The sequence below is a fragment of the Mesorhizobium shonense genome, from assembly GCF_040545255.1.
In the GTDB taxonomy this organism is placed as follows: domain Bacteria; phylum Pseudomonadota; class Alphaproteobacteria; order Rhizobiales; family Rhizobiaceae; genus Mesorhizobium; species Mesorhizobium shonense.
This window is the reverse complement of record NZ_JBEPLM010000006.1, coordinates 111,595-169,265: the sequence shown is the minus strand read 5'-3', so window position 1 is coordinate 169,265 and position 57,671 is coordinate 111,595. Positions and strand designations below refer to the sequence as shown.

The window sequence follows — 57,671 nt, the reverse complement described above, 5'->3', positions numbered from 1 at the left end:
CTCCGTCATGGCCGACAGCGCGGAAGGCCGTTGGGTGCATTTCCCGACGCTGAGCGCCGAGCATCGCGCCCATGTCAAATCGACGCTCGGGCCCCTGGTCGCGGTCGCCAATCCGCTCGACTACCACACCTTCATCTGGAACAACGAGCCGGCGATGACGGCCACCTTCACCGCCATGGTGTCGGGCGGCTTCGACCTCAACATGCTGGTGCTCGACTTCCCGCGCCCCGACCGCTGCTCGGACACCGATTGGTGGGCGACGCTGCGCGCTTTCGAGGCGGCGCTGAAGACCAACAGGGCGCAAGGCGCGATCGTGTCGTCGCTGCCCGAGAACCTGCCGGAGGAATACACCGCCGGGCTGATGGCGCGCGGCATGGTGCCACTGTTCGGCATTTCGGAAGCCATGGACGCCGCCCAGGCGGCGGCCTTCATCGGCTGGGCCTGGCGCGAGCCCGCGGCGCAGCCGGTCGACACCACGGCGGCTGGCGCGACCGATGGCGACCATGTCACACCCGACGAGGCCGAGGCCAAGGACAGGCTGATCAAGGCCGGCCTGCCGGTGCCGACAGGCGAGCGCGCTTCCAACGCGGTCGAGGCGGTGATCTCGTCGATGGCGCTCGGCTTCCCGGTGGCACTGAAGGCGCTGGGCGTGACGCACAAGTCGGAAGTCGGCGCGGTGCGGCTGAACCTCAAGGACGCCGAATCCGTCAGCAACGCGGCGCATGACCTGCTGCCGCTCGGCACCGGCCTCTATGCCGAGCGCATGGTACGCGACGGCGTCGCCGAGCTGATCGTCGGCTTCACCCGCGATCCTATGTTCGGCGCCGTGATGACGCTCGGCACCGGCGGCGTGCTGGTCGAGCTGTTGCGCGACAGCGTGACGCTCATGCTGCCGGCGACGCGCGACGACATCGAGGCGGCATTGCGTGGATTGAGGCTCTATCCGCTGCTCGAAGGCTATCGCGGCCGGCCGAAGGCCGACGTCGCGGCCGCCATCGACGCCATCGCCGGCATTGCCGACTTCGTCCAGAAGAATGAAGGCGAGATCGAGGAGCTGGACATCAACCCGCTGATCGTCTGCGCCGAAGGCAAGGGCGCGTGGATCGCCGACACCCTGCTGGTGCTTGGAGAAAAGAAGAATGGCTGACGTCATAACCACCCGCCGCGAAGGCACCATCCTGGAAGTCGCGCTCGACCGGCCGAAAGCCAACGCCATCGACTTGAAGACCTCGCGGCTGATGGGCGAGACGTTCAAGGCGTTCCGCGACGACCCCGCCTTGCGCGTCGCCATCGTCAAGACCGCCGGCGACAAGTTCTTCAGCGCCGGCTGGGACTTGAAGGCGGCAGCGGCGGGCGACGCGGTCGACGGCGACTACGGCGTCGGCGGCTTCGCCGGGCTGCAGGAACTGCGCGACTTGAACAAGCCGGTGATCGCCTGCGTCAACGGCATGGCGGTGGGCGGCGGCTTCGAGCTGGCGCTGTCCTGCGATCTCATCTACGCCTCCGACCATTCCTCCTTCGCGCTGCCCGAGATCCGTGCCGGCACGCTGGCCGACGCAGCCACCATCAAGCTGCCCAAGCGCATCCCCTATCATGTCGCCATGGACCTTCTGCTCACCGGCCGCTGGATGGATGTGGCGGAAGCGCATCGCTGGGGCCTGGTCAACGAGGTGCTGCCCAAGGAGAAGCTCGAGGACCGCGTCTGGGAGATCGCCAGGCTGCTGGCCAGCGGCCCGCCGCTGGTCTTCGCGGCGATCAAGGAGACGGCGCGCGTGGCGGAAGCGCTGACCTTCCAGGACGCGATGAACAAGGTGACCCGCCGCCAGCTGCCGACGGTCGATATCCTCTATGGCTCGGAGGACAATCTGGAAGGGTTCCGGGCGTTCGCCGAAAAGCGCGAGCCGGTGTGGAAGGGGAAGTAGTCTCACAGACGATGGCGTTCCTTCGCACCCCCCTCAGCCCTGCCCGTCCTTCGCAGCAGCTGCGCTGCAGCTACGGAGGGTGGACCGGGCATCTCCCCCGCAAGGGAGATCGGATGTCGCCGTCGCTTTCGCCAATCGCCGACGTTGAAGGAGAAGTGCCGTCGACGAAACTGCCAATCTCCCCCCTTGCGGGGGAGATGGCCGGCAGGCCAGAGGGGGGTGCCCAGGCTCGACCTCCAAAGTCGGTCCAAATACTATGACCGACTACAGAAAATTGATCGACGCCGAGACCTGGGCCTTCATCGACAAGACCAATTCCTATTGTCCGCCTGACACGATCGACTACACGATCGCCGAGCAACGGGCGATCTACGACCGGATGTGCCGGGAATTCTTCGCCGGCTATCCGCAAGGCGTAACGACGGAAACGACGGCAATAGCCACGCCGACCAACAGCATCCCGATCCGCATCTACCGCAACACGGAACCGAACGGAGCCGCCATGGTGCTTTATGTCCATGGCGGCGGCTTCATCCTTGGCGGGCTGGACAGCCATGACGATGTCTGCGCCGAGCTTTGCGCCCGCACCGGCTATGACGTTACCTCGGTCGACTACCGGCTGGCGCCGGAGCATCTGCATCCGGCCGCCTTCGATGACGTCATGGACGCGTTCGAATGGGCGGCCAGGACCTACGACTGCCCGGTCGTGCTTTGCGGCGACAGCGCCGGCGGCAATCTCTGCGCCGCGGTTGCTCATGCCACGCGCGGCCACAAGAAAAAGCCGATCGGCCAGGTGCTGATCTATGCGGGCCTTTTCGGCGATCGTTCGAAGGGCTCCTATGTGACGCATGCCGAGGCGCCGATGCTGACGGCGCGCGATATCGAGTTCTACAAGCATATCCGTACCGGCGGCGTGGACCAGACCGGCGATATCACACTCTACCCACTCGCCGATGCCGATTTCGCCTACCTGCCGCCCACAGTGCTGATCACCGCGCAATGCGATCCGCTATCCTCCGACGGCGAGGCCTATCGTGACCACGTCGTCGCGGCCGGCGGGAGAGCCTGGTGGTTCGAGGAGCCGGGGCTGGTGCATGGCTATCTGAGGGCGAGGCACACGGTCGGCCGGGCGCGATCGAGCTTCACCCGCATCGTCGAGGCGGTATCCGTGCTCGGCAAGGGCGAGTGGATCTGGTGATCCTCCCAGGCGGCCAGGACAGCTCCTCCCCGAAACATCTCCCGCTTTGAACCTTTCCGCGTCAGCCCGCGACTGACGACCAGGCACCGCATGGTGCGGGCGGAAAGGAGGCCCCTCTATGACCCGAAACCCAGAGGCTCCGCGGTCTCCGGGAGCAACACGAGCTCAACGCGACCACCGTCTCCGGGACGAGGTCGATGCGCTGGGCTTTCGGCTGATTCCGTTGACCCTGCCAGGCAGCCGGCGTATCGTCATCAAGCGGAAAATAGACAATTCTATCAAGGACGAACGAGCCGGAACGCCGCGCCTTAGCCTGATTTGCGCGGCGACCACGGAGGGTTCTTCCGACGGCTTCGGGGGGAGTTCAATGTCTTGCGACCGCGGCTCGTTCGTGACTTCTCGCGCCGGCGGTTTGCGGCGTGCAATAACGACAACCGGTGGAATTCTTGCCCTGGCGTTGTCCGCTGGCCTTTGGCTCGGCGGCGCGTCACAGGCCCAGGAAACCCGGATCATCTATCCCGGCTCGATGGCTGTGACCGGCTTCCCCGGCACTGTCATCCCCGATTTCGAGCAAGGTTTACCGCCCGGCGTCGATCCGGTCGACGAAACCTTCATCGACACATCGCAGGCCTCGTTGCGGATTTTCGACGTCTCGCGTCTCGGCGGCCCGGCCTCCGGCCAGCTCGTCTACACGCCGCCGCCTTTCGAGGTGACGGCCGGCCAGATCGGCGAGGTGTTCGGCCTTACCTATGACGACGGCGTGCGCGATGGCGTGCCGTCGGGCATCCCCAACCTCTATGCGGCGGCGACCTCGCTGCATGGCATCGAGATCGTCACGCCGGATGCCGACGATGACGGCCGCCCCGAGCGGCAGCGCCGCGGCACCGCCAGTGCGACCTTCATGGACGGCCAGTTCGGCATCGAGAACGGCGGCGGTCCAGGCACGATCTGGAAGGTCGACGGCATCACCGGCGCGGTCTCGAAATTCGCCGACATCGACACCAACAGCGGGCCCGGCATCGCCAATCTCGCCTTCGATCCCATCCACCGAGAGTTCTTCGCCTCCGATCTCGATACCGGCCTGATCCACCGCATGGACCCCGACGGCAATCTGATCGACAGCTTCGACCATGGCGTCGCCGGACGTCCGGCACATGGCCTTGCGCCGGTCGCCGATGACGGCGCCGTGATGGACATCCATGCCGCCGCTTTCGACAGCCAAGACCCGAAGACCTGGGGCTATACCCAGGACGAGCGCCGCGTCTGGGCGATCTCCTATCATGGCGGCCGGCTCTACTATTCCGTCGGCGAGAAGGCGGAGATCTGGTCGGTCGGCATTGCGAGCGACGGAAGCTTTGCCGGCGATCCGCGCTGGGAGCTGACGGTCAAGGCCGACCAGGACTATGCCGTCACCGATATCGCCTTCGACAACAAGGGCTTCCTGTATCTCGCCCAGCGCGGCCCGATCGAGAACCGCTATGACTACAGCGGCTTCGCCTCATCCGGCAAAGGCGAGGTCATCCGCTACCAGCGCGAGGACCCGGACGATCCGGCGACCGAATCGGTCTGGGTGGAAGTGCCGCAGGAATACGCGATCGGCTTCCCGCAGGGCAACCGCCAGTCGGCCGGCGGCGTCGACCTGCAATACCGCTACGATGCCGAGGGCAATCTGGACACCAGCGTTTGCACCGACACTGTCGTCAACACCGGCGACAAATTGCGCGACAATCCGGAGCTTGCCGAGCGGCTCGCCGCCGGCGGCCCGCTTGCCGTGCATGGCGTGCAGCTCACGCCGAGCGCGCTGGTCAAGCCGGCCAACGTGCCGCCCTTCGGCTCATGGTTCGTCGACTTCGACGGCTATTTCGAAGACCCGGACGTCGAAGGCCATGTCGGCGACGTCAGGGTCTGGCGCCCTTGCGAAGGCCGTGCCGGCTATTATGAGGACATCCCCGGCGGCGGCTACCTGCCTCCCTTCTATCCGCCTGATTTCCCGCCGCCCGGCAACCTGCCGCCCTGCATCGATGTCGAGGACGTCCAGTATTTCTGCACGCCTCGCGGGCTTCAGGCCGATCTCTATCTCAAAGACCCGGCCGGCTTCGGCGGCGATTCGATCAAGGCTCTGTCCAAGACGCCGGGCGTCGGGGTGACCTCACCCATATCGCACGCGCCGGGCAAGCCCTACACGATCGACATCACCGGCCATAATCCGGGCGAAACCGTCAATGTCGGGCTCTGCTTCTACCGGAAGTCCGACCGGGACAAGGGCGGTTACTATCCTTGCTGCAAGATGACGCTGCCGCTCAGAACGCCGGCCGTCAGCTGCGAAGCGCCGAGGAGGGGCAGATGAACGATCTCGCCCTTTCCCGCTTCGCTTCGCGCAAAACCGTCATGGAGACGATCATGAAACCCCTGTCATACGCCAGGCGCGGCGCGCGCTGGCTGATGGCGGCCGGTATCGCGGTCGCCATGACGCCGGCGCTGCCGGCGCTCGCCCAAGACAAGGCTCCGGCCGCGGCCGCCAATCCGGAATCCGCTCCTGAACAGCGCGGCATCAATCCGGAACTCGGGCGAATCGTGCCCTTCTTCACCAAGATAGGCGGCCAGAGAAGCTGCGATACCGTCGAATATGTCTTGAGCTTCGGCATCCACGGCGACCCGCAGGACTTCGACCGGCCAAGCGTGGCGGCCCTCTTGAAAGCGACAAGGCTCGACTTCAGGGACCAGCTGCCGCACGGCCTGCAGATCGTCAGCGTCGACGTCGTCGGCGACGGCACGAGCGCTTCCGGCGGACCGCTGCCCGCCGCTTCGATCAGCACATCGGCCGGCCCGGACGATACGACGACCGTCTCCAATTTCCGGATCAGCGCCTCCAACCTCGACGGCGTCGGTCCTGCCAACGAACGCGTGATCACCTTCCGGATTGCGGCCAAGATAGACCATGCCGCCTTTCCCGCACCGGCGACGGTCGACAACCAGGGCGAGATGAAAGTGGCCCTCAGGGGTGGTCCGGCAACCACGATCCCGTCACAGGATCCGGACAAGCCCGACGACGGCGATTTCCTCACTGGCGTGAAGACTTCGATCAAGATCGACCTGAGCAAATGCAACCCGCCGCCTCCGCCTCCCGGCAAGGAATGCTTCAAGGTCGAGCGCGGCACGGTCGACTGCGTGCCCGGCGGCGGCGCCTTCATCTACCACATGCCGGTCGGCCCGGAGATGGGCGGCAAGTGGGTGCAGGTGTCGACGACGACGCCCGGCATCACCATCGTTCCCGACACGCAACAGGTGCCTGCGGGCGGCGGCGTGCTGAACTGGAAGATCATCGGCGCCTCGCCCGGCGATGCCATCCATCTCGTCGTCACCGGCATCGACACCTATGCCGGGCCGAAGGAAGGCTGGGGGCTCTGCTGCACGCAGACGATCGACATCGTCATTCCGCGCGACCTCAGATGCCCGCCTGAAAAGCAGCCCGACCTCAAGGTCGAGAAGTGGGCCGAGGTGCCGCGTTGCACGATGGCCGGCGGCTGCGATTTCACCATCACGGTCACCAATGTCGGCGACGGGCCCTACAACGGCAAGATCGTGCTCGACGAGGTGACGCTGCCGGCGGGCTCGGTGGTCACTTCAGGACCGAATCCGCCCTGGGTCTGCGCGCCCGCAATGACGCCGATGACCTGCACCCATCCGGTGACCACGCTCAACCCCGGCGCCTCCGTCAACCTCAAGCTCGGCTTCAAGCCGGCCGGCGGCTGGCAGGGCGGCGTGCTGCGCAACTGCGCCGCCTATGATTACCAGGCCAGCGGCAAGCCGCTGTTCGGCAGCCAGCAGAACGACCGCGGCTGCGCCTCGATCCCGATCTGCCGTCGTGGCGATCGCGACCCGCGGTGCCAGCCTCCGGTCGAGAAGAAGGTCGACCTGATCCTGAAGAAGCGCGCCCGCGTCCCGGTCTGCACGCTGGAGGGTGTCTGCTATTTCGTGATCGACATCATCAACAACGGCACCAACACCTATAACGGGCCGCTGACGGTGATCGACACCTATCCCGGCGGCGCGCCGACCTCCTCGACCTTCGGGCCGAGCCCGCCATGGACCTGCGGACCGAACGGCCCCGGCCAGTTCCGCTGCGACAATGCCGGCATCTCGCTGCCTCCGGGCGCTTCGACGCCGATCGTCGTCAAGGCGGTGATGCCGGCAAACTACCGGCCGGATAGCGTCGAGAATTGCGCCGAGGTGAAGGCCATCCCCGGCGAGGCCGACCTCGCCAACAACAAGGCCTGCGCGACCGAGCGCATCCGCCATCCGAACGGCGGCCAGCCCGGCCTGCGCATCACCAAAATATGCGAGGGCTCGCTCGCCGGTGCCGCGGCGATTTCCTGCCGGATCACCGTCAGCAACGCCGGCACCGCCGCCCCCACCGGTCTGGTGCGGGTCAATGATGCCGCCACGCTTATATCGGGCGGTATGCCGGCAGCCATCCAGACCGTGACCCCCGACGGCGCTGACTGGAGCTGCGGGCCGGTGCCTGCCAACACGCTGTCGTGCCAGATTCCCGGCGCGGTCATGACGCCCGGAACCAGCCGGCATTTCGACGTGACGGTGAGCGCCAATGGCGCGTTCGAGAACTGCGCGCGCGGCTCCTATGGGCCGGCGCCGGGCGACGATATCGTCTATCCGATCGGCCAGGCCTACGCCAAGGGCGGCGGCGCCTCGACCATCCGCGTCGAGAAGACCGGCGATGCCGAGTGCCAGCCGGGCGCGCCCTGCTCGTTCGAGATCACTATCGCGAACGATGGGCCAAACGCCTTCTCCGGCCCGGTCCGCATCGGCGATGCGGTCGGTCTGGACGGCGTTGGCCGCCTGGAAGGCGTTCCGATCGCCTCGATCGATCCGCCCTTCGGCTGCTCGCCGGAACCGACGACGCTGCCGGCATCCTGCATCGCCAAGCTGACGCTTGGCGCCGGTGAAAGCCACACGCACCATGTCAGCGTGGTCCTTCCCGACCTTGCCAAACTGCAGGGCGCGGTCAGCGGGCAGAACTGCGTCGGCGTGCTCTCGCCGAACACGCCGGTGCAGGGCGGCAGCGACGTGCTGTCGCGCGCCCCGACCAACGCACAGGGCGATCGCGGCAAGGCCTATGCCTGCCACCCCTTCACCATCAAGCGTGAAGCGAAGACCCAATGCTCGGCCGGCATGGTGCTCAACTCGGCCGGCCGCTGCGCCTGCCCGGAGGGCACCAGCTTCCGGAACGGCCAGTGCTCCGGCGGCGGCACCCAGCTTCTGCCGCTGCCAGTACCGCAACGCTGCGTCCTGCTCAAGGGCCAGATCCGGACCGAGGATGGGCGCTGCGTTTGTCCGCGCGGCACCGAGCTGGAAAACGGCAAATGCGTACGGGGCGAGCAGCCGCAGGAGCCGCAGTGCACGCTGCGTCCCGGCCAATACCGCGACCAGGACGGCAATTGCGTGTGCCGGCGTGGCGAGCTGGTGAACGGCGTCTGCCAGGTCGTTCCGCCGAAATGCACGATCCGTGGCGCCGTGCCGACTTCAAATGGCTGCGTCTGCCCGAAGGGCACGCATCTCGACCGCGTCGCCAAGGCCTGCGCGCCCGACAGGCAGCCGCCCAGCCAGTGCCGGATTCGCGGCCAGGTGCGCAATGCCGACGGTGATTGCGTCTGCCCGAGGGGAATGGAGGTGAGGGGTAAGGTCTGCGCGCCGGTCAAGAAGCCGCAAGCGTGCTCCATCCGCGGCCAGATCCTCAACAAGCGTGGCGCCTGTGTATGCCCGCGCGGCACCGAGGTGATAGAAGGCAGGTGCGGCACGTTCGAAGACGCTGAATGCGCTCCGGGCTCGCAGATGATCGACGGCATTTGCCAGCCGATCGTCAGGCGGCGCTGCCCGGTCGGGACGACCGGACGGTATCCGGACTGCTTCCCGATCCGCAGGCGGCCAGGCCTGGAGATCGATCCGAACCTGCTGCTCAATCCGAACATCCTGCAGCAGCTGGTGCCAAGGGACCGACCAAGATTGCAACGGAACCCGGCGACCAACAACCTTCAGTAACGGAGCTGCGGCCACATCGCGAACCCGCCGGAGCAATCCGGCGGGTTGTTATTTTCCCGCGTCCCAGCCGCGTTCCTGTGCGCCTGCCGACCGATGCGGAAAACATGCTTCCCCTTGGCTGGACGATGGTCTAGGCAGACCCGCATGGAAGGCGCGCGGCCCAGCGCGCCGACGTGGATGCCGGGAGAGGCCTTTCATGAGCAAGAAGACCCTGATCGCGCCGTCGGTGCTGGCGTCGGATTTCTCGAAGCTCGGCGACGAGGTCGAGGCGGTCGCGGCCGCCGGCGCCGACTGGATCCATCTCGACGTGATGGACGGTCATTTCGTGCCCAACATCACCTTCGGCCCATCGGTGATCAAGGCGATCCGCAACCGGACAAAAACCTTCTTCGACTGCCATCTGATGATCGCGCCGGCCGACCCCTATCTGGCTGCCTTCGCCGAGGCCGGCTGCGACGGCATGACCGTGCATGCCGAGGCCGGCCCGCATCTCGACCGTTCGCTGCAGACCATCAAGGGCCTCGGCAAGAAGGCCGGCGTCTCGCTCAACCCGGCGACGCCGGAAACGGCGATCGAATATGTGCTCGACCGGCTCGACCTCATCCTGCTCATGACCGTCAATCCCGGTTTCGGCGGCCAGGCGTTCATCCCGGCCATCGTCGACAAGGTGAAACGCGTCAAAGCGCTGATCGGCAACCGCCCGATCCGCATCGAGATCGACGGCGGCGTCTCGCCGGAAACAGCGCCGCTGGTGACCGCCGCCGGCGCCGACGTGCTGGTGGCGGGGGCGGCCATCTTCAAAGGCGGCACCGTCGAAGCGTATCGGGCAAATATAGAGGCAATCCGCTCCGCAGCCGACAAGGCCGCCAATTAAAGTATGCGACGCAGCTCTTCTAGCGGAGGTTGCACACTCCAATCGCGCTATTGAACCGTTGTTCAATATATCTTGTTGGCCATAAAAATCGTAGGCGGATTTTACTTTACTCGATAATAGACCGCCCCCTTGTCTAAAAGTCGAGTATCATCATCTTCCGCTTTGAGGCGGCAATGCCCGACTGTATGATACATGTACGGGAAATTGCTTCGCCGAGGGGCCCTGGCAAAACAGGGGCAAGCAATGGGAGTTCGATTGACATACGGAAATGCCGATACGGGCCAAGGCAAGGGTGCCAAGAGCACGCTGGCCAGTTCGGTCTACCATCAGCTCCGCGAGGACCTGCTGCGTGGAGCTTTGGAAGCCGAGGGCAAGCTGCGCGTCGAATGGGTCGTTTCCCGCTATGGCGCCGGCGCCTCGCCGGTACGCGAAGCGCTCAACCGCCTCGCCGCCGAGGGCCTGCTCGGCCGCCATGACCAGCGCGGCTTCTTCCTGATGCCGGTGAGCGCGGCCGAGCTGGAGGAGCTGACCCGCACGCGCTGCTGGCTGGAGGAACGCGCGTTGCGCGAATCCATAGCGCACCGCACGGCCGAGTGGGAAGAACAGCTGGTGCTCGCCCTGCACCGGCTGGCGCGCGCCGAGCGGCGCCAGCCAAGCGAACCGGCAACCAACAATCCGGAATGGGAGAAGCTGCACCGCGCCTTCCACCGCGCGCTGATCTCGGCATGCCGGTCGCACTGGCTGATCGGCTTTTGCGACCAGCTTTCCGACCAGGCCTCCCGCTACCGGCTGATCTCGCAGCGCGGTCCGGGCTCCGAACGGGACGACCTCGGCGAGCACCGGACGATCGCCGAGCACACGCTGGACGGCGATGCCGACGGCGCGGTCGAAGCCTTGCTCAGCCACTACCGGCTGACGGCGGAGATGTGCATGGCGCGCTTTAACGAGGGCTACGGTCCGAAGGCCGGCTCGGGCAAGGTTTCGCGCGGCCGCAAACAGCCGTCCATGTAGCTGCCCATCGCCGGCAAATCTGGTATTCGCTCTGGCTAAAGCGCGTCGCGATCTTTCAGATTCGCTGCGCTTTAGTTTTTTGATTTTACGCATGTCTTTGTCCCGAAACCGGTTCCCACTTTCGGGAGACATGCTTTAGGCCGATGCATCGAATGTCATCGGCAACGAGGCCAGGGAATGACCATGACCAACCACCTGTTCGACGCTTTCCGCGCCAGCATGCCGGCGCCTGGCCAAATGTTAATGGAGACCGATAACGGACGTTCGATCTCCTATGGCGACATGCTGGCGCGGTCCGGGCAATTTGCGCGTGCGCTTGTCGAAACGGGCGTCCAGCCCGGAGATCGCGTCGCCGTGCAGGTGGAGAAGACGCCGGAAGCGCTGCTGCTGTATCTCGCCTGTCTGCGCGCCGGCGCCGTCTTCCTGCCGCTCAACACCGCCTATACGTTGCCGGAGCTCGACTATTTCTTCCGCGACGCGGAACCGCGGCTGGTCGTCTGCGATCCGGAAAAGGCAGGCGATATCCAATCGCTTGCCGCGTCGGTGGGCGCCGCGACGCTGACGCTTGGCCGCGATGGGCGGGGCACGCTCGCGGATCGCGCCAAGGTGCAGCCGGAGGATTTTGCGAATGTAGCGCGCGGTCCGGACGATCTTGCCGCCATCCTCTATACCTCGGGCACGACCGGCCGATCCAAGGGCGCCATGCTCAGCCACGAGAACCTCGCCTCCAACGCGCGCGTGCTCACCGAGCACTGGCGCTTCGGCGCCGACGACGTGCTGATCCACTCGCTGCCGATCTTCCACACGCACGGCCTGTTCGTCGCCACCAACGTCATCCTGATGGCCGGCGCCAAGATGTTATTCGAGCAGAAATTCGATCCCGCCCGTGTCATCTCGCTTCTGCCGCGCGCGACCGCGCTGATGGGCGTGCCGACCTTCTATGTGCGGCTTTTGCAGCAGGAGGGCCTGACGAAGGCTGTGGCGAGCCACATGCGGCTGTTCATCTCCGGCTCGGCGCCGCTGCTTGCCGAGACGCACAATGCCTGGCGCGAGCGCACCGGCCACGCCATCCTCGAGCGCTACGGCATGACCGAAACCAACATGAACACGTCCAACCCCTATGACGGCGAGCGGCGCGCCGGCACAGTCGGCTTTCCCCTGCCCGGCGTCTCCTTGCGCATCGCCGATCCCGAGACGGCCAAGCCGCTGGCCCAGGGCGAGATCGGCATGATCGAGGTGAAGGGACCGAACGTCTTTGCCGGCTACTGGCGGATGTCGGAGAAGACCAAAGCCGAGTTCCGCGGCGACGGGTTCTTCATCACCGGCGATCTCGGGCTGATCGACGCCGACGGCTATGTCCACATCGTCGGTCGCGGCAAGGACCTGATCATCTCGGGCGGCTACAACGTCTATCCGAAGGAAATCGAGAGCGAGATCGACGCGCTTGAAGGCGTCGGCGAAAGCGCAGTGATCGGCGTCGCCCATCCGGATTTCGGCGAAGGCGTCACGGCGGTCGTGGTGCGCAGGCCGGGATCGGCGATCAGCGCCGCCGACATTGCCGGCGCCATCGCCGGGCGGCTGGCGAAATACAAGCATCCGAAGCAGGTGATCTTCGTTGATGAACTGCCGCGCAACACGATGGGCAAGGTGCAGAAGAACGTTTTGCGCGAGACGTATAAGGATATATATGCCAAAGCCGGCTAATAATACTGCGTCGTCATCCTAGGGCGAAGCAAGGAGCGAAGCGACGCGGCGCAGACCCTAGGATCCATTCCGTGACGCTAAGGCATTGCAACGGTTATAGAATTCTGCACCGTTGCGCTCTACGGCAGAGCTCACGGCATGGATCCTCGGGTCAAGCCCGAGGATGACGAAGGAATAGGCTCAGGCGGAAAACACCTTCTCGCCGCCGATCCAGACGCTCTTTACATCCAGATCCTCCGACAGCCCGACAATGTCGGCGGCGGTGCCGTTGGCGAAGCGGCCGAGCCGGTGCGCCTGGCCGATCGCTTGCGCCGGATAGAGCGAGGCCATGCGGAGCGCCTCGTCGAGATCGAGCCCGATCACACGATGGACGAAGCGCACGGCGGAAATCATGTCGAGGTCGGCACCGGCCAGCGTGCCGTCGGCAAGCCTGAGACTCCCGTCCTTGCGATAGATGGTGCGGCCGTTCAGCGTGAAGGAGGTCATGTCGGTGCCGATCGTCGCCATGGCGTCGGTGACCAGCAGGATCTTGCCCGGACCCTTCTTGGCATTGAGCGCGAGCGTCATCGTGCCGGGATGGACATGGATGCCGTCGGCGATGATGCCGGCGTAGAAATTGCCGGTGTCTATGGCGGCGCCGGCCAGCCCCGGCTCGCGATTGCCGATCTGGCTCATGGCATTGAAGAGATGCGTGACGACGGTGGCACCGGCCTCGGCGAAGGCCGTTGCCGTGGCATAGTCGGTGTCGGAATGGCCGAGGCTGACGACGGTGCCGGCCTTGGCCAGCGCCGTGACGCGGCCCGGCTCGACCGATTCCGGCGCAATCGTGGTGAGCAGGACCGGCAGATCCCGGCGCGCGGCGACCAGCGCGGCCTGGTCGGCGTCGGTCATCGGCCGGATCAGAGCCGGATCATGCGCGCCCTTGCGCGCGACGGACAGATGCGGCCCTTCGAGATGCAGGCCGAGGAAACCCGGCACGTTCTTCCGCGCTGCCTCGGCGCCGGCGGCGACCGCTGCGGCGGTGATCGCCGGCGTGTCGGTGATCAGCGTCGGCAGCAGCGCCGTGGTGCCGAAGGGCGCATGCGCCCGGCAGATGGTCTCGATCGAGGCGACATCGGGATGGTCGTTGAGCATGACGCCGCCGCCGCCATTGACCTGGATGTCGACAAAGCCGGGGACCAGCAGGCGGCCGCCGGTCTCGACTTTGGATACCCCGGACGGAACGGCGCCAATGGGCAGGATGGCCTCGACAAGACCGTCCTTGACGAGGAGAGCCGCGTCTTCGTGCCAGTCGGCACCGTCGAAGATGCGGGCACCGGTGAGGGCGAAACGGTCGCTCATACGGTTTCCGTCACCTTGCGCAGGTTGCGCGGCGCATCCGGATCGAGGCCGCGATGGCGGGCGAAGGCCTCGACAAAGCCGTAGAAGGACACGATCAGCGGCAGCGGATCGGTCAGCGGATGGCCGGTCGCGACATGCGGCAGCAGCTTGGCGCTCCTTGCCTTGTCGGAGGTGACGAAAGCCGCCGCGCCCTTGGCCGCCAAGCTGTCGGCGGCCTCGGCCACCGAAGGCTCCGACGCGTCGCGGGCGGCGAGCGCCAGGACCGGAAAGCCCGGCCCGACCAGCGCCAGTGGCCCATGCATGACTTCCGCCGCGCTGTAGGCCTCGGCATGCATGGCGCAGGTCTCCTTGAACTTCAGCGCCGCCTCGCTGGCAATCGCGAAGGACGGGCCGCGGCCGAGGATGAACAGCGACTGCGGGGTCTCAAGCGCCGCCGCCAGCGCCATCCAGTCGCAAGCGATCGCCTTTTCGAAATGTTCGGGCAGGCGGGCAAGTGCTGAAAGCAGCGGCTCATCGCCGGTGCTGTGCGCCATCAGCGCCAAGGCGGCGACGGCCGAATTGACGAAGGTCTTGGTGGCCGCGACGCTGCGCTCAGGCCCGGCGAGGATGTCGATGGCATAGTCGGAGGCGCGCGCCAGCGGCGAGTCGGCGGTGTTGGTGATGGCGACGGTCAGCGCGCCGCCCGTCCTTGCCGTTTCGGCCATGGCGACGATGTCGGGGCTCTTGCCCGACTGCGAGATCGCGAGGCAAGCCGAGCCGCGCAGCCTGAGCTTCGCGCCGTAGATGGAGGCGATCGACGGGCCGACCGAAGCGACGGCAAGGCCGGCCGTCAGCTCGACAGCATATTTCATGAAAGTGGCGGCATGATCGGACGAGCCGCGCGCCACGGTGACGACGAAATGCGGATCGCGCTCGCGAAGGCCGCGGCCGGCTTCGGCAAGCATCTTGGCCGAGCCATCCAGCAGGCGGGCGGTGGCCTGCGGGATCTCCTCGATCTCGCGCCGCATATGGGTGGCGGTTGCGCTCATGGCCGGATCTCCTCTCCCGGCCCGGTCAGCCGGAGTTCCGCGACGAAGTCATAGGCGTCGCCCCTGTATATCGAGCGGGTGAACTCGATCACCTTGCCGCTCGCCAGATAGGAAATACGTTCGATGTGCAGCCCGGCAACCCCGGGCGGCACTTCCAGCAGGCGCGCATCACCATCGCCGAGATTGGCGGCCGAGATGCGCTGCACCGCCCGTACCGGGCGGTTGCCGGTCAATTCCAGCGCCGCGTAGAGCGAGGAGCCGATCGCCTCGGGGTCGGGCAGCACGCTCGCCGAAATTGCGGCGCGCTCGATCGCCAGCGGCGTGTCGTTGGCGATGCGCAGGCGCGCCACGCGCGCCACCAGCTCGCTCGACGACAGGCCGAGCACCATCATCTCGTCCGGCGAGGGCGCATAGAGGCCGCGGTCGAGCCAGGCCGAGCGCACAACCATGCCGCGGCGTGCCATGTCCTCGGTGAAGGAGGTGAGCCTCGACAGCGATTGCTCGACGCGCTCCATGCGCGGCGCGACGAAGGTGCCGGAGCCATGGCGCTGGACGAGGATGCCGCCCTTGACCAGATCCTGCACCGCCTTGCGCACGGTGACGCGCGAGATGTCGGCCTTGCTGGCGATATCGCGCTCGGACGGCAGCGCGTCGCCCGGGCCGATCAGGCCGCGATTGACCGCTTCCTCGATGCTTTTCCGGAGCTGCAGGTAGAGCGGCGCTCCGCTTTGCGACGACTCCTTTAGCATGGCGAAAATCTGGTCGGCGGCGCTCATCGGTCAGCCCCCGACTTGCCGGCGAAGATGCGCACCGCCATCTGCACCGCGCCGCCAAGCGCATCGTCAAGCGGGGCTTTCAGAAGCGCCCGATAGCGTGCGGAAAGACGCGGCGCGTAGAGCGCCGCCAAGCCGCCGAGCAGGCAGAGCGGAGCGTCGTCCGCAAGATCGAGCGCACCGAGCGAGGCCTCGACGTCGGCAACCGCCTTGTCGAGGATCCAGTTGGCGACGAGGTCGCCCTTTTCGGCATGCTCGAAGACTTTTGGCGCGAAGCCGCCGAAGTCGCCAGGCTTGGCGTTGGTGGTGAATTCGACCACGTCCTCGGGATTGTTGCGGAAGACGGCAAGCATGGCGTCCGTCAGCGGCGAACCGGGGCGGATGCCGTCATAGGCTAGCAGCGTCTGCTCGAGCAGATCACGGCCAATGCGGGCGCCGCTGCCCTGGTCGCCGACCTGGAAGCCCCAGCCGCCGATGGCGCGTGACTTGCCCGCCTTACGCGCCATATAGGCGGTGCCGGTGCCGAGAATGGCCATGGCGCCGTCGCCGGAACCGACCGCGCCTTCGAGCGCGATCTCGGCATCGGTCTCGACGCGGCTTTTGCTGAAGGGCAGGATTGCTTCCAGCTGCTGCCTGTAGGTGCCGACATTGGCGCCGGCGAGACCCAGAATGGCAGGCGTCTCAGGGATCAGCTCCGGATCCTTGCCGGCGGCGAGGAATGCCTGCCTGGCCGCGTCGACGATGTTGGCGCGCGCGCCGGTAAGATCGGTGCGGATGTTGGCCGCGCCGCTTTTGGCACGGCCAACGACAGCGCCGTCGGCGGTCGCAAGGGCCGCCCTGCAGCTGGTGCCGCCGCCATCGATGCCAAGCACGAATTTCACGCGATTTCTCCTCGGGCAGGATAATACCAATAAAATACCAATAGCCAAGCGTTAATTTTCGTTCAAAAAAGATTAAGGCGCATTTTATTGAAAAATCACTGAAATTTGCCGGCGATACAATTCCAAGCGGCGAAATCCATTAATGGATGTGGACAAGTGGTATTTTTTTGGTATTGTTCCCTTCAGTTGGAGGAAAGCGGATGGCCGAGACGCGCACGGAAGCGCTTCATCAAAATGCCGAGGGGCTGGATGTTCAGGCCCCGGATGCCATCCTTTCGTTCCTCGCCAACGCGCAGATCGAGGCCGCCAAGGCCGTGCACGGCGCCATTCCGGCCATTGCCGAGGCAGCCGAGCTCATCGCAAGACAATTGAAGAGCGGCGGCAGGCTCGCCTACGCGGCGGCCGGCAGTTCCGGCCTAATGGCTGTTGCCGACGCTCTGGAGCTTCCAGGCACATTCGGCATCGCGCGCGACCGCATCGCCATCCTGATCGCCGGCGGCGACGAGGCGTTCCACACGCTTGCCGGCGGACCGGAAGACGACACCGAGGAAGCCGCGGCGGCCGTGGCAAGCGCCGATATCGGCAAGGGCGACTGCCTGATCGCCATCTCGGCCAGCGGCTCGACACCCTATGCCGTCCAGGCGATCGGCGACGCCCGGCGCCGGGGCGCCGCGACGATCGCGATCGCCAACAACAAAGGCGCGCCGCTGTTCGAACGGGCCGACGTCGCCATCCTGCTCGAAACGCCGCCGGAGCTGATCGCCGGCTCGACGCGCATGGGCGCGGGAACCGCGCAGAAGATCGCGCTCAACATGCTGTCGACGCTCGCCGCCATCCATCTCGGCCATGTCCATGACGGCTACATGGTCAACCTCACCGCCGACAACATCAAGCTGCGCGACCGCGCGGTACGCATGGTCGCCGCCATCACCGGGCGCGACCGGGACGACGCGGCGCGGCTGCTCGAAGAGAGCGGCGGCGGCGTCAAGACTGCCATTCTGCTCGCCGCCGGCGCTGCCAACGCCGACGCGGCCGAGAAGATACTGGAAGGAGCTGGCCAGAAGCTCAGGCCGGCGCTTTCCGCGATCGAGGGGAGCAAGGGGCGCTAGCCCCAGTTCTCATCAGAACCGAACCTGAAAAAGGTCAACAGGGAGACTGAACATGACGACCAAACTACTGACGGCACTGCTGCTCGGCACGAGCATCCTCGGCAGCACCGGGATGGCTCTCGCCGAAGACGTAGCGCTCAACATCGAGAGCTGGCGCGGCGACGACCTGACCATCTGGAAGGACAAGCTGATCCCGGCCTTCGAGGCCAAGAACCCCGGCATCAAGGTGGTGTTCGCGCCCTCGGCGCCGACTGAATATGACGCAGCCCTCGGCGCCAAGCTCACCGCCGGCTCGGCGGGCGACCTGATCACCTGCCGCCCGTTCGACAAGTCGCTGGAGCTGTTCAAGAAGGGCAACCTCGCCGACCTTTCGTCGCTGCCCGGCATGGACAACTTCTCGCCCGTCGCCAAGGCCGCCTGGCAGACCGACGACGGCAAGTCGAGCTTCTGCGTGCCGATGGCTTCGGTCATCCACGGCTTCATCTACAACAAGGACGCCTTCGACAAGCTCGGCCTCAAGGTGCCGACCACCAACGAAGAGTTCTACGCCGTGCTCGACAAGATCAAGGCGGACGGCACCTACATTCCGATGGCAATGGGCACCAAGGACCTCTGGGAAGCCGCGACCATGGGCTACCAGAATATCGGCCCGAACTACTGGAAGGGCGAGGACGGCCGCGCAGCCCTGATCAAGGGTGAGCAGAAGCTGACCGATGCCGACTGGGTCGAGCCCTACAAGGAACTGGCCAAGTGGAAGCCCTATCTCGGCGACGGCTTCGAGGCTCAGACCTATCCGGACAGCCAGAACCTGTTCACGCTCGGCCGCGCCGCCATCTACCCGGCTGGCTCGTGGGAGATCGGCCTGTTCAACACGCAGGCGCAGTTCAAGATGGGCGCCTTCCCGCCGCCGGTGCAGAAGGCCGGCGACACCTGCTACATCTCCGACCATACCGATATCGGCATGGGCCTGAATGCGGCGTCGAAGCATCCGGAAGAAGCCAAGAAGTTCCTGGAATGGGTCGCCTCGCCGGACTTCGCCACCATCTACGCCAACGCGCTGCCGGGCTTCTTCAGCCTGAACAGCACGCCGGTGAAGATGGAGGACCCGCTGGCGCAGGAATTCGTCTCCTGGCGCGGCAAGTGCAAGTCGACGATCCGCTCGACCTATCAGATCCTGTCGCGCGGCACGCCGAACCTCGAGAACGAGACCTGGGTCGAATCGGCCAATGTGATCAACGGCACCGACACGCCGGAAGCCGCGGCCAAGAAGCTGCAGGACGGCCTCGACAGCTGGTACAAGCCGGCGAAGTAATTTTTGCCATCGAACCGGCCGGGCGCCTGCCCGGCCGGTATTCGGACAGTTCTTAGATAGCGATTGTCGGCGCCGCCTCTCGGTCTTACCCTCACTTTGCGGGGAAGACGAAGCCGCACTGTCGCTGGCCTTGTCCGCCCGTGAAGGGGAACAATCAGGCCGTGCATCGAGGCATCAGCTAAGCATTCATCGACCTGGAACCGAGAGACGGCGGGGACCGAACTCATGGCCGCACAAACACGACCCAAGAAACCGATCCGCTGGCATATCGGCGTCTTCCTGGCGCCGGCGGTGCTCGTCTACACGGCGGTCATGATCCTGCCGCTGTTCGGCACCCTCCAGCTGTCCTTGTTCCGCAACATCGAGCAGAGCCAGGTGTTCGTTGGTCTCGGCAATTTCCGCACGCTGTTCGGCGACCCCAACTGGTCGGTGAACTTCTGGAACGCGCTGAGGAACAATGTCTGGTTCTTCATCATCCACATGCTGGTGCAGAACCCGATCGGCGTCCTGCTGGCAGCACTTCTCTCCAGCCCGAGGCTCAGATTCGCCGCCTTCTACCGCACGGCGATCTTCGTGCCGACCATCCTGTCCTTCGTCATCGTCGGCTTCGCCTGGAAGCTGATCCTGTCGCCGATCTGGGGCGTTGCGCCGCATCTGCTCGACTTCGTCGGGCTGAAGAGCCTGTTCACGCCGTGGCTCGGTAAGGAGCAATATGCGCTGACCGCGCTCAGCCTGGTCTCGGTCTGGCAGTTCGTCGGCATCCCGATGATGCTGATCTATGCCGCGCTGCTGTCGATCCCCGATGAGGTGATCGAGGCCGCCGAATGCGACGGCATCACCGGCATGGCGCAGTTCTGGAAGATCAAGCTGCCGCTGATCCTGCCTTCGATCGGCATCATCTCGATCCTGACCTTCGTCGGCAATTTCAATGCCTTCGATCTGATCTACACCGCGCAAGGGGCGCTGGCCGGACCGAACTATTCGACCGACATCCTCGGCACCTTCCTCTACCGCGCCTTCTTCGGCTTCCAGCTGCAGGTCGGCGACCCCAATATGGGCGCGGCGATCGCGACCATGATGTTCCTGATCATCCTCGCCGGCGTCTGCATCTACCTGTTCCTCGTCCAGACGCGCCTGCGTCGCTACCAGTTCTGAGGGGGAGCCATGAGCACCGCTACCCGTTCGCTTCCCCGCACCATCGGCGCCCACGCGGTCCTTTTGACCTACACGGTGATCGCGCTGTTCCCGGTGATCCTGGTGATCATGAATTCCTTCAAGTCGCGCGCGGGCATCTTCGGCGCGCCGCTGACGCCGCCGACGCCGAAGACCTTCGACCTGATCGGCTACAGCACCGTGTTCGGCCAGGGCGATTTTTTCCACTATTTCCAGAACAGCCTTGTCGTCACCGTCGCTTCGCTGTTCTTCGTGCTTTTGTTCGGCGCGATGGCCGCCTTCGCGCTGTCGGAATACCGCTTTCGCGGCAACACGATGATGGGACTTTACCTGGCGCTCGGCATCATGATCCCGATCCGCCTCGGCACCGTCGCCATCCTGCAGCTGATGGTGGCGACAGGGCTGGTCAACACGCTGACGGCGCTGATCCTGGTCTACACCGCGCAAGGGCTGCCTTTGGCCATCTTCATCCTGTCGGAATTCATGAAGCAGGTATCCGACGATCTGAAGAACGCCGGGCGCATCGACGGGCTGTCGGAATACACGATCTTCTTCCGGCTGGTGCTGCCGCTGGTGCGCCCGTCGATGGCGACCGTCGCCGTCTTCACCATGATCCCGATCTGGAACGATCTCTGGTTCCCGCTGATCCTGGCGCCATCGGAAGAGACCAAGACGGTGACGCTCGGCGCGCAGCTTTTCCTCGGCCAGTTCGTCACCAACTGGAACGCGATCCTGGCGGCGCTCTCGCTGGCGATCCTGCCGGTGCTGATCCTCTACGTCATCTTCTCGCGGCAGTTGATCCGCGGCATCACGTCGGGAGCGGTGAAGTGAGCGACGGTCGAGATATTATCGCTCAGGCTCTCGCCGAGACAGCGAGCCGCTATGGATTTCGAGGCGTTCGCGCCACGAATTTCTACCGGGAGTGGTCAGAGACGATCTGCGTGCTGAACCTGCAGAGGTCTGCCTGGGAGCCACAGTTCTACCTCAACGCCGCCGTCTGGTTTACGCGGTTCGGACCGGAGCGCCGGCCGAAAGAGCACAACTGCCACATTCGTTGGCGCGTGAATTCGCTGGAGGAAGACGAGCAGTCGAAGGCGTTCACCCAGGCGCTGAACCTTGAGCATCAGTTGCCTGACGGTCAGAGGCTTTCGCTCATCACGGACGGGGTCGTTGCTTATGGCTTCGGGCTCTTATCCCGGTGCGAAAGTGAACAAGCAGCTTTGCGTGTTGCGGAGGAATGTGGACCACAAGTGATGGTGGCTCTCAAGGCCCGCAGCCAAGAAAAGGCAGATTGAAATGGCTAAATCCCTTCGCGTCGTCGTCGCCGGCCTCGGCAATATGGGCCGCAGCCATGCGCTGGCCTATCACAACAATCCGGGCTTCGAGATCGCGGCTTTGATCAATCGCTCGGATGTGCCGCTGCCGGACGGGCTTGCCGGATACGGCATCAGGCGCTCCTTCGAGGATGCGCTGCGCGACGAGAAACCCGACGTCGCTGCGATCGCCACCTATTCCGACAGCCATGCCGACTACGCGGTGCGGGCGTTCGAGGCCGGCTGCCATGTCTTTGTCGAGAAGCCGCTGGCAACGACGGTTGCCGACGCAAAACGCGTCGTCGACGCGGCCAAGGCCAACGGCAAAAAACTGGTGATCGGCTACATCCTGCGCCACCATCCGTCCTGGATGCGGCTGATCGCCGAGGCGCGCAAGCTCGGCGGCCCCTACGTCTTCCGCATGAACCTCAACCAGCAGTCCTCCGGCCACAGCTGGGGGACGCACAAGCAGCTGATGCAGACGACCTCGCCGATCGTCGACTGCGGCGTGCATTATCTCGACGTGATGCTGCAGATCACCGATGCGAGACCCGTCGAGGTGCGCGGCATGGGCGTGCGGCTATCCGATGAGATCGCGCCCTCGATGTACAATTACGGCCATCTGCAGGTGCTGTTCGAGGACGGCTCGGTCGGCTGGTACGAGGCCGGCTGGGGTCCGATGATCTCGGAGACCGCCTTCTTCGTGAAGGACGTGATGTCTCCAAACGGCTGCGTGTCGATCGTGATGAAGGAGGGCGTGAAGTCCGACGACATCGACACCCACACCAAGACCTCGACCATCCGCCTGCACAGCGCCGCGACCGGAGCGGATGGCAAGTTCGCCAAGGAGGACGAGCTGCTGTCGATGGAAGGCGAGCCCGGCCACCAGGAGCTCTGCGACCTCGAACAGGCCTTCCTGCTCAAGGCCATCCGCGAGGACATCGATCTGACCCGCCACATGGACGACGCGGTGAAATCGCTCGCCGTGTGCCTAGCCGCCGACGAGAGCGTGCGCACCGGCGCCCCAATCAAACTCTAGAACAAGGACGAAGCCGTGGGCTCGCTGAACATCGAGAATGTGAAGAAGGCTTTTGGGCCGGTCGAGGTGCTGAAGGGCATCGACCTCGAGGTCAACGACGGCGAGTTCGTCGTCTTCGTCGGCCCGTCCGGCTGCGGAAAGTCGACGCTGCTCAGGGTCATCGCCGGCCTGGAGGATTCGACCTCAGGCCGCGTGCTGATCGACGGCGACGATGTCTCGGTCACGCCGCCCGCAAAACGCGGCATCGCCATGGTGTTCCAGACCTACGCGCTCTATCCGCACCTGACGGTGAAGAACAACATGGGGCTCGGCCTGAAGCAGGCCGGAACGCCTTCGGCCGAGATCGACCGCCGCATCAAGATCGCCTCCGCCATGCTGTCGCTCGAGCCCTATCTCGAGCGGCGTCCGGCGGAGCTTTCGGGCGGCCAGCGCCAGCGCGTTGCCATCGGCCGCGCCGTGGTGCGCGAGCCGAAGCTCTTTCTCTTCGACGAGCCGCTGTCGAACCTCGACGCGGCGCTGCGCGTCAACACCCGTCTGGAGATCGCACAGCTGCACCGGCGGCTGAAGGCGACGATGATCTACGTCACCCACGACCAGGTCGAGGCGATGACGCTGGCCGACAAGATCGTCGTGCTCAATGCGGGGCGGATCGAGCAGATCGGCAGCCCGATGGAGCTCTACAATTCGCCGGCCAATGATTTCGTCGCCGGCTTCATCGGCTCGCCGAAGATGAACTTCATCGACGGCGCCAAGCTGGGCGAGACGGCCAAGACCGTCGGCGTGCGGCCGGAACATCTGACCGTCGATGCCAAATCCGGCGCCTGGAAGGGCACGGTGGTGCACGCCGAGCATCTCGGCGCCGACACCAACCTCTATCTCGACTGCGAGAAGGCAGGGATGCTGACGGTGCGCATCTTCGGCGTCTACAATGCCGAGCCGGGCGCCACGCTCTATGCGACACCGGATCCGGCGAAGACGTATAGGTTTGGGGTGGATGGGAAGGTGTTGAAGTAGCGCCGGCTTCCCCTTCTCCCCTTGTGGGAGAAGGTGGATCGGCGCGCAGCGCCGAGACGGATGAGGGGTGCGCGACAGAACGCGACATCAGAAAATTAAAGGATCTCAAGCGCTTAAGTCTGCGACGCCTCACTCCGTCCAACACCCCTCATCCGGCCGCTTCGCGGCCACCTTCTCCCACAAGGGGAGAAGGGGGAGTCGGCCCTACTCGTCCGCCTTGAACGTCTGCTTCTGCTGGCCCATGCCTTCGATGCCGAGCTCGACGACGTCGCCGGGCTTCAGGAACACCGGCGGCTTCATGCCCAGCCCTACGCCGGGCGGGGTGCCGGTGGAGATGATGTCGCCAGGCTGCAGCGACATGAACTGGCTGAGATAGGAGACCAGATATTTGACGCCGTAGACCATGGTCTTGGTCGAGCCGTTCTGCATGGTCCTGCCGTTGACGGTCAGCCACATCTTGAGGTTCTGCGGGTCGGCGATCTCGTCCTTGGTCACCAGCCAGGGGCCGATCGGGCCGAACGTGTCGCAGGACTTGCCCTTGGTCCACTGGCCCTGGCGCTCGGCCTGGAAGGCGCGCTCGGACACGTCATGCGCGACGCAATAGCCGGCAACATAATCCAGCGCATCGTCCTCGCTGACGTACTTCGCCGTCTTGCCGATGACGACGCCGAGCTCGACTTCCCAGTCGGTCTTGACCGAACCGCGCGGGATGAGCACGTCGTCGTCCGGCCCGACGATGGCCGAGCTTGCCTTCATGAAGATGATCGGCTCCGGCGGCACGGTGGCGCCGGTCTCGGCGGCGTGGTCGGAATAGTTGAGGCCGATGCAGATGAATTTGCCCGTGCCGGCGACGCAGGCGCCGATGCGTGGGCTACCGGAAACTGCCGGCAGCGATTTCGGATCGAGCTTCGAGAGCATCTCCAGCGACGCCGGATGGAGCGTCGTGCCGGCGATGTCGGCAACGTAAGCCGAAAGGTCGCGGATCGTGCCATCCTGATCGAGCAGGCCGGGACGTTCGCTCCCCACCTCGCCATAGCGCAGCAACTTCATCTTTAGTTCTCCACCTTGCGGCCAAAGGCCGTTTTGCAAAACTCTCCGCCGCGACGACGGCTCATGCGAAAATCGGGCGGACCGTACCCACCGACCTTGCCTGCGGCAAGCACAGACACCGCGTCAGCGGCCGGGAGGCAGGATTTTTTCAGACTGATCGATGCTTCCGACAAACGCGGAGGCCCGATCCGATCTTCCTGTTCGCCCGCCAACACGTCCCGAACCGCCGCGATCTTTCCGAACGGACGTCAGATCGACCAGCCGCCGTCGATATTGTAGGCCTGTCCCGACGTATAGGTCGCGCCAGCCAGATAGACGGCGAGATCGGCGATCTCCTCAGGCGTGCCAAGCCTTCCCATCGGCTGGCGGGCGATGAAGGCCGCACGCGCCGCTTCGTAGTCGCCCTGCGCGTGCATGCGGTCCTGCAGCGACGGGCTCTCGACGGTACCCGGGCAGATGGCGTTGCAGCGGATGCCTTTGGCGACATAGTCGGCCGCGACTGCCTTGGTGAGGCCGACGACCGCCGCCTTGGTCAGGCCGTAGACGAAGCGGTTCGGCACACCTTTCTGCGAGCTCGCCAGTGACGCCATGTTGATGATCGAGCCGTCGCCGCGCTCCAGCATGCCGGGCAGCACGGCGCGGATGGTGCGGATCATCGAGCGGACATTGAGATTCAAAGCGAAGTCGAGATCGGCATCCGTCATTTCGAGGATCGAGCCCGCATGGACGAAGCCGGCGCAATTGAACAGCACATCGACCGGGCCGATCTGGGCGAAAGCCGAGGTGACGGCCGCATCGTTGAGCACGTCGAGCTTGCGGGTCTTGATGCCGGGTGTCTTGCCCAGTTCAGCCAAAAGCTGCTCGTTGATGTCGGTGGCATGAACGGTGGCGCCCGCTTTGGCGAAGGCCAGCGCGCTCGCGCGCCCGATACCCTGCGCCGCCGCGGTGACGACGACCACCTTGCCAGCCAGATCCGCCATTGTTCCCTCCTGGTATTGCAAGCTTTCTTACTGACGGCCGGACGGGATGCAATGTGCCAGGCGAGCCTGCCGCCTGACTGATTATTGCCAGGCCAATTGTTTTTTCTGGTTAAAGAACACGTGACGACGCGTCAAGCCTGGAACAGGCAATCGCTTCGGGTTTCGAATTTGCCCCGCCGCCCCTTTCCGAGTTCAGGCGCCGCCCCTCACCTGCCTGCCGGCATCCTCTCCCCGTATAGTGACGGGGAGAGGGGCGCTCCCATCGTCGGTTTCGCCAATCGCTGGCGTTGCAAGAAGGGAGCTAGCGCTGCGGTCAGCCCTTTCTCCCCGTCACTATACGGGGAGAGGATGCCCGGCAGGGCAATGAGGGGCGGCGCGAACCTCGGCAGTTTGGCCATCCCCACCACAAGCTCGAAACTGTCGTTGGCTTGAAGCGGCTCGCCTGAAGCCCGCAAAGCCTGCGGCAAACGCGACCATCGGGTGTCGCGAATTCAGTCGCCGTAAGGCACCCAGACGTTCTTGACCTCGATGGCGCGGCGGAGCAATGCCTCGCCAGCGGCTTCGCTCGAGGTCCAGTCGAGGCTGCGGCCATTGCCGGTCCAGACGCGCTTGAGGTTGCCGATGGAGTCGGCCTCCGCCTTGGCGCAGGTTTCGGCATCGGCGAACACCCAGAGCCCGTCGACGTCATCATGCTTGGCCAGCACGCCGGCAAGCTCGGCGCTGCGGCCGGTGACGATGTTGATGGCGCCGGCCGGAATGTCGGAATATTCGATCACCTGGTAGAGGTCGGTGGCTAAAAGCGGATAGCGTTCGGACGGGACGGCCACCACGGTGTTGCCCATGGCGAGCGCCGGCGCCACCAGCGAGACGAAACCGAGCAGCGGCTGATTGTCCGGCGCGACGATCCCGACGACGCCCACCGGCTCATGCAGCGCCAGCGTGACGACGCGAGCCGGGGGCTGGTGGACGCGGCCCTCGAACTTGTCGGTGAGGCCGGCATAGAGGAACAGCCGCTCGATGGAGAGGTCCACTTCCTCCCGCGCGGCCTTGGCGGTGACGCCGGTGAGCTCAACGAGACGCGCGGCAAATTCATCGGCGCGGCCGGACAGGTTTTCCGCGAAATAGTAGAGCACCTGGCTGCGGTTGAAGGTCGTCGCGTCCGGCCAGGCCTTGCACGCGCGGGCAGCAGAAACTGCATCGCGGATGTCCTTGCGGTTGCCGAGCCCGGCTTCGCCGGCGAGCTTGCCCTTGGCGGTCGCGACGGCGAGCGAGTAGTTGCCGTCCGGCCGCACCTGCTTGCCGCCGATGAACAGCTTGGCCGTGCGGTCGATGGACGCGCCGTCGGCCTGCTCAACCGGCTGAGCGGAGCTGGCCGCCGTCGGCTTGATGGCCGGCCCGACGGGCAGCTTTGCTGCAAGATATTCGAACATGCCCTCGCGCCCGCCTTCGCGGCCGAAGCCGCTTTCGCGATAGCCGCCGAAGCCGCAGGCGGCGTCGAACATATTGGTGCCGTTGACCCACACCACGCCGGCCTTCAGCTGCGGCGCTACATGCAAAGCGAGGTTGATGTTCTCGCTCCACACCGAGGCGGCGAGGCCGTAGCGCGTGTTGTTGGCAAGTTCGATCGCTTCCTCGGTATTGCGGAAGCTCATCGTCGCCAGCACCGGTCCGAACACCTCCTCCTGCGCCAGGATATTAGCCGGCGCAACAGAAGTCGCCAGCGTCGGCAAGTGATAGTAGCCTGTCGTCGGCAGGGCGGCGTCCGGCTGCCAGCAGACAGCGCCCTGCTTCGCGCCCTCGGCGATCAGACCCCTGACGCGATCGAGCTGGGTACGGTCGACCAGCGGGCCGATATCGGTGTTCTTGTCGAGCGGGCTGCCGACGCGCAGCCGGCTCATCCTGACCTTGACCTTGGCGATGAAGGCCTCGGCGATGCCCTCCTGCACCAGCAGCCGCGAGCCGGCGCAGCACACCTGGCCCTGGTTGAACCAGATGCCGTCGACCAGCCCCTCGACCGCGCTGTCGAGATCGGCGTCCTCGAAAACGACGAAGGCCGACTTGCCGCCGAGCTCCAGCGAAAGCTTCTTGCCCGATCCTGCGGTTGCCTTGCGGATGATCTTGCCGACCTCGGAAGAGCCGGTGAAGGCGATCTTCTGGACGCCCGGATGATTGACGATGGCGGCACCCGCCTCAGGCCCGCCCTGGACGATGTTGACGACGCCTTTCGGCACCCCTGCGCGTTCGCAGATCTCGGCAAAGAGGATGGCGGTGAGCGGGGTGAACTCGGCCGGCTTCAGCACCACCGTGCAGCCGGCGGCGAGCGCCGGCGCGATCTTCCAGGCCAGCATCAGCAGCGGGAAATTCCACGGAATGACCTGGCCGACGACGCCGACCGGCTTGTGATCGGGAAAATCCTTTTCGAGCGTCTGCGCCCAGCCGGCATGGTGGATGAAGTGACGGATGGCCAACGGCACGTCGATGTCGCGGCTCTCGCGGATCGGCTTGCCGTTGTCGATCGATTCCAGCACGGCGAACAGGCGCTGGTGGCGCTGCATGGCGCGGCCGATGGCGTAAAGCACTTTCGCGCGTTGATAGCCCGAAGTCGCCGACCATTTCGGCAGCGCCTTGGCGGCGGCCGTAACCGCGGCGTCGATGTCGGCGGCGCCCGCATCCGAGATCTTGGCGAGCAGCTTGCCGGAGGACGGCTCGCTGGTGTCGAAAGTCTTGCCGTTTGCCGCCGCCTTCCAGGCGCCGTCGATGAACAGCGCTTTTGCGAAATCGCGCGAGGCCAACCAGGCATCGGCCTCGTTGCGGGCTTCCGGCGCCGGGCCGTATTCCATGGCGTGATAGCGTTCGAGGATGTTCATGGGGCGCCTCCTTTACCCTCCCCCTTGTGGGGAGGGTCGATCGGCAGAGCCGATCGGGGTGGGGGAAAATGGCTAATGGTTTGGTGCATTGGTCAGGCTGATCTGATTCTTCGACCCCCACCCCGCCGCTTTGCGGCGACCCTCCCCACAAGGGGGAGGGTGGGAGCTCAAGCCATCGCGTGGCGGTGGTTGGCCGAATAATGGCCGGTCAGGTGGTGCTCTAACTGGCGTTCGATGTCTGTGAGCAGGCTGGAGGCGCCGAAGCGGAACAACTCCGGCTCGAGCCAGGGCCGGCCGAGCTCTTCCTTCATCAGCACCAGCCAGTCGAGAGAAACCTTTGCGGTCGAAATGCCGCCGGCCGGCTTGAAACCGATCAGATAGCCGGTCTCCTCGAAATAGGCGCGGATGGCGCGCACCATGGCGAGGCCGACCGGAAGCGTGGCGTTGACGCTTTCCTTGCCGGTGGAGGTTTTTATGAAATCGGCGCCCGCCATCATCGCCACCATGGAGGCGAGCATGACGTTGCGCAGCGTGGCGAGGTCGCCGGTGCCGAGAATGACCTTGAGATGGGCATCGCCGCAGGCCGCGCGCATGGCGACGATCTCGTTGAACAGCTCGCGCCATCTGGCGCCGTAAACCAGGCCGCGCGGGATGACGACGTCGATCTCGTCGGCGCCGCCACGCACCGAAGCCTCGATCTCCTGCAGGCGGGTCGAGAGCGGCGCAAGCCCATGCGGGAATGCAGTGGACACGGCGGCGACATGGATGCCCGTGCCGCGCACCGCGTCGACCGCGGTAGCGACGAAGGGATGGTAGACGCAGACCGCCGCCGGACGGATGGTTTCGCCGGCGATGCCGAGCCCCTCGAGAATATCCTTGCGCAGCGGGTTGATCGCCTTGGCGCAGAGCCGGCGCACGCGCTCGTCGGTGTCGTTGGAGTTCAGCGTGGTGAGGTCCATGCAGGCAATCGCCCGCAGCAGCCAGGCAGCCTGGTTGTCGGCCTTGATCGAGCGCCGCTTGGTGAGCGTGGCGACACGGCGCTCAAGCGCCGAGCGGTTGACGCTGCGCATCGATTCCAGGAAGCCGAGATCGAGCTTCATGCCGGGGTTGCGGGCAATGCCGTGCTCCAGCGGCATCGACGTGTTCGCGGCGGCGCGCGCCGGCAGCGGCATAACCTTGGACGCACCGGCGCCTGCGCCGGCCTCGCGGATGGTGCTGCTCATCTCCTGCCCTTTCATTTCAGCGACGTGCGCCTTATGCCTTCATGCTGTCGTTCGGGCGACGCGCATGAAGATAGCCCGTGAAGCGACGCTTCACGAGTCTTTCAAAGGGTCATAGCGGAAAAAGGCCGCTCAGGCAGCAGATTTTTGACCGTACGGTCAAAACATCATACTGAGTGGGCGCTCCCGGCGTTGGAGATTGGCCGAAGCGCCATCCCTTCGTCATACTCGGGCTTGACCCGAGTATCCATTCCGTGACCTCAGCCGCAGAGCGCAACGGCGCAGAATTCTGTAACCGCTGCAACACCTTAGCATCGCGGAATGGATTCTAGGGTCTGCGCGCGTCGCTCCGCTCCTTGCTCCGCCCTAGAATGACGAAGCTCGAATGTCGTCGCTAATCTCAGACGCCTCCAACAGAGCTGGCGGCTGCGGCGCGCCTCAGCCGACAAAGGCGCGCTCGACGACGAAGGTGGCCGGATGGCTGAGCGAGCCTTCCTGGAAGCCGAGGCTTTCGGCGAGTTCCTTGACGTCCTTCAGCATGTGCATCGAGCCGCAGATCATGATGCGGTCGGTCTCGGGGTTGAGCTTGTCGATGCCGAGATCGGAATAGAACTTGCCGGAGCCGATCAGCGCGGTGATGCGGCCCATGCGCGCCGACTCTTCCCGCGTGGTCGAATTGTAGAGCGTGACGCGGCCGCCGGTCAGCTCGCCGATCAGCGGGTCGGTCTCGAGTGCCGCCACCAATTCCTGGCCGTAGGTGAGCTCGGCATTGTCGCGGCAGGTGTGGGTGAGGATGACCTGGTCGAATTTTTCATAGGTGTCGGGATCGCGCAGCAGGCTGGCGAAGGGCGCGATGCCGGTGCCGGTCGAGATCATGAAGACGCGCTTGGCGGGCGTCAGCGCGTCCAGCACCAGCGTGCCGGTCGACTTCTGGCGCATGATGACGGTGTCGCCGACCTGAATCTTCTGCAGCTCGGAGGTCAGCGGACCATCCGGCACCTTGATCGAGAAGAATTCGAGCTCGTCGTCCCAGGCCGGGCTCGCGACCGAATAGGCGCGGAAGATCGGCTTCTCGGCATTGGGCAGGCCGATCATGACGAACTCGCCGGAGCGGAAGCGCAGCGACTGCGGGCGGGTGATGCGGAACGAGAACAGACGATCGGTGTAGTGCTTCACCGACACCACGGTCTCGGCATAGACATTGGCCGGGATCGGGAACTGCAGCGGCCTGGCGCCGGCAATATTCAACGCGGATGTCGTGTTCATCAAACCCAACTTTCCGGGCCATGCTCAAAGGCGCTGGCGCCAAACTTTCTCTTGCGCGCCCGAACGATCAGGTTCCGGCGCGCCCTTTGCACACTGCCAAGCGGTAAGCTCTTGTGTCGGGAATTTATTAGTATACAAATGATCTTCAGGTCAAGATGGCGGCGTAAAACGCCTTTCCAAACCGAGGCATATCCGTAGTCCTGGCATTTCGGGTTTCGGCAATGAATGAGAAATTTTCGGCGTCGGCGGGAAGCGTCGTTGCCGGCATCGATGTCGGCGGAACCTTCACCGACCTGCTCTTGATCGACGGCAAGGCGGGCGGCAAGGTGCATATCGCCAAGACGCCAACCACGGTGGAAAATCAGGCCTTTGGCGTGGTGGCCGCGCTTGGCGCCACCGGCTTTCCGGTCGACGGCATCGACCTCATCGTGCACGGAACGACGACCACCACCAACGCGGTGCTGGAGCGCCGGCTGGCACGAACCGGCATGATCACCACCCGCGGCTTCCGCGACGTGATCGAGCTTGGCCGGCGAACGCGGCCGCAGGCCTATGGTATGACGGGCACCTTCGTGCCGGTCATTCCGCGGGATCTCAGGCTCGAAGTGTCGGAGCGGGTCGAGGCGTCCGGCGCGGTGCGCGTGGCGCTCGACGAGACCGAGATGCGCTATGCGGTGAAGAAGCTGCTCGACGCCGGCTGCGAATCGCTCGTCATCCATTTCCTGCATTCCTATGCCAACCCTTCGCACGAGCGGCGCGCGGCCGAGATTGCGGCGGAGCTCTGGCCGAACGGCCACATCACCACCGGCCATGCGCTGCTTTCGGAGGCGCGCGAGTTCGAGCGCGGCGTGACGGCTTCGGTCAACGCCTCGGTGCAGCCTATCCTGGAGCGCTATGTCGAGCGGCTGCGCAAGGAGCTGGCGGCCAAGGGCTATGCCCGCGACTTCCTGATCATGAACGGCAATGGCGGCATGATCTCGGCCCGCTTCGTCACGCTGGAATCGGCGAAGACCGTGATGTCCGGCCCGGCGTCGGGCGTGATCGCCGCCGCCTATACGGGAAAGCGCGCCGGCTTCGGCAACCTCGTCACCTACGACATGGGCGGCACCTCGACCGACGTGGCGCTGATCCGCAATGCCGAGCCCGCCGTGTCGAACGAGATCGAGATCGAGTATGCGATGCCGATCCATGTGCCGATGGTGGCCGTACACACCGTCGGCGCCGGCGGCGGCTCGATCGCGCGCGTCGACGCGGCCGGGCTGATCCAGATCGGCCCGGAAAGCGCCGGCGCCAATCCCGGCCCGATCTGCTACGGGCGCGGCGGCACGGATCCGACCATCACCGACGCCAATCTGGTGCTGGGCCGGTTGGCGCCGAAGAAGCTGCTCGCCGTCGACCACCCTGTCACTGTCGAGCGGGTAACCGCGATCTTCGAGGACAAGATCGGCGAGCGCACCGGCCTTTCCGGCGTCGAGGCGGCGGGCGCGGTGCTGAGACTCGCCAACATGAAGATGGCGGGCGCCATCCGCATGGTTTCGGTGTCGCGCGGCCACGACCCGCGCGACTTCGCGCTGTTCGCCTTCGGCGGCGCCGGGCCGCTGCACGCGACGGCGCTCGCTCGCGAGCTCGGCCTGCCCAGGGTGCTGGTGCCGGCGCGCCCGGGCATCACCAACGCGCTCGGCTGCGTCGTCGCCGATTTGCGGCATGACTTCGTCAACACAATCAACCAGCCGGTCGCAGGTCTCGACGAAACAAAGCTTCGCGAGGTATTGGAACGCCACCGGAATGAAGGCGAGGCGCTGATCGCCAAGGAAGCGGTGAAGCCGAACGCGATCCGCGTCACCCATTCGGCCGACATGCAGTTCGTCGGCCAGACGCACATCATCAACGTGCCGCTGCCGTCGTCCTCGGTTTCACGAGAAACGCTGCAGCTTCTGTTCGAAAAGGCCTATTTCGCTCGCTTCAAGGTAGAGCTGCCGGAGATCCGCGCCAATCTCGTCAACCTCAACACCTCGGTCACCGGGGTGCGGCCGCAGATCGACCTATCGCGGCTGATCGACCCGGCAGGGCGCGCGGCGACGCTCGAGGAGGCGCTGCGCGAAATCCGGCCGGTCTGGTATCACGGCAGCTGGCACGACACGCCAGTCTACTCTCGCGAAAAACTGCCACTCGACGCAACAGTAGAGGGGCCGGCGATCCTCGAACAGATGGACGCCACCACGGTGCTCGAACCCGGCGACCGGGCGCGATCGGACGCCGACGGCAACATCATCATCGACATCGGCGAGGCCTGAACATGCCAGCGTTCGAAGGGGCAAAGCTCGACACGATCACGCTTTCGGTGCTGCAGGCCGCGCTGCAGCAGGTCTGCGATGAAATGGACCTGACGTTTTCCCGCGCGGCTTTCTCGCCGGTCATCGCCGAGGCCAACGACCGCTCGGACGGCATCTATTCGGCGGTCGACGGCTCGCTGATCGCGCAAGGCAGCCAGGGCCTGCCGGTGTTCGTCGGCGTCATGCAATATTCGACCAAGACGGTGATCGAGATGATCGCCGACGGCCGTTGCCTGACGCCGGAGCCCGGCGACATCTACATCGTCAACGACCCCTATCTCGGCGGCACGCATCTGATGGATGTGCGCTTCGTCATGCCGGTCTATCGGGCCGGCAAGATTTTCTGCTGGCTTTCCAACACCGGGCATTGGCCGGACATCGGCGGCTCGGTGCCAGGCGGGTTCTCGGCATCGGCCACAGCGGTCGAGCAGGAAGGCCTGCGCCTGCCGCCGGTGAAACTGTTCAAGAAGGGCGTGCTCGATCCCGAGATCTACGCCATCATCTGCTCCAACATCCGCGTCGCCGACCAGCGCATCGGCGACATCCGCGCGCAGGCGGCAGCACTCTTGATCGGCCAGGACAGACTCAATGAGATACTCGATCGTTACGGTGACGAAACTGTCGTGAAGGCGATCGCCGAGCTGCGCAGCCGCGCCGCCGAGCAGATGCGCGCCTCGATAGCCGTCATACCCGACGGCGTCTACCGCTCGCAGGCTTTCGTCGATTCCGACGGGGTGGTGAACGAGCCGCTGACCGTCAATCTCGCCGTCGAGAAGAAAGGCGACACGCTCACCTTCGATTTTGCCGGCTCCTCGAAACCCTGCGCCGGGCCGATGAACAGCGTGCTGGCGACGACCTTGTCGTCGGTCTATCTCGCCATGCGGCATATTTTTCCGGAAGTGCCGATCAGCGCCGGCGCCTTCGAGCCGCTGAACGTCAAGCGGCCGGAAGGCACTTTCCTCGATGCGAAATATCCGCGCCCGGTCTCGGGCTGCGCGGCGGAGGTGTCGCAGCGCATCGCCGAAGCAGTGTTCGCGGCCATGGTTCAGGCGCTGCCGGAGAAGGTGACAGCGGCGCCCGCCGGATCCAGCGGCAATTTCGCGCTCGGCGGCAACGACCCGGCGCGCGGGCGCGACTACGTCATGTACCAGATCTCGGGCGGCGGCTATGGCGGCAATGCCGGCCATGACGGCTTGAGCAATGGCTGCTCGACCATCGGCATTTCGAAGTCGCCGCCGGTCGAGATCATGGAGCAGGCCTTTCCGGTGCTCTACCGTCACTACGCGCTGCGCGAAGGCTCGGGCGGCGCCGGCAGGCATCGCGGCGGCTTCGGGCTGGCCTATGAGGTGGAGATCCTGCGAGGTGAAGCCCGCGCGTCCTTCGTCATGGACCATGGCCGTTTCGGGCCGCAGGGCGCGCTCGGCGGCAGGGACGGCGCGCCGAACAGCGTGACCGTGTTCCGGGGCGGCGAAGCGCATGTGCCGCCGCACCTTTCCAAGGAACAGGACATCGCCCTCAAGGCAGGCGACCGCGTGCGCGTCGGCACGCCGGGCGGCGGCGGCTATGGCGACCCGCGCGAGCGCGATCCGACGCTGGTCGCCGAGGATGTCCGGCTCGGCTACTACACGGCGGAGCAGGCCAGCGAGATGTTCGGGGGGTCTCTCGGCTAACGGCGTCGCGGAAGCGGCCGAGTTTGCACAGAACGAGGATCATGCGCGGGATCAAGGAGGGGCATTCTCACCCAGCCGGTCGTGTCATCAGGGTTTTCATCGGCTCGCGCCTGCTGCTGCCGAAGACGCAACTGAGCGGATCGCTCGTTGTCGCGGTCAGGGCTTTGCTCGAGCACTAGCCCGGACGAGACGCGCCGCCCTGGCGCCTCCGGCAGTGGCGCACCCATCTGCAACACTACCCCGCATATTAACATCGGCCGCGCCGGAACCGCCTGCACCGTCCCTCAAACCGGGCGGATGTTCTGGTTGTGGTGGAAGACGTTGTCGGGGTCGTATGTGGTCTTCACGTCCACCAGCCGGTCGTACACAGAGTCGCCGTACGCCTCGCGGACCCGGTCCGGATCTTCGTCCCCGCCGAGGAAGTTGACGTAAACGCCTTCGCGGAAGTGTCCGAGGGCGGCGAAAAACCTCTTCGTCCAGGCGGTATCCCGGTCGCCATAGTCCTCGCCGGGCCGCCACACCGCATCAAGGGTGATCGCGTGCGACGCCTGGCGGTTCCCGAACGCCGTCTCGCCCTCGGCCACCCGGCTCACCGCCCCCTTCAGATGGAACATCGCCACGTAGGACCGTGGCGACGAAGCGGAGAACGCATGCCCGGCGATCACGTCGATGAGGTCGTCGCGGAGCTCGGGTAGATGGGTGGACTTCCAGTAGTAGTTCCAGCCGTGGACGACGGTCGAGTCGAGCGCGCTCTGGAATACCGCGTACGGCTTGGGCCCGACCAGGTCGAGGAGGGGGGACCGGAATGCGCGGAGCGGCCGGAGCGTCTTCTCACCGTCTTCTATCGGCCCGGCGTAGCAGCTACCCACGATCATCATGGGGCGCCAATGTAGCTCCTCAGGGATGACGGGCAGCGGCGGGGCGGTACCGAACCTCACGACCGTGCCGAGCTCGCAGGGAGCATCGCGGACGAAGTCGCGGTAGAAGCGGAGGACGTCCCCGGCGTCGTTCGCGTCCCAAAGGATGGGCCCGGCCAGAACGGTCGGCCCGACGGCGTGGAGACGGAACTCGAACGAGGTGACCACGCCGAAATTGCCGCCGCCGCCTCTGAGCGCCCAGAACAGGTCGGGGTGCTCGTCCTCGGATGCCCGCAGCAGCTCGCCGTCGGCCGTCACGAGATCGACGGCGACGAGGTTGTCGACCGTGAGGCCATGCTTGCGCATCAGCCAGCCGACGCCACCGCCGAGGGTGAGTCCGGCGACTCCAGTGTGGCTCACGATTCCGCCAGTGGTGGCGAGACCGTACGCCTGCGTCTCGTGGTCGACATCGCCCCACAGCGCGCCACCCTGTACCCAGGCCCGGCGGTTTGCGGGATCGACCCGCACGCCCCGCATCGCCGAGAGGTCGACGACGATGCCGTCGTCGCAAACGGCGGTGCCCGCCACATTGTGGCCTCCACCCCGTATGGCGATCTCCAGATCGTGGCCGCGGGCGAAACGCACGGCCGCGATCACGTCGGAGGTCCCGATGCATCGGGCGATCAGGCGCGGGCGCCGGTCGATGGCGCCGTTCCACACGGCGCGGGTGGTGTCGTAGTCGGCTTGGTCGGCACTGATCAGCCTGCCCCGGAAATCGCCGATCTCCGCGACGCCTGTTTCCTGGCTCCGGTGGCCGACGTCTGCGATCATGGTTGTCATTGTCGTGTCCTCCTCTCTCGAAGGAAGGCTATATCGGAACCACCACGTGCCGCTGCCGTATAGTCAAGAATCTGGACTTCACAGCCGACGGCGGGCGTGGAACACTGGCGGTGTGAGAACGTACGGCCAGTACTGCCCCATCGCCCGCGGCGCCGAGATTTTCGCCGAGCGCTGGACACCGCTGATCATCCGCAACCTGTATCTTGGCTGCGGAAGCTTCAGCGAGATCCTGGAGGGCGCGCCCGGACTCTCCCGTACGCTGCTCTCGGAGCGGCTCAAGCAGCTCGAATCGGTCGGTGTCGTCGAGTCGGCACCCAAGCCCGACGGGCGCGGGCGCCACTACGAGCTCACATTCGCCGGCCACGACCTCTTCGCGGTTTGCCAATCGCTCGGCGAATGGGGAGCGCATTGGCTCGAGATCGCGCCCCAGCATCTCGACCCCTTTGTGGCCTTATGGTCGATGTGCAATGCGCTCCGCCGGGACCGGCTCCCGGATCGACGCGTCGTCATCCGTTTCGACTTCACCGGCCGCCCGCGCCGTGAGCGCTATTGGCTACTTATCGAGCTTGGAGACACCGAGATCTGCAAGACGAATCCCGGCCTCGACGAGGACCTCTACGTCACGGCGGAAGCCGAAGCCTTCGTCAAGTGGCACGCCGGACAGCTTACTTGGGCTCAGGCCACCCGCGACGACCGCATCCAACTCGACGGCGACCTGTCGCTCGCAAGAGCTTTCCCGACCTGGAACGCCCGCAGCACGTTCGCCAACATCAGGCCGGTCTCCCGCACCGTCACTAGAGCCGGATGATTTCGGATCGAGTCGATCCGAAATCTGAATCCGGCTCTAAATCAAAGAGATAGAGCATGATGTCGTCCGAAAACCGCCTCACATTTTTCGGCATCATGCTCTAGTCCTGCGGGCTGACATCCTGGATGCGGCCTCCCATCGTGCACCCCAGAGGGGGCGCGACGGATCGCCGGCGCGATCACGCCAGCTTCGCCAGCAGCCGCAGGAACGTCGCGGCTTCCTTGGCCGTCAGGGGCGCAAGAGTCTCCTCGGTGATGGTGCGGGCAAGCGGGATCAGCCGCTCGATCGCCTCGCGGCCTTCCGGCGTCAGATTGACCAGCAGGCGCCGCTTGTCGACCTCGTGCTTGGAGAGCTCGACCAGCCCGCGCGCTTTCAGCCGGTCGATGACGCCTTTCACCGTGGCGGCATCCATCGCGATCAGCGTTCCGAGCTGGTTCTGCGAGGTCTCGCCGATATCGTAGAGCTTGGCTAAAGCGGCGAATTGCGGCGGCGTCAGATCGCCGATGTGAGCGGCAAAGATCGAGACATGGCGCTGATGCGCCTTGCGCAGGATGAAGCCGACCTGGTCCTGCAGATGGTAGTTGTTTTCGTCCGGCTCTTCGGCTTCGACGAGCCGCAGCAGATTGTCCTCGCCACTCATCTCAAGCCGTCCCATGCCTTGATGTCCTCGGCAGCGAGACCGCCCATGCGGTTGTGGACGCGCGGGCCGCAGGTCATGGCGAGGCAGAACAGGATTTCGTCGGGACGCGGGCCGTCGCTGACGCCGACCTCCATCGCGTCGAAATGGCTGCGGACATAGGCGGCGTTGATGTGGCCGAGCGGCACGTCGAGCCGCGCGCCGAAGGCGCCGACCTTCTTGGCCGACGGCACGATCGCCTTGGCGTCGCCCAGCCTCTCGCGCATTGCATAACCGCCCGGCACATGCCACAGCGCGCCGTGCTCCAGCTCGCCGGCGGAACCTACGATGGCGCCCTTGCCGTAGCCGTCGATCTTCTTCACGTCGCCACCAAGTGCTGCAATCAGTCTGTCGGACAGCAGCAGCCCGAGCGGCTTCAGGTCTTCCATCGCGCCTTGCAAATCCTCGACATAGCGGCCGGCGAACGGATTTTTCACCACGGCGAGAGCTGCCGCGCGCAGGCGCGGTTCTTTTGCCACGGGGCCGCCGTCGTGGAAGATTTCCTCGGTCAGCACCGCAACCTTGCGGATCGGAAATTCAGGCATGGGCAGTTTCCTTCGCTTTATGTTTGTTGGGCGCGGCGAGCGCCACGGAACCACTGATGCGGGACTCGCCCGCAAGGAACAGCGCCGAGGCGGCAATCAGGCCGCGCCGGCGAAAATCTTCGGCGACGGCAAGGCCGTTGTCCAGCGCCCGCGCCACCTCGCCGGATGCAAGCGCGCCGACGCCCTGTGTCACCAGCCGGGCGCCGAGATCGCTGTCGGGCGCCAGCTCGCGCGCCGGCACGCGACGGATCGCCGGATGCCCGGGCAGGTCGACGGCGTTGGCGATGAGTGTCGCCGCGGCATCCGCCTCGGCGCCGGTCCGCGCCAGCACGGTGACGGCATCCGCTATGCCCAGCGAAAAAGATCGGCCGCGCCAGCCGCTGGTGGCAACACCGCGCACGCCATCCTCGGCGTGGATGGTGATGCGGTCGGCCATGCCATGCCCGGTGCCGGCTATCGCCAGCGTCATCGTCTCGCCCTTGCCAAGGTGGATGGCGCTGTCGCCGCCATTGTTGACGTAGGCGCGATCGAGCCGCCGCCCGGCAACCAGCGCTGCCAGAATTTCGTCGGCTACCGAACCGGCGACGGCGGCCATCGGCGTGATGAAGCTTTCCGCCAGCGGCGCGACCGCAACCTCCATGCGCCGCGCCGTTGCACCAACGAAAGCGCGCGGGATAGAGGACGCGGGACGGCGCAATTCGGGAAGTTCCTCGACCAGCTCGGTCAGGATCGTCTGGAAGCGCGACACGGCCTGCGCGTAAGCGGCGCGGCACTCACCCGTCTCGCCGAAAGCCTCGACAACAAGATCGATTGGCCCATGGTTGAGGTGAAGCCGCCTGCCGTCGGCAAGCCAATGCGCCTGCGGGCCGTTCATCAGCCGGCTCCGTTGGCCCGGCCACGGCGCAACTGCGCCAGCGGCGGCCAGGGATTGCCTGCCGGCGCGCCGGCATTGCTGCGCGGATTGAGGTATTCGCCGCCCTTGGCGAGGATATCCTCGACGCTGCGGATCTCGCTCTCATAGCCGCCGAGCCGGACATAGTCGTCGCGGCGCATGGTGAATTCGATCGGCGCGACCAGCGCCGGGGTCGGAACATAGCCGAAGGCGCCCTCCGGCACGCGGGTGACGTCGACCATCAGCGTGATGCCGCCGCCCGGCCAGACATAGACCGGCGCGCCGCCCACTGTCACATAGGTCCTCAGGCCCTGCACCGAGCGGGTGAGGTTGACCGGGTTTTCGGTGACGCCGGCGCGCAGCGAGCCGCCGGCGCCGCCGATGAACAGCACCGTGCAAAGCGCCGGCTCGCAATTGTCCTCGATCAAGCCGACGGATTTCTGCAGCCGCTCCGGAAACGGCTTCTCGATCGGCTTCAGCTGGTCGTCGAGCTCGTAATAGGCGAACTGCTCGCCGGTGGTCGAAACCATCATGAGCGACAGGCCGGGGCGTGCGCCCTTCTTGGCGTTCCAGTCGCCGAGGATCGACAGCGGGTCAGAGATCGTGGTGCCGCCCCAGCCGAGGCCGGGTTCCGACACCTTGAAATAACGGCCCGGCGTCGAACGCCGGCCGATGATCTTTATCCCGGTATCCTCCCAGCCCAGCACCTTGCCGGCCTGATGCTCGGAGACGACGCCGGTGATGTGGTCGTCCACCACCACCACCTCGTCGACAAGGCCGCGCCATTGCGTGGCGAACATGCCGATGGTGGCCGAGCCGCAGCCGACGCGCATGCGGCGCTCGACCTTGCCGTCGATGACCGGCGCCTTGCCGGCTTCGACGACGACTGTCGCGCCGCCATCGATGGTGAGCTCGACCGGCTTCCTGTTGCAGAGATTGAGCAGTGCATCGCAGGTGGCGCGTCCCTCCGACTTCGAGCCGCCGGTCAGGTGATGGACACCGCCGAGCGACAGCATCTGCGAGCCGTATTCGCCTGTCGTCACATGGCCGATCGCCTCGCCTTCCGACCGCACGGTCGCCGTCTCGTCGCCGATGTGGCGATCGGTGTCGATCTTCACCTTGACGCCGCAGTAGGAGAAGATGCCTTCGGTGACGACGGTGACGAGATCGACGCCCTCGACCTCCTGGCTGACGATGAAGGGCGCCGGCTTATAGTCCGGATAGGTGGTGCCGGCGCCGATCGCCGTGACGAAGCGCCGGCCGGTGTTGACCAGCTCGCCGCCCCACTCTTCGCCCTCGGCAACGAAAGGCACGACCGCGCCGCCGGTTTCGGCCGCATGGTCGAGGATGGTCAGCGGGTCCATGCGCACGATGCGGCCGCCGACATTGCCATAGCGGTCGCAGGCGCCGGTGCGGCCGTCGGCGATGTAGCACATGACCGGACAGGCATCGCAGCGGATTTTTTCCGCCACCTGCTTCTCGCCGGGATCATGGGTTTCGAAACGTTCGGCAAGCTCGCTCATCGGCGCGCCTCCTTGTCGCGGATCGCCGCCAGGATGCGGGTGGGCGTCGCCGGCACCTTGGTGACCAGGACGCCGGTGGCATGGCGAATGGCGTTGAGGATCGCCGGCGCGGTCGGGATCAGCACATGCTCGCCCAGCCCCTTGGCGCCGAAGGGTCCTTCCGGATCCGGAACCTCGACCAGTATGTGTTCGATCGGCGGCACGTCGCCGATGGTCGGGATGAGGTAATCGTGCAGGTTCTCGGTGCGGCCGGGGATATACTCCTCCATCAGCGCCATGCCGATGCCTTGCGCGATGCCGCCCTCGATCTGGCCCTCGACCAGGAGCGGATTGATCGCTTTGCCGACATCATGCGCGGCGGTGATCTTGATCAGCTTCACGGTGCCCAGCTTGAGATCGATCTCGAGCTCGGCGATCTGCGCGCCATAGCCATAGACGGCGTAGGGCTTGCCCTGGCCCTTGGCGTCGAGCGGCAGCGTCGGCGGGTCGTAGGTCTCTTCGGCCACGAAGACCAAACCGTCGGCATCGGCTTTCAGCGTCGCAAGATCGATGCGGCGCGTTGCCTCGCCCTCCCGGATGGAGACGTTTGCGCCGTCGAGCGCGATCGTCGCCTGGCCGGAGACATTGGCGAAGCGCAGGATTTTTTCGCGCAGCGCGCGGCCGGCCTTCTCGGCGGCCTTGCCGGTCACAAAAGTCTGGCGCGAGGCCGATGTCTTGCCGGCGTCCGGCGTGATGGCGGTATCGGCGCTCTCCAGCCGGAATTTGTCCAGCGGCAGGCCGAGCGCGTCGGCGCAGATCTGAGCGATGACCGTGTTCGAGCCTTGGCCGATATCGACCGCGCCCTGATGCAGGACGACGTCGCCATCGACCGATATGCCGACCTTGATGGTCGAGGGATTGGGCAGCGAGGTGTTGCCGCAACCATACCAGCAGGAGGCGACGCCGACGCCGCGTTTTTTCTCCGTGTTGGCGGCGTTGAATGTTTCAGCCTCGGCAAGCGCGCGCGCCCAGTGCGGACGAAGCTGCTCCAGGCATTCCCCGATGCCGACGCCCGACTCCAGGAGTTGGCCCGTCACCGTTTCGTAGCCGTTACGAAGGCAGTTCTTCAGGCGGAAATCGAGCCGGTCCATGCCGAGCTTGCCGGCGAGCTCGTCGTAGAGCGTTTCCTGCATGATCGTCGCCTGCGGCACGCCGAAACCGCGGAAGGCGCCGGCGATCGGGCCGTTGGTGTGGATGGCATAGCCCGTCGCCCGATAGTTCGGCGTCAGATAGGGACCGGAGGCGTGGACCGGCACGCGATTGGCGACCGTCGGCCCCCAGCTGGCGTAGGCACCGGTGTTGAAATCGCCTGTGAAGACCATGCCGGTGACGCAGCCGTCGGCATCCGTGCCGATGGTCGCTTTCATCTCGGCGGGATGGCGCTTGGTGGTCGACATCATCGATTCATTGCGCGTGTAGGCAAGCGCGGCCGGTCGGCCCGTCTTCATCGCCACCAGGCCGATAAGAGGCTGCAGCGAAACATCGAGCTTGGAGCCGAAGCCGCCGCCGGTAGCGGTCGGAACGATGCGCACCTTCTCGACCGGCAGGCCGAGCACCTTGGCCGTGTCATCGCGGTCCATATACGGCGCCTGCGTGCAGGCGACGACGACGAGCGTGTCGCCGTCCAAGTAAGCGTATCCGGCTTCCGGCTCGATATAGGCGTGCTCGACAAAGGAGGTCTCGATCGCACCTGACGCGGTGACGGCGGCGCCGGCAAGCGCGCCGTCCGGATCGCCGCGCTCGACAAAGCCCGACGTCAGCAGGTTCGCCGGCCGATACTTGTGGATCGGCGAGGCATCGTCGGCCTTCGCCTCGCGAGGCTGCAGGACATGCGGCAGTTCGGTCCAGGCGACAGGAAAACCGTTAAGGTCGAGATCCAGGATCGCCTCGCGCTCACCCGCCACGAGCGCCACCGCCTCGCCTCGGAAGCGGGCGAAGCCTTCGGCCAGAGCCGGCTGATCGGCAAAGGGGCCGATGACGCCGAAGCAGTTCTTGCCCGGAATGTCGGCAGCAGTGAAGACGCCTGCGATGCCGGGATGAGATTTGGCCCAGGCTTCAACATCGCCGAAGCTGAACCGGGCATGGTAATGCGGCGAGCGCACCACGAAAACGGCCAGCGCATCGGCCGGAAAAGAGTCGCCGCCGAACCTCTCGCCGCCGGTAACCTTCGGCTCGCCGTCGAGGCGGATCGGCGAAGCGCCGACGGCGCGGCCGGTGGCCGGCATTCTACGGTCAAGCTCGAGGTCCAGCTCATGAAGTTGGCGCTGCCCTTCACCCTTACCCTCTCCCCGTGAAGGACGGGGACAGGGAGTCGCCAGCGCTGGAGCCCGTCCCTTCTCCCCGTCACTATACGGGGAGAAGGTGCCGGCAGGCGGATGAGGGGCGGCGCTGACCTTCGGCGGTTCGCGCCGCGCAGCATCCATGACCGCGGCAATGATCTTTCGGTATCCCGTGCAGCGGCAGAGCACGCCGCCCAGCGCATCCTGCGTTTCGGCCTCGCTTGGCGCGGGATTGTGCTCCAGCAGCGCGCTGGCTGCCACCAGCAGACCCGGCGTGCAGATGCCGCACTGCGCGGCGCCATGCTCCAGAAACGAGGCCTGCAGGGCGGAGAGCCGGCCATTGGCGAGGCCCTCGACCGTGGTGACGGAGGCGCCGGAGACCGAGGCGGCAGGCACCAGGCAGGCGCAGACCGGATCGCCATCGACCAGCACGGTGCAGGCGCCGCAGTCGCCGGCGTCGCAGCCGACCTTGGTGCCGGTGAGCCGCAACTCGTCGCGCAAAACCTGCGACAGCCGCCGCACCGGCGGCACCGATACGCTGACGGCGGCGCCATTGACCTCGAAGGCGATGTCGGCTCGCGCCATGCTCGTGGACGGCCGGGCCTTGCCGATGTCGGGCCGCGCTTCGTTCATGCCGCCACCTTGCCGCTATCCTGGCCGAGGGCGGCACGCACGGCGCGGGCAACGATCTCGCGCGCGGCGTGCTCCCGGTATTCGGCGCTGCCGCGCACATCGCCGATCGGCGACAGTTCGTCGATCGGCGCGGACAGGACCGCGTCGGCGAGCGCCTCGTTGATCGGGCACCCGCGCAGGGCCGCCTCGACGCCGGTAAGACGGCGGGCGACGGCGGAGCAGGCGCCGACGGCGATGGCCGCATCGGCGACCGCTCCATCCTCAACCACCAGGCGAGCCGCCACCATGGCAATCGAGATGACCAGATAGCGCCGGGCACCGAGCTTGACGAAGGCCGACGTGCCGACGGCGGAGCGCTTCGGAACACGAATGGCAGTAACCATCTCGCCTGGCTGCAGCGCCGTGCGGCGGTTGCCGAGGATGAAGTCACCGAGCGGCAAATGGCGGATTGCTTTCGCCGATCGCAATTCGACTTCCGCCTCGAGCACCATAAGCGCCGGGACGCCATCGGCGGCGGGCGAGGCATTGCAGAGATTGCCGGCGACGGAAGCGACATTCTGTATCTGGACGGAGCCGACCTCGCGTGCGGCCGCCTTCAGCGCATCGAACGCCGCCGGCAGCGGATGGCGAACGATGTCGGTCCAGGTGGTGCGGGCGCCGATCCGCCAATGATCATTCGTCTCGGCGACGCCGCGCAGCGCGGTGAGACCGTTGATGTCGAGGACATTGTCGCGAAAAGGTTTTGCGCCCTGCGCCGGATAGAAATCCGTGCCGCCGGCAAGGATGCGCCAACGGTCCTCGCCAAGCAGAGCGAGCGCCTCGTCGACCGTGGTGGGTTTCGCGTAACGGATCACGCTTTGCCTTCCCAGAAAGGGGCTTTCCGAGGGAACCTGCCGAGCATCAGGCTCGGGGCAAATTCATTCGTATGCAAATGATATCAACTTCGCCGCAATTGTCAAAGCGGAGGTTCCCGAAGAGGCTTCCCGAGCACCCGCCACAGCTTTGTTATGCTGGAGGAGGTTGACGCCACCGGTCATCTGGTCAAGGTTCTGCCTCCGGTCGCGTCAGCGGCATCTGGTGGAGCCGCAACGAAAGGAAGCCCCATGGCCGAGGAAGCGCTCATCGTCATCGACCTGCAGAACGATTTTTGCCCCGGCGGCGCGCTGGCGGTTGCCGGCGGCGACGAGATCGTGCCGCTGGTCAACGATTTGATCCGACGCACCGAACATGTCGTGCTGACGCAAGACTGGCATCCAGCCGGCCATTCGAGCTTCGCTTCCAGCCATCCAGGCTCGCAGCCCTTCGAGACGATCGAGATGCCCTACGGGCCGCAGACGCTTTGGCCGGATCACTGCATCCAGGGCAGCATCGGTTCCGATTTCCATTCCGGGCTTGCCTGGACGAAGGCCGAGCTGGTGATCCGCAAGGGTTTTCGTACGGCGATCGACAGCTATTCGGCCTTCTTCGAAAACGACCATACGACGCCGACCGGGCTCGCCGGCTATCTCAAGGAACGCGGCATCGACACCTTGACCCTGGTCGGGCTCGCCACCGACTACTGCGTCGCCTTCTCGGCCCTCGATGCGGTGAAGCAAGGCTTCAAGACCACGGTGCGGCTCGACGCCTGCCGCGGCATCGACCTCAGCGGCTCGCTCGACGCGATGATCGCTCTCATGCGCGAAACCGGTGTGACGCTCGAAGACCATTTGTCGGACTGACCCGTCTGTGAGGCATCGAGGGGGCTTCTTGGTATCGATGAAAGAGTTGGCTGCGGGCCTGGTTGCCGCAGCTGTGGTCGCCTTTGCGCAACCGGCTTTCGCTGCCGAAGCTCACGAGTTGCCCGGCGCGGCGATGTCGCTGTGGTGGGCACTGCCCTTTGCCGGCTTGCTGCTGTCGATCGCGACCGGACCGCTGCTCTTCCATCATGTCTGGGAACATCACTACGGCAAGATCGCCGCCGCCTGGGCGGCGCTGGTGGTGGTTCCCCTGGCGGTCGCCTTCGGCATCCCGGCGGCGGGCGAAGCGGTGCTGCACACGCTGCTCACCGAATACATGTCCTTCATCATCCTCTTGTTCGCGCTTTACACGATCTCCGGCGGCATCCTGCTTGCCGGCAACATCCACGGCACGCCGCTCACCAATGCCGGCCTGCTGCTTGTCGGCGCGATCCTTGCTTCTCTGATCGGCACGACCGGCGCCTCGATGATCCTGATCCGGCCGATCCTGCGCGCCAACGACAACCGGCCGTTCAACGCCCATGTGGTGATTTTCTTCATCTTCCTGGTGTCCAATATCGGCGGCTCGCTGACGCCGCTCGGCGACCCGCCGCTGTTTGTCGGCTTCCTGCGCGGTGTCGATTTTTTCTGGACGACGATACACATCCTGCCCGACACGCTGTTCGTCGGCGGACTGGTACTGCTCATCTTCCTGGCGCTCGACACCATCCTGCATCGCCGCGAGGCCGGCATGCCGAAGATCAAGGACCCGACTCCGGACACGAAGGTGCGCCTGCGCGGGCTGGCAAACCTGCCGCTGCTTGCCGGCGTGATCGGCGCGATCCTGCTTTCCGCCAGCTGGAAGCCGGGCGTCAGCATCCCGGTCCTCGGCGTCAGCCTCGAGCTGCAGAACCTCATGCGCGACGCCATCATCCTGGCGTTGGCCTTTCTGTCCCTAAAAGTCTCGTACAAGAGCCACAGGGAAGCGAACGGCTTCACCTGGGGGCCGATCGCCGAAGTGGCGAAATTGTTCGCCGGCATCTTCATCTGCATCGTGCCGGTCATCGCCATCCTGCGGGCCGGGGTCGACGGCGCGTTGGCGCCGCTGGTGTCGCTCGTCACCTCCGCCGACGGCCAGCCGAACGACCTCGCCTATTTCTGGCTGACCGGCGCGCTCTCGTCCTTCCTCGACAACGCGCCGACCTATCTGGTGTTCTTCGAGCTTGCCGGCGGCGACGCGAGACACCTGATGACCGACGCCGCCTCGACGCTGGCCGCGATCTCGGCCGGCGCCGTGTTCATGGGCGCCAACACCTATATCGGCAACGCGCCCAACTTCATGGTCTTTGCCATCGCCAGGCATCGCGGCTTCAAGATGCCCGGCTTCTTCGGCTACATGGCCTGGTCCGGGCTAGTGCTGATCCCGACCTTTTTGATCGCTGGATTTTTGTTCTTCGGATGAGCCAGGTGCCGCCGACTTCGAAGCCGGGATCGGTCAGTCGTCACCGGCATTGAGCCAATGGTGAAGCGATGGCGCTTGTGTATGCGCTGTCGGCAATTTCTGCTATTAGCGAGGAGAGGTGCGGGATCGATCGAACGCTGAACCGAGGAATGCGTATCGAGCCAAGTCATTCTTGGGGTGACAATGACCATCCATGCCGAGAGCCTGCCCTATCTGTCAGGCGAGTTCCTGGATAGCCTGACGATTTCGGCGTCCGATGTGGTCGACGAAATCGAGCGGCAGATCGTCGGTCAGAGGCGGGGCGAGGTGTGGTGTGCGCCGAAGGCGGTGGTGCTGCCGGGCGACGACCGCTACATCATGGCAACTCTCGGTGTCGCGACCGAGCCCCGGGTGCTGGCGACCAAATCGCTGGTGGTCAACCCCCGCAACGCCGAGCGGGGACTTGCAACTCTGAACTCGCTGATCACCCTCCTCGACGCCGAGACGGGACTGCCGCTTGCGGCGGTCGACGGCAATTGGGTGACTGCGAAGCGCACGGCCGGCCTAAGCGCCGTAGCGGCCAGGCGTTTGGCTCGAGCCGACTCAGTGTGCGTCGCATTCATCGGATGCGGCGTTCAGGCGCGCGGTCACCTCGAAGTCCTGGCCGATCTTTTTCCGCTGCAGGAGATTCGCGCCTTTGGTCGAGGCACCGGCAATCGTGACGCATTGTGTCGGATGGCGGAGACGCGTGGTCTGACCGCAGTGGCGAGCGATACCGCCAGAGCGGCGGTCGAGTCGGCCGACATCGTGGTGACGACAGTCACTTTGATACCCGAGCCGGTTCCGTTTCTGGATGCGCGTTGGCTGAAGGCCGGCGTCTTCGCGACCATGACCGATCTGGCTTTGCCTTGGCTGCCTGAGACCATGGCTGTCTTCGATCGCATCGTCATAGACGACTTGGCGCAAGAGGCGCAGATGAGCAAACCGATGGTAAGGCCCGAGCTCGTTACGGGCGACCTGACAGGTTTGGTCAGCGGCGACGTATCAGGTCGCCAGGGCGCAAGTGAGCGAACAGCTTTCGCGTTCCGCGGCATAGCGGTCGGCGATCTCGCAATTGCCGGCCTGGCATTTGTGCGCGCGAAAGCGGTCGGCGCTCTGGATGGTTAGATTCCAACCTGACGTCGGGTCACGGCGCCCTACAGTTTCCCACGTCAACCTACGCCGACGTATCGCCTAACCGCCGACGGATCGGCACGCAACGCCTCGACATCGACCGTCTCGCGGTTGCGGCCGTTCTCGATGAAGGAGACGCGATCCGCCACCGACAGCACGGCATCGACGCGCTGCTCGACCAGGATGGTCGAAACGCCGAGATCGCGCAGCTTCGCCACCGTCTCGCGGATTTTTGCGATCATCGACGGCATCAGCCCTTCGGTCGGCTCGTCGAGCAATAGCACCTGCGGTTCCAGACAGAGCGCGCGGGCCATGGCCAGCATCTGCTGCTCGCCGCCGGAGAGCGTGCCGGAGCGTTGCTTCAGCCGCTCGCGCAGCAACGGGAAAAGATCGAGCACCCTCTCACGCGCGGCCTTGCCCTTGCCCCGCGCCATCAGGCCGATCTCGATGTTTTCCGCCACCGTCATGTCGGCAAACAATCGCCTGCCCTGCGGCACATAGGCGACGCCGGCCTTCGGCACGTCATGCGCGGCGAGCCCAGTCAATTCCATGCCGTCCAGCCTGATCGAACCGGCCGCGGCAGGCACCAGGCCCATGATCGCCTTCAGCGTCGTCGTCTTGCCGGCGCCGTTGCGGCCGAACAGACAGAGGACCTCGCCCTTGTTCAGCACGAGGTCGAGGCCATAGAGCACCTGGACTTCGCCATAAAAACAATCGAGTCCGGAAATCATGAGCAACCCTGGATCAGCCATGGGTTGCTCCAAGATAGGCATCCTGGACTTCGGCATTGGCGCGGATCTGTTCCGGCGTGCCTTCGGCGAGGATTTTTCCCGAATTGAAGACGGTGATGCGGTCGGCAAGCTGCATGACCACCGGCATGTTGTGCTCGATGAGAAGCACGGTAGCGTTTTTGGCGATCTCGCGCACCAGCGCGATGAAATTGTCGATCTCGCTGTCGGCCAGACCTTGCGTCGGCTCGTCGAGGATAAGCAGGCGTGGCTTCAGCGCCAAACCCATTGCGACTTCGAGCAGGCGCTGGTGGCCGTAGGACAACTGCCCGGCCAGCGTGCCGGCGCGATCGGCGAGGCCGGTGCGTTCCAATGCTTCCATGACGCCGGCTCTCACCTGCCCCTTCGAGCGGCCGTCGGTCAGCGTCCGCTGCACCGGCAGCGCGACATTGTCGAAAGCGGTGAGATTGGCGAACACGCTGGTGATCTGGAACGTATAGGCGACTCCCAGGCGCACCCTTCGATAGGCGGGCATCGTCGTGATGTCGGCGCCGTCGAAGACGACCATGCCCGCAGACGGACGGATACGGCCGCTGAGCAGGCTGACGAAGGTGGTCTTGCCGGCGCCGTTGGGGCCGATGATGGCGCGGATCTCGCCCGGCATCAGCGCGAAGTCGACGCCGTCGACGGCGCGCAGGCCACCGAAGTTTCGGGACAGGCCCTTGGTGGTGAGCAGCGGCATCACGGCAGCCACCCGAGCCAGCGCTGGCGGATGCTCCCCAGAATACCCTTCGGGGCAAACAGCACCAGCAGGATGAGCGCGATACCGACGATCAAAAGATAGGCGGAGGTGAAGCCGCTGGTGATGTCGGTGACATAGTACATGAACAGCGTGCCGATGAGCGGCCCGAGCGCTGTTGCGGCGCCGCCGAGCAGCACCCAGAGCAAGGGCAGGATCGAATACTGCACCGAAGCGAAGCTCGATCCGATATAGCCGAACAGCAGCGCATAGGCAGCACCCGACGCAGCGCAGATGGCGCCGGAGGCAACGACGGCAGCGAGCTTGTTGGCGACAGTGTCGTAGCCCAGCATCTTGGTGCGCTCCTCATTCTCGCGAATGGCGACCAGCACGCGGCCGAAGCGGGAGCGGACGATGGCAAGCGTGATGAGCAGCACGACCGAGAACAGCGCCAGCGCGCTCATGTAGCGCACGGTCGGGTCGGTCAGGTCGAGCGCGGCGCCGCCGAGATTCAAGGTGCGCGCCGCCTGCTGGATGACGAGGCCCTGGTCGCCTCCGGTCCAGGCCGCGAAATAGAGGATCAGCAGGTAAAAGACCTGCGCGAACATCATGGTGACGATCATGAACGCCACACCCGAGGTGCGCAACGCGAGCAGGCCGACGACCAGAGCGAGCAGCGCGCCGCAGGCGACGCCGGCGACGAAGGCTTCCGGCACGCCCCAGCCGAGATGGTAGACGGTGAGCCCGGCACCATAGAGACCGGCGGAGAAGAACATGGCGTGGCCGAGGCTGAGCAGGCCGACATAGCCGAAGAGCAGATTGTAGCCCATGGCGAAGACGGCCAGCGCCATGATGCGGGCGAACAGCCCCTGATGATAGTCTGGCAGGACGAAGTTCAGCACGAACAGAAGCGCGATGACGCCGATATGCAGCGCGTAGGTCTTTGCCGGCGAAGCATCCGTCATCGCGCCGTCGTCCCGAACAACCCTTGAGGCCTGAACACCAGCACCATGGCGACGACCAGCGTGGCGATGATCTTGGCCAAGGTCGGCGAGAAGAACACCGAGATGATGCCGTCGGAGAGGCCGATCAGGATGGCTGCAACCACGGTGCCGCGCAGCGAGCCGAGGCCGCCGATGATGACGACGATGAAGGATAAGAGCAGCGGATCCTGCCCCATCAGGTAATGCGCCTGGCTGATCGGCACGATCAGCACCGCGGCGATCGCCGCCAGCATGGCGCCGATGGCGAACACGCCGGCATAGACGCGCTCGACCGGAATGCCGAAGGCCTGCGCCGTCTCGCGGTCATATTGGGTCGCGCGCATGATCAGGCCGATCTTAGTGCGGGTGAGCACCAGCCGTGTGATCACCAGCAGAACGGCGGAGGCGGCAACGACCGACAGCTTGTAGCCGGAATAGCCGAACCACGGCAGGAGGATGCGGTAGTTGAAGGGCGGCTCGACCGGGCGCGCCTCCGGACCGTAGAAGGTCAGCGCCAGCTGCTGGATGATGTAGAGCATGCCGATGGTGGCGACGATGGTGCTTTCGGGATTGTAGTTGAGCCGGCGCAGCACCAGCCATTCAGCAAGAAACGCGACCAGACCGACCAGCAAAGGCGCGACCACAAGCGCCGCGACGAAACCGATCGCCGGATGGCCCGAAATCGCCGTCGAGATCGCCCAGGCAAGCACCGCGCCCAGCATGAAGAACTCGCCATGGGCGACGTTGACGATGCGCATGACGCCGAACACCAGTGACAGCCCAAGCGCCGTCAGCGCCAGCACGGCAGACGTGACGAGGCCTTCGAGGGCGGCGAGGAGGAGGTGGGGTCCGAAGTGCATGGACTACACACAGGTTGGCGCCAAGAGCACCCCCCTCTGCCCTGCCGGGCATCTCCCCCTCAAGGGGGGAGATTGGCAGTTCGTGTGGCGGTGCCCACCTGTCGGCGACTTTTGCGATTGGCGAAACCCGAGGCGACGTCCAATCTCCCCCCTTGAGGGGGAGATGGCCGGCAGGCCAGAGGGGGGTGGCTTGGCGCTCACGCTTGCTGAAATGGCGACGCTCACAGCGCCTGCGTCGTGTAATCCCCTTCCGGCTCGTAGAGGCCGTCCTCGATCTTGGTCTTGTGGACGACCTTGAGCTTGCCGCCTTCGACCTTGGAGATGTTCTGGATGCCAAAACACTGGTGGATCTTGCCATTGAAGGTCTTTGGGCCCTGCGGATGCTCCGGGCCTTCGGCGAATTCCTTCAGCGCCTCGGTGGCCTCGACCAGCTTGGCGCGGTCTTCCGGTCCCTTGTAGCCGGCATCCTCCATCGCCTTCTTGACGACATAGAGCGTTTCCCAGCAGCCGAACATGTGGGCGGCGGTGGAGACGTCCTTGGGATCACCGACGGCGGCGCCGTTGTCGTCGATGCCGACGGCGGCGCGGTAGGCTTTTTGCGCGGCGGAATCGTCAGGCTGCACATAGCGCGGCGAGCCTTCCCAGAAATGGCTGCCGTCGAGGAATTCGAGGCCGGGGCTGTTGATGTCGACGGCTTCGAGCGAGTCGATGAAGCCGAAGAGCTGCGGCCGTTGCGAGCCATAGAACTCGCCGAGCTCCTTGACGAAGGTGAGCACCGCCGGACCGACCATGACGTGGTAGATCACTTCCGTCTCGGCCGGGATCTGCGGGAAGTATTTGGTGAAGGACGACTCCGTCGGCGGGATGGCGATCTGTGCGATCACGTCGGCGCCTTGGGCCTTCAGCGCCGGCGGCAGGTAGTCGCGATGGTCGTAGCCGAAGGCGAAGTCCGGGAAGATCTGCGTTACCTTCTTGCCGGCATTCGCCGCGATCCACGGCGCCATCGACTGGATCTGGCTCTTCACGTCGGTGATGCCGGGCTGGAGGACGTAGCGGTTGAGCTTGGTCGAGGCGACGTGGTGGCCTTCGCTGACCACGAAATAGGGGATCTTGTTCTCGCCGGCGGCGGGCGCCGAGCCGATCACGACATGCGAGAACAGCGTGCCGAAGACGATGTCGGTCTTGTGCTGCTTGGCGAACTTGCCGACCACCTCGGCGCCGCGCGCCGGATCGGTGCCGTCATCCTCGATCACCAGCTCGACCTTGCGGCCGCCGATGCCGCCGGCATCGTTGATCGCCTTGACGGCGGCGGCGCTCGTCTTCTCGTACCAGCGGCCATACGCGGCGCCGATGCCGGTGCGGTGCAGCTGGAAGCCGATCTTGATCGGCGCCGAGCTCTGTGCCTGGCTGTAGCGGACGAAGCCCGGCGCCAGCGCGAGGCCGGCGCCGGCGGCCATGCCCTTCAGCGCGGTGCGGCGTGAAAGCGTGGTCTTGGAGAGGTCGAAAAATCCGTTCTTGTCAGCCATGTCCGTTCCCCTGTTTTTTTCAGTCTTGACCAGCGATAAGGCGGCTCGATCCTCCCTGATCGGAGGATGCGAAAATTGCATGTGTACAAACTAAATCACCAAAGCCATGGCCTGGCAAGCGAGCTTCGCTTGGACACTCTCACCCGGCCGTCGGCGTGGCAAGAAGCCAGAGGCCGAAGATCGTGTAGGCGATCATCAGAAGCGTCAGCGGCAACTGGCTGAGCGCCGCGCGAGAGGCTTGCGGATGCATCCGCCAGGCGAGGCCGTGCGCGACAAGCACCGCCAGCACATGGCCGACAATGATGACGCCGGCTTGGCAATTCCACAGCCACCAGGCGGACTCGGCGCCGGCGACGACGCCCGCCTCGACTTCCATGTCGGCGGTGCCGAACAGGTTCCAGCCAAGCGCGAACGGATCGGATAGCACGACCAGCGCGTATTGGCCGTCGACGAGCAGCGCGGTGAGGTAGTGCGCGATGTGATAGGCGAGCGCGATCGGCACGATCGACCACACCAGCAGGCCGGCGGCTTTTTCGAACGGCTGTGCATCGCCGGCAAGGCGCTGGCCGAGAAGGACGGCAAGCGCGAACACGGCCACGAGCAGAAAGAACGTCAGCACGAGGCCGAAGCTGCCGATGCCGATCAACGCGGTGCGGCCGGGAAATTCCAGCGGGTTGAGGCCGAACAGGCCCAGCCAGAAGAAGGTTTTCGACAGGCCGTCGAAGGACACCGAGGACAGCGCCAGCAGGAGAAAAGCAATGCCGCTCAGCGGCAACGGCTCGGCTGCGAGCAGCTTCGCGCCCGGCCAGCAAAGGCTGAGCCGGCCTTCTTCGCGCTGGAGAGGCGCGAAGCGGGCAACCATGGAGAAGAAGATGGTCAGGAACTCGCCGCGCCGGCTCCAGTCGCTGTAACCGACGAGCAGGATGGCGATGAAGCTGACCAGCCAATAGGCGCCGGCGGCATAGGCCAGGCGGGACGGATCGTCGGGCGCCGCGTCGATCAGCTCGAACCAGGCGAAGGCGAAGAACAGCACGAAGGCCGGCCAGAAACCGAGCCGTGGCGGCAGGCGCGAGGGCTGGGTTTCGCCCCCGCGTTTACCGACAAGCCGGCTTACGACGCGACAAGGCCCATACCAGGGATTGAACCAGGACCAGAGGTCGCCGAATATGCCCTGCAATAAGGTGAAACCGGCCCAGAGCAGCGTCCAGATCACCAGCGGCAACGGGTTGGAGAGCGGGTCGCGGCTGCCGAACAGGCCAGCGGCGACGAGAAGCGCGAAGCCGGCAAAGGAAAGCAGGCTGACGACGGTGCGCGGGCTGTCGCCGAAAGCGAACAGGGAAAGACGCCTGCGCCAGACCCGCTCGAGGGCGGCGGGCGGGAGCAACGCGAGGACGAGGAAGCTGACGGCCACGGCAAGCGCGCCGCCGGCGATGTAGTAGCCGGTCGGGAGAAGCAGCACGTGGCCTCGGTCGGAGGCATGGGCGACGGCGGGGGTGGGGAGAAGGACCAGGGCGGTGGCTAAGAAAGCCAACCTGGAAGGCTGGCGCTCTACGGCGCCCCCCTCTGTCCTGCCGGACATCTCCCCCTCAAGGGGGGAGATTGGCAGTTCCGCTGACGGCGCCTCTCTTACAACGCCGGAGATTAGCGAAGGCGGAAACGACAAGATGATCCCCCCCCTTGAGGGGGAGATGTCCGGCAGGACAGAGGGGGGCGCGAAGGAACTCGGCGTATCCAGGCTCGCTTTCTCGATTGACGAAGCCGGATCAGCACAGGTCACTGGTGGCGACCTTCACACCTTGACCAGCTGCCTCACCCTATCCTTCTCGCCGAAAATCCTGAGATACCTTTTGATCTCCTTCTCATCCCCCGTCGCCTTGGCGGGGTTGTCCGACAGCTTCACCGCAGGCCGGCCATTGGCTTCGCTGACCTTGCAGACCAGCGAGATGGCGTCGAGGCTCTTGGTTTCGGTCGGCGCGCAGCCTTCGAAATCGTTCGTGAGGTTGGTGCCCCAGCCGAAGGACATGCGCACTTTGCCCTTGAAGTGACGATAGGTCTCCTCGATGGTCTCGACCTCGAGCCCGTCGGAGAAGATGAGCAGCTTCTGTTTCGGGTCCTTGCCCTTCTCGCGCCACCAGGAGAGGATCTTCTCGCCGCCTTCGATCGGCGGCGCGCTGTCGGGGCGAAAGCCGGTCCAGTCGGCGATCCAGTCCGGCGCGTCGCGCAGGAACGCAGCCGTGCCGAAGGTATCGGGCAGCACGATCAACAAATTGCCGCCATAGTAGCGCTGCCAGTCCTGCAGCACCTTGTAGGGCGCTTCTCTTAGTTCCTTTTCGGAATTGGCGAGCGCCGCAAACACCATCGGCAATTCATGCGCGTTGGTGCCGAGCGCCTCGAGGTCGTTGTCCATGGCCAAAAGCACGTTGGAGGTGCCGGTGAAGGCGTCGCCGATGCCTTCCTTCAGCGCCTCGACGCACCAGCGCTGCCACAGGAAGGAGTGGCGGCGGCGCGTGCCGAAATCGGAGATGCGGATGCCGGGCAACGCCTTCAGCCGCTCGGTCTTGTCCCACATCTTGGCCTTGGCGCGGGCGTAGAGCACGTCGAGCGCGAACGGGCCGAAGGAGCGCAGGGCGGCGCGGGAGCGCAATTCGTTGATGATGGCCAAAGCCGGGATTTCCCAGAGCGTCGTATACATCCAGGGGCCGCTGAAGGAGAGTTCGAACTGGCCGTCGCGCCTGGCAAGCTCGTATTCGGGCAGCCGGAAATCCTCCAGCCAAGCAAGGAATTCCGGCTCGAAGATCTGCTTGCGGCCATAGAAGGTGTTGCCGCCCAGCCAGATCATCTCCTTCTTGGAGAAGCGCAAGGTGCGGGCATGGTCGAGCTGCTCGCGGAGTTCCCCTTCGTCGATCTCGTCGGCAAGGCGCACCGAGGTCGTGCGGTTGATCAGCGTAAAGGTGGCGTCGACCTTGGGATACATGCCCCAGATCATCTGCAACATCAGAAGCTTGTAGAAGTCGGTGTCCAACAGGCTGCGGACGATCGGGTCGAGCTTCCAGGTGTGGTTGTAGACGCGCCGGGCTATATCGGTTTTTGCCATACTGCTGCCGCCTTCGCTGCTTGCTCCGAAAGGGTCGCGCGGAAACCGCTTCAGGCGACATTCTTCCGGGCTTTGGTCCTTGCCTTGATGCATGTCGTTCTCCCAAAACCGCTGCACACTTTTGGGCGACATGCATTAAGCCGATTGCCTCATAGCATTGAATTTTTGCAAGCGCTGCCCGGTTTGCAAGCTGGCCCGACAAAAAGAGGCGGCCTGCGGCAAGCGCCGCGGTCCGAACGCGATTGATTTTTCGCATAGGCTACCGGACACTTCCGGCAGAGAAGAGACAGGAGTATCCGGACATGGGTTACGATCGCGGCAAGCTCGAAGCGTTGCGCCGCAAATATGGCGAGAGCCATGGCGGCGAGATGTTCGATCCGAAATTCCGCAAGGTCGCCGACAAGATCTTTTCGAAGAGCGGCACCCGGCTGGCGCCCTATGCCGGCGTCCCGACCTTCCTTGCCGCGCCCTACCGGCAGATAGCGGCCGACAATCCGGATTTCGGCGACCTGCAGGTGGCGATGATCGGCGTGCCGATGGACCTCGGCGTCACCAACCGGCCCGGCGCGCGCTTCGGGCCACGCGCATTGCGCACGATAGAGCGCATCGGCCCCTACAACCATGTGCTGGAATGCGCGCCGACGCATGAGCTTCGCGTCGCCGATATCGGAGACACGCCGTTCCGCAGCCGCTACCGGCTGGAGATCAGCCACGAGGACATCGAAAAGCGCACCAACCAGATCGTCGATGCCGGCGTCATTCCGCTGTCGGTCGGCGGCGACCACTCGATCAGCCATCCGATCCTGAAGGCGGTCGGCAAAAAGGCGCCGGTCGGCATGATCCATATCGACGCCCATTGCGACACCAGCGGCCTGTTCGACATGACCAAGTTCCACCACGGCGGACCGTTCCGCAACGCGGTGCTGGACGGCGTGCTCGACCCCACCCGCACGATCCAGATCGGCATTCGCGGCTCGGCTGAATATCTGTGGGAGTTCACCTACGAATCCGGCATGACGGTGGTCCATGCCGAGGAAGTGACCGGCCTCGGCATTCCCGCCGTCATCGAAAAGGCGCGAAAAATAGTCGGCGACGGTCCGACCTACATTTCTTTCGACGTCGACAGCATCGACCCGGCCTTCGCGCCTGGCACCGGCACGCCGGAGGTCGGCGGGCTGACGACGC

45 protein-coding genes (2 of these 45 only partly in view) are annotated in these 57,671 nt (G+C 65.2%); 22 read left to right on the top strand and 23 right to left on the bottom strand.

Annotated elements, in window-relative coordinates; all coding sequences use genetic code 11:
• The 8 genes from ABID26_RS17810 to ABID26_RS17775 all read left to right on the top strand — a co-directional run.
• Positions 1-1,147, top strand: partial view of an acetate--CoA ligase family protein gene (locus ABID26_RS17810; RefSeq protein WP_126096674.1) — the 3' portion only. 932 nt of this gene lie to the left of the window's left edge; the window shows 1,147 of its 2,079 coding nt (coding positions 933-2,079); its start codon lies off the left edge, out of view; it ends in the stop codon at positions 1,145-1,147.
• Positions 1,140-1,922 carry a carnitinyl-CoA dehydratase gene (locus ABID26_RS17805; protein ID WP_126096675.1) on the top strand — a complete coding sequence of 261 codons (783 nt, stop codon included), beginning with the start codon at positions 1,140-1,142 and terminating at the stop codon, positions 1,920-1,922. Before ABID26_RS17810 ends, ABID26_RS17805 begins: the two co-directional genes overlap by 8 nt.
• A gap of 256 nt (positions 1,923-2,178) precedes the next feature.
• The gene (locus tag ABID26_RS17800; protein ID WP_126096677.1) at positions 2,179-3,120 is read left to right on the top strand and encodes an alpha/beta hydrolase; all 942 of its coding nucleotides are present in this window, start codon (positions 2,179-2,181) and stop codon (positions 3,118-3,120) included.
• A gap of 367 nt (positions 3,121-3,487) precedes the next feature.
• The gene (locus ABID26_RS17795) at positions 3,488-5,467 is read left to right on the top strand and encodes an NHL repeat-containing protein (protein WP_354416014.1); all 1,980 of its coding nucleotides are present in this window, start codon (positions 3,488-3,490) and stop codon (positions 5,465-5,467) included.
• Positions 5,464-9,177, top strand: a complete 3,714-nt coding sequence (locus ABID26_RS17790) for a DUF7929 domain-containing protein (protein ID WP_126096679.1) — start codon at positions 5,464-5,466, stop codon at positions 9,175-9,177. The genes ABID26_RS17795 and ABID26_RS17790 overlap by 4 nt, the downstream gene beginning before the upstream one ends.
• 196 nt (positions 9,178-9,373) lie before the next feature.
• On the top strand, positions 9,374-10,051 hold the full coding sequence (gene rpe / locus ABID26_RS17785; RefSeq protein WP_126096680.1) for a ribulose-phosphate 3-epimerase: 678 nt from the start codon (positions 9,374-9,376) through the stop codon (positions 10,049-10,051).
• 255 nt (positions 10,052-10,306) lie between these two features.
• Positions 10,307-11,062 (top strand): GntR family transcriptional regulator, encoded by a 756-nt coding sequence (locus tag ABID26_RS17780; protein WP_245460157.1) that lies wholly within the window; start codon positions 10,307-10,309, stop codon positions 11,060-11,062.
• Positions 11,063-11,245: 183 nt separating this feature from the next.
• Positions 11,246-12,766, top strand: coding sequence for a malonate--CoA ligase (locus ABID26_RS17775; RefSeq protein WP_292302817.1), 1,521 nt, complete (start codon positions 11,246-11,248; stop codon positions 12,764-12,766).
• Between the two features lie 180 nt (positions 12,767-12,946).
• Here ABID26_RS17775 and nagA read toward each other — a convergent pair whose 3' ends face one another.
• The 4 genes from nagA to ABID26_RS17755 are packed head-to-tail and all read right to left on the bottom strand — an operon-like array spanning position 12,947 to position 16,789.
• The gene (gene nagA, locus ABID26_RS17770) at positions 12,947-14,107 is read right to left on the bottom strand and encodes an N-acetylglucosamine-6-phosphate deacetylase (protein ID WP_292302797.1); all 1,161 of its coding nucleotides are present in this window, start codon (positions 14,105-14,107) and stop codon (positions 12,947-12,949) included.
• The gene (locus ABID26_RS17765; protein WP_126096683.1) at positions 14,104-15,135 is read right to left on the bottom strand and encodes an SIS domain-containing protein; all 1,032 of its coding nucleotides are present in this window, start codon (positions 15,133-15,135) and stop codon (positions 14,104-14,106) included. The genes nagA and ABID26_RS17765 overlap by 4 nt, the downstream gene beginning before the upstream one ends.
• On the bottom strand, positions 15,132-15,911 hold the full coding sequence (locus tag ABID26_RS17760) for a GntR family transcriptional regulator (protein ID WP_059187808.1): 780 nt from the start codon (positions 15,909-15,911) through the stop codon (positions 15,132-15,134). Before ABID26_RS17760 ends, ABID26_RS17765 begins: the two co-directional genes overlap by 4 nt.
• Positions 15,908-16,789, bottom strand: a complete 882-nt coding sequence (locus tag ABID26_RS17755) for a glucosamine kinase nucleotide-binding domain-containing protein (RefSeq protein WP_126096684.1) — start codon at positions 16,787-16,789, stop codon at positions 15,908-15,910. The genes ABID26_RS17760 and ABID26_RS17755 overlap by 4 nt, the downstream gene beginning before the upstream one ends.
• Positions 16,790-16,989: 200 nt before the next feature.
• Here ABID26_RS17755 and ABID26_RS17750 point away from each other — a divergent pair, with 200 nt between their 5' ends.
• The 7 genes from ABID26_RS17750 to ABID26_RS17720 all read left to right on the top strand — a co-directional run bounded on the left by ABID26_RS17750 (position 16,990) and on the right by ABID26_RS17720 (position 23,749).
• Positions 16,990-17,898 (top strand): N-acetylmuramic acid 6-phosphate etherase, encoded by a 909-nt coding sequence (locus tag ABID26_RS17750; RefSeq protein ID WP_292302796.1) that lies wholly within the window; start codon positions 16,990-16,992, stop codon positions 17,896-17,898.
• A gap of 52 nt (positions 17,899-17,950) precedes the next feature.
• On the top strand, positions 17,951-19,210 hold the full coding sequence (locus ABID26_RS17745; RefSeq protein ID WP_354416013.1) for an ABC transporter substrate-binding protein: 1,260 nt from the start codon (positions 17,951-17,953) through the stop codon (positions 19,208-19,210).
• 225 nt (positions 19,211-19,435) lie between these two features.
• Positions 19,436-20,365 (top strand): carbohydrate ABC transporter permease, encoded by a 930-nt coding sequence (locus tag ABID26_RS17740; RefSeq protein WP_126096687.1) that lies wholly within the window; start codon positions 19,436-19,438, stop codon positions 20,363-20,365.
• Between the two features lie 9 nt (positions 20,366-20,374).
• Positions 20,375-21,214 carry a carbohydrate ABC transporter permease gene (locus ABID26_RS17735; protein WP_126096688.1) on the top strand — a complete coding sequence of 280 codons (840 nt, stop codon included), beginning with the start codon at positions 20,375-20,377 and terminating at the stop codon, positions 21,212-21,214.
• A complete protein-coding gene (locus ABID26_RS17730; RefSeq protein ID WP_126096689.1) occupies positions 21,211-21,678 on the top strand; it encodes a DUF4304 domain-containing protein in 468 nt (155 codons plus the stop codon). Before ABID26_RS17735 ends, ABID26_RS17730 begins: the two co-directional genes overlap by 4 nt.
• Position 21,679: 1 nt before the next feature.
• Entirely contained in the window at positions 21,680-22,735 is a 1,056-nt protein-coding gene (locus ABID26_RS17725; protein ID WP_126096690.1) for a Gfo/Idh/MocA family protein, read from the top strand.
• Between the two features lie 15 nt (positions 22,736-22,750).
• Positions 22,751-23,749: an ABC transporter ATP-binding protein gene (locus ABID26_RS17720; RefSeq protein ID WP_126096691.1), complete on the top strand. Its 999-nt coding sequence runs from the start codon at positions 22,751-22,753 to the stop codon at positions 23,747-23,749.
• Between the two features lie 204 nt (positions 23,750-23,953).
• Here ABID26_RS17720 and ABID26_RS17715 read toward each other — a convergent pair whose 3' ends face one another.
• The 5 genes from ABID26_RS17715 to ABID26_RS17695 form a co-directional block, all read right to left on the bottom strand.
• On the bottom strand, positions 23,954-24,799 hold the full coding sequence (locus ABID26_RS17715; RefSeq protein WP_126096692.1) for a fumarylacetoacetate hydrolase family protein: 846 nt from the start codon (positions 24,797-24,799) through the stop codon (positions 23,954-23,956).
• Positions 24,800-25,047: 248 nt separating this feature from the next.
• The gene (locus ABID26_RS17710) at positions 25,048-25,779 is read right to left on the bottom strand and encodes an SDR family oxidoreductase (protein ID WP_126096693.1); all 732 of its coding nucleotides are present in this window, start codon (positions 25,777-25,779) and stop codon (positions 25,048-25,050) included.
• A gap of 491 nt (positions 25,780-26,270) precedes the next feature.
• On the bottom strand, positions 26,271-28,646 hold the full coding sequence (locus ABID26_RS17705) for an aldehyde dehydrogenase family protein (protein ID WP_126096694.1): 2,376 nt from the start codon (positions 28,644-28,646) through the stop codon (positions 26,271-26,273).
• 167 nt (positions 28,647-28,813) lie between these two features.
• Positions 28,814-29,869: a deoxyribose-phosphate aldolase gene (gene deoC, locus ABID26_RS17700; RefSeq protein WP_126096695.1), complete on the bottom strand. Its 1,056-nt coding sequence runs from the start codon at positions 29,867-29,869 to the stop codon at positions 28,814-28,816.
• A gap of 435 nt (positions 29,870-30,304) precedes the next feature.
• The gene (locus tag ABID26_RS17695; protein ID WP_126096696.1) at positions 30,305-31,132 is read right to left on the bottom strand and encodes a ferredoxin--NADP reductase; all 828 of its coding nucleotides are present in this window, start codon (positions 31,130-31,132) and stop codon (positions 30,305-30,307) included.
• A 221-nt stretch (positions 31,133-31,353) separates the two neighbouring features.
• Here ABID26_RS17695 and ABID26_RS17690 point away from each other — a divergent pair, with 221 nt between their 5' ends.
• Together ABID26_RS17690 and ABID26_RS17685 are read left to right on the top strand one after the other, a co-directional pair.
• Positions 31,354-33,426 (top strand): hydantoinase/oxoprolinase family protein, encoded by a 2,073-nt coding sequence (locus ABID26_RS17690; protein WP_292303584.1) that lies wholly within the window; start codon positions 31,354-31,356, stop codon positions 33,424-33,426.
• 2 nt (positions 33,427-33,428) lie between these two features.
• Positions 33,429-35,135 carry a hydantoinase B/oxoprolinase family protein gene (locus ABID26_RS17685; protein ID WP_292303585.1) on the top strand — a complete coding sequence of 569 codons (1,707 nt, stop codon included), beginning with the start codon at positions 33,429-33,431 and terminating at the stop codon, positions 35,133-35,135.
• A gap of 284 nt (positions 35,136-35,419) precedes the next feature.
• On the opposite strand, the gene ABID26_RS17680 is transcribed toward ABID26_RS17685, so the two are convergent.
• Positions 35,420-36,832: an FAD-binding oxidoreductase gene (locus ABID26_RS17680; RefSeq protein ID WP_292303587.1), complete on the bottom strand. Its 1,413-nt coding sequence runs from the start codon at positions 36,830-36,832 to the stop codon at positions 35,420-35,422.
• 112 nt (positions 36,833-36,944) lie between these two features.
• Between ABID26_RS17680 and ABID26_RS17675 the strand changes: the two genes are divergently transcribed.
• Positions 36,945-37,640: a winged helix-turn-helix transcriptional regulator gene (locus ABID26_RS17675; RefSeq protein ID WP_354416012.1), complete on the top strand. Its 696-nt coding sequence runs from the start codon at positions 36,945-36,947 to the stop codon at positions 37,638-37,640.
• A 178-nt stretch (positions 37,641-37,818) separates the two neighbouring features.
• On the opposite strand, the gene ABID26_RS17670 is transcribed toward ABID26_RS17675, so the two are convergent.
• The 6 genes from ABID26_RS17670 to ABID26_RS17645 are packed head-to-tail and all read right to left on the bottom strand — an operon-like array spanning position 37,819 to position 45,081.
• The gene (locus ABID26_RS17670) at positions 37,819-38,280 is read right to left on the bottom strand and encodes a MarR family winged helix-turn-helix transcriptional regulator (protein WP_126086407.1); all 462 of its coding nucleotides are present in this window, start codon (positions 38,278-38,280) and stop codon (positions 37,819-37,821) included.
• On the bottom strand, positions 38,277-38,861 hold the full coding sequence (locus ABID26_RS17665) for an amino acid synthesis family protein (RefSeq protein WP_354416011.1): 585 nt from the start codon (positions 38,859-38,861) through the stop codon (positions 38,277-38,279). Before ABID26_RS17665 ends, ABID26_RS17670 begins: the two co-directional genes overlap by 4 nt.
• Positions 38,854-39,735 carry a UPF0280 family protein gene (locus tag ABID26_RS17660; RefSeq protein ID WP_354416010.1) on the bottom strand — a complete coding sequence of 294 codons (882 nt, stop codon included), beginning with the start codon at positions 39,733-39,735 and terminating at the stop codon, positions 38,854-38,856. Before ABID26_RS17660 ends, ABID26_RS17665 begins: the two co-directional genes overlap by 8 nt.
• On the bottom strand, positions 39,735-41,276 hold the full coding sequence (locus tag ABID26_RS17655; protein WP_354416009.1) for a 6-hydroxynicotinate reductase: 1,542 nt from the start codon (positions 41,274-41,276) through the stop codon (positions 39,735-39,737). The genes ABID26_RS17660 and ABID26_RS17655 overlap by 1 nt, the downstream gene beginning before the upstream one ends.
• Positions 41,273-44,227 carry a molybdopterin-dependent oxidoreductase gene (locus ABID26_RS17650; protein WP_354416008.1) on the bottom strand — a complete coding sequence of 985 codons (2,955 nt, stop codon included), beginning with the start codon at positions 44,225-44,227 and terminating at the stop codon, positions 41,273-41,275. The genes ABID26_RS17655 and ABID26_RS17650 overlap by 4 nt, the downstream gene beginning before the upstream one ends.
• Positions 44,224-45,081 (bottom strand): FAD binding domain-containing protein, encoded by an 858-nt coding sequence (locus ABID26_RS17645; RefSeq protein ID WP_126096705.1) that lies wholly within the window; start codon positions 45,079-45,081, stop codon positions 44,224-44,226. Before ABID26_RS17645 ends, ABID26_RS17650 begins: the two co-directional genes overlap by 4 nt.
• Positions 45,082-45,330: 249 nt before the next feature.
• Between ABID26_RS17645 and pncA the strand changes: the two genes are divergently transcribed.
• The 3 genes from pncA to ABID26_RS17630 all read left to right on the top strand — a co-directional run bounded on the left by pncA (position 45,331) and on the right by ABID26_RS17630 (position 48,550).
• On the top strand, positions 45,331-45,945 hold the full coding sequence (gene pncA / locus ABID26_RS17640; protein ID WP_292373867.1) for a bifunctional nicotinamidase/pyrazinamidase: 615 nt from the start codon (positions 45,331-45,333) through the stop codon (positions 45,943-45,945).
• Positions 45,946-45,982: 37 nt separating this feature from the next.
• Positions 45,983-47,404 (top strand): sodium:proton antiporter, encoded by a 1,422-nt coding sequence (locus ABID26_RS17635; protein WP_354416007.1) that lies wholly within the window; start codon positions 45,983-45,985, stop codon positions 47,402-47,404.
• Positions 47,405-47,587: 183 nt separating this feature from the next.
• Positions 47,588-48,550: an ornithine cyclodeaminase family protein gene (locus ABID26_RS17630; RefSeq protein WP_292373871.1), complete on the top strand. Its 963-nt coding sequence runs from the start codon at positions 47,588-47,590 to the stop codon at positions 48,548-48,550.
• Between the two features lie 44 nt (positions 48,551-48,594).
• On the opposite strand, the gene ABID26_RS17625 is transcribed toward ABID26_RS17630, so the two are convergent.
• The 7 genes from ABID26_RS17625 to pncB form a co-directional block, all read right to left on the bottom strand.
• The gene (locus tag ABID26_RS17625) at positions 48,595-49,308 is read right to left on the bottom strand and encodes an ABC transporter ATP-binding protein (RefSeq protein WP_292373873.1); all 714 of its coding nucleotides are present in this window, start codon (positions 49,306-49,308) and stop codon (positions 48,595-48,597) included.
• Positions 49,301-50,029: an ABC transporter ATP-binding protein gene (locus ABID26_RS17620; protein ID WP_126096710.1), complete on the bottom strand. Its 729-nt coding sequence runs from the start codon at positions 50,027-50,029 to the stop codon at positions 49,301-49,303. The genes ABID26_RS17625 and ABID26_RS17620 overlap by 8 nt, the downstream gene beginning before the upstream one ends.
• Positions 50,026-50,988 (bottom strand): branched-chain amino acid ABC transporter permease, encoded by a 963-nt coding sequence (locus tag ABID26_RS17615; protein ID WP_292304183.1) that lies wholly within the window; start codon positions 50,986-50,988, stop codon positions 50,026-50,028. The genes ABID26_RS17620 and ABID26_RS17615 overlap by 4 nt, the downstream gene beginning before the upstream one ends.
• Positions 50,985-51,866, bottom strand: a complete 882-nt coding sequence (locus ABID26_RS17610; protein WP_126096711.1) for a branched-chain amino acid ABC transporter permease — start codon at positions 51,864-51,866, stop codon at positions 50,985-50,987. Before ABID26_RS17610 ends, ABID26_RS17615 begins: the two co-directional genes overlap by 4 nt.
• Before the next feature lie 221 nt (positions 51,867-52,087).
• Positions 52,088-53,392, bottom strand: coding sequence for an ABC transporter substrate-binding protein (locus ABID26_RS17605; protein WP_126096712.1), 1,305 nt, complete (start codon positions 53,390-53,392; stop codon positions 52,088-52,090).
• A 139-nt stretch (positions 53,393-53,531) separates the two neighbouring features.
• Entirely contained in the window at positions 53,532-54,971 is a 1,440-nt protein-coding gene (locus tag ABID26_RS17600; RefSeq protein WP_126102454.1) for a hypothetical protein, read from the bottom strand.
• A 210-nt stretch (positions 54,972-55,181) separates the two neighbouring features.
• Complete coding sequence (pncB, locus tag ABID26_RS17595) at positions 55,182-56,486, bottom strand: nicotinate phosphoribosyltransferase (protein WP_126096713.1); 1,305 nt, start codon at positions 56,484-56,486, stop codon at positions 55,182-55,184.
• A 302-nt stretch (positions 56,487-56,788) separates the two neighbouring features.
• Here pncB and speB point away from each other — a divergent pair, with 302 nt between their 5' ends.
• On the top strand, positions 56,789-57,671 hold the 5' portion of the coding sequence (gene speB, locus ABID26_RS17590; protein ID WP_126096714.1) for an agmatinase. It continues 173 nt past the right edge of the window; only the first 883 of its 1,056 coding nucleotides appear in the window; the start codon lies at positions 56,789-56,791; its stop codon lies off the right edge, out of view.

Excerpts from the sequence above, each read along its gene's own strand:
- ABID26_RS17805 (WP_126096675.1), top strand. The coding sequence starts at position 1,140 with ATGGCTGACGTCATAACCACCCGCCGCGAAGGCACCATCCTGGAAGTC.
- ABID26_RS17800 (WP_126096677.1), top strand. The coding sequence starts at position 2,179 with ATGACCGACTACAGAAAATTGATCGACGCCGAGACCTGGGCCTTCATC.
- ABID26_RS17795 (WP_354416014.1), top strand. The coding sequence starts at position 3,488 with ATGTCTTGCGACCGCGGCTCGTTCGTGACTTCTCGCGCCGGCGGTTTG.
- ABID26_RS17790 (WP_126096679.1), top strand. The coding sequence starts at position 5,464 with ATGAACGATCTCGCCCTTTCCCGCTTCGCTTCGCGCAAAACCGTCATG.
- rpe (WP_126096680.1), top strand. The coding sequence starts at position 9,374 with ATGAGCAAGAAGACCCTGATCGCGCCGTCGGTGCTGGCGTCGGATTTC.
- ABID26_RS17775 (WP_292302817.1), top strand. The coding sequence starts at position 11,246 with ATGACCAACCACCTGTTCGACGCTTTCCGCGCCAGCATGCCGGCGCCT.
- nagA (WP_292302797.1), bottom strand. The coding sequence starts at position 14,107 with ATGAGCGACCGTTTCGCCCTCACCGGTGCCCGCATCTTCGACGGTGCC.
- ABID26_RS17765 (WP_126096683.1), bottom strand. The coding sequence starts at position 15,135 with ATGAGCGCAACCGCCACCCATATGCGGCGCGAGATCGAGGAGATCCCG.
- ABID26_RS17760 (WP_059187808.1), bottom strand. The coding sequence starts at position 15,911 with ATGAGCGCCGCCGACCAGATTTTCGCCATGCTAAAGGAGTCGTCGCAA.
- ABID26_RS17750 (WP_292302796.1), top strand. The coding sequence starts at position 16,990 with ATGGCCGAGACGCGCACGGAAGCGCTTCATCAAAATGCCGAGGGGCTG.
- ABID26_RS17745 (WP_354416013.1), top strand. The coding sequence starts at position 17,951 with ATGACGACCAAACTACTGACGGCACTGCTGCTCGGCACGAGCATCCTC.
- ABID26_RS17740 (WP_126096687.1), top strand. The coding sequence starts at position 19,436 with ATGGCCGCACAAACACGACCCAAGAAACCGATCCGCTGGCATATCGGC.
- ABID26_RS17735 (WP_126096688.1), top strand. The coding sequence starts at position 20,375 with ATGAGCACCGCTACCCGTTCGCTTCCCCGCACCATCGGCGCCCACGCG.
- ABID26_RS17725 (WP_126096690.1), top strand. The coding sequence starts at position 21,680 with ATGGCTAAATCCCTTCGCGTCGTCGTCGCCGGCCTCGGCAATATGGGC.
- ABID26_RS17715 (WP_126096692.1), bottom strand. The coding sequence starts at position 24,799 with ATGAAGTTGCTGCGCTATGGCGAGGTGGGGAGCGAACGTCCCGGCCTG.
- ABID26_RS17710 (WP_126096693.1), bottom strand. The coding sequence starts at position 25,779 with ATGGCGGATCTGGCTGGCAAGGTGGTCGTCGTCACCGCGGCGGCGCAG.
- ABID26_RS17705 (WP_126096694.1), bottom strand. The coding sequence starts at position 28,646 with ATGAACATCCTCGAACGCTATCACGCCATGGAATACGGCCCGGCGCCG.
- deoC (WP_126096695.1), bottom strand. The coding sequence starts at position 29,869 with ATGAGCAGCACCATCCGCGAGGCCGGCGCAGGCGCCGGTGCGTCCAAG.
- ABID26_RS17695 (WP_126096696.1), bottom strand. The coding sequence starts at position 31,132 with ATGAACACGACATCCGCGTTGAATATTGCCGGCGCCAGGCCGCTGCAG.
- ABID26_RS17690 (WP_292303584.1), top strand. The coding sequence starts at position 31,354 with ATGAATGAGAAATTTTCGGCGTCGGCGGGAAGCGTCGTTGCCGGCATC.
- ABID26_RS17685 (WP_292303585.1), top strand. The coding sequence starts at position 33,429 with ATGCCAGCGTTCGAAGGGGCAAAGCTCGACACGATCACGCTTTCGGTG.
- ABID26_RS17680 (WP_292303587.1), bottom strand. The coding sequence starts at position 36,832 with ATGACAACCATGATCGCAGACGTCGGCCACCGGAGCCAGGAAACAGGC.
- ABID26_RS17670 (WP_126086407.1), bottom strand. The coding sequence starts at position 38,280 with ATGAGTGGCGAGGACAATCTGCTGCGGCTCGTCGAAGCCGAAGAGCCG.
- ABID26_RS17665 (WP_354416011.1), bottom strand. The coding sequence starts at position 38,861 with ATGCCTGAATTTCCGATCCGCAAGGTTGCGGTGCTGACCGAGGAAATC.
- ABID26_RS17660 (WP_354416010.1), bottom strand. The coding sequence starts at position 39,735 with ATGAACGGCCCGCAGGCGCATTGGCTTGCCGACGGCAGGCGGCTTCAC.
- ABID26_RS17655 (WP_354416009.1), bottom strand. The coding sequence starts at position 41,276 with ATGAGCGAGCTTGCCGAACGTTTCGAAACCCATGATCCCGGCGAGAAG.
- ABID26_RS17650 (WP_354416008.1), bottom strand. The coding sequence starts at position 44,227 with ATGAACGAAGCGCGGCCCGACATCGGCAAGGCCCGGCCGTCCACGAGC.
- pncA (WP_292373867.1), top strand. The coding sequence starts at position 45,331 with ATGGCCGAGGAAGCGCTCATCGTCATCGACCTGCAGAACGATTTTTGC.
- ABID26_RS17635 (WP_354416007.1), top strand. The coding sequence starts at position 45,983 with ATGAAAGAGTTGGCTGCGGGCCTGGTTGCCGCAGCTGTGGTCGCCTTT.
- ABID26_RS17630 (WP_292373871.1), top strand. The coding sequence starts at position 47,588 with ATGACCATCCATGCCGAGAGCCTGCCCTATCTGTCAGGCGAGTTCCTG.
- ABID26_RS17625 (WP_292373873.1), bottom strand. The coding sequence starts at position 49,308 with ATGGCTGATCCAGGGTTGCTCATGATTTCCGGACTCGATTGTTTTTAT.
- ABID26_RS17615 (WP_292304183.1), bottom strand. The coding sequence starts at position 50,988 with ATGACGGATGCTTCGCCGGCAAAGACCTACGCGCTGCATATCGGCGTC.
- ABID26_RS17610 (WP_126096711.1), bottom strand. The coding sequence starts at position 51,866 with ATGCACTTCGGACCCCACCTCCTCCTCGCCGCCCTCGAAGGCCTCGTC.
- ABID26_RS17605 (WP_126096712.1), bottom strand. The coding sequence starts at position 53,392 with ATGGCTGACAAGAACGGATTTTTCGACCTCTCCAAGACCACGCTTTCA.
- ABID26_RS17600 (WP_126102454.1), bottom strand. The coding sequence starts at position 54,971 with ATGTCCGGCAGGACAGAGGGGGGCGCCGTAGAGCGCCAGCCTTCCAGG.
- pncB (WP_126096713.1), bottom strand. The coding sequence starts at position 56,486 with ATGGCAAAAACCGATATAGCCCGGCGCGTCTACAACCACACCTGGAAG.